29 protein-coding genes and 3 pseudogenes (1 of these 32 running past the window's edge) are annotated in these 57,671 nt (G+C 56.5%); 11 read left to right on the top strand and 21 right to left on the bottom strand.

Annotation, left to right across the window (positions count from 1 at the left end; translation table 11 throughout):
* Window positions 1-69: 69 nt before the first annotated feature.
* Window positions 70-770: pseudogene (locus A1830_RS10665) on the bottom strand (DUF6387 family protein).
* 78 nt (window positions 771-848) lie between these two features.
* Between A1830_RS10665 and A1830_RS10670 the strand changes: the two are divergent.
* The 3 genes and pseudogenes from A1830_RS10670 (at window position 849) to A1830_RS10680 (ending at window position 3,295) form a co-directional block, all read left to right on the top strand.
* The gene (locus A1830_RS10670; protein ID WP_067705596.1) at window positions 849-1,973 is read left to right on the top strand and encodes a DUF4062 domain-containing protein; all 1,125 of its coding nucleotides are present in this window, start codon (window positions 849-851) and stop codon (window positions 1,971-1,973) included.
* A gap of 589 nt (window positions 1,974-2,562) precedes the next feature.
* Window positions 2,563-2,904: pseudogene (locus tag A1830_RS10675) on the top strand (hypothetical protein); the annotation flags it as partial.
* Window positions 2,900-3,295 (top strand): hypothetical protein, encoded by a 396-nt coding sequence (locus tag A1830_RS10680; RefSeq protein WP_231877610.1) that lies wholly within the window; start codon window positions 2,900-2,902, stop codon window positions 3,293-3,295. The pseudogene A1830_RS10675 and the gene A1830_RS10680, both read left to right, overlap by 5 nt.
* Before the next feature lie 10 nt (window positions 3,296-3,305).
* Here the strand turns inward: A1830_RS10680 and A1830_RS21415 are convergent.
* From A1830_RS21415 to A1830_RS10690, 3 genes and pseudogenes are all read right to left on the bottom strand, one after another.
* Window positions 3,306-3,561 (bottom strand): annotated as a pseudogene (locus tag A1830_RS21415) (CcdB family protein).
* A gap of 36 nt (window positions 3,562-3,597) precedes the next feature.
* A complete protein-coding gene (locus A1830_RS10685; RefSeq protein ID WP_067705599.1) occupies window positions 3,598-4,626 on the bottom strand; it encodes an ElaD/SseL family deubiquitinase in 1,029 nt (342 codons plus the stop codon).
* 318 nt (window positions 4,627-4,944) lie between these two features.
* Window positions 4,945-5,544, bottom strand: a complete 600-nt coding sequence (locus A1830_RS10690; RefSeq protein WP_067705601.1) for a LysE family translocator — start codon at window positions 5,542-5,544, stop codon at window positions 4,945-4,947.
* A gap of 755 nt (window positions 5,545-6,299) precedes the next feature.
* Between A1830_RS10690 and A1830_RS10700 the strand changes: the two genes are divergently transcribed.
* Complete coding sequence (locus A1830_RS10700) at window positions 6,300-7,100, top strand: 4'-phosphopantetheinyl transferase family protein (protein WP_197473324.1); 801 nt, start codon at window positions 6,300-6,302, stop codon at window positions 7,098-7,100.
* Between the two features lie 13 nt (window positions 7,101-7,113).
* Here the strand turns inward: A1830_RS10700 and A1830_RS10705 are convergent, their stop codons facing one another.
* From A1830_RS10705 to A1830_RS10740, 8 genes are all read right to left on the bottom strand, one after another.
* A complete protein-coding gene (locus A1830_RS10705) occupies window positions 7,114-8,775 on the bottom strand; it encodes a multidrug ABC transporter permease/ATP-binding protein (protein WP_067705603.1) in 1,662 nt (553 codons plus the stop codon).
* A gap of 87 nt (window positions 8,776-8,862) precedes the next feature.
* Window positions 8,863-9,507, bottom strand: coding sequence for a DNA oxidative demethylase AlkB (alkB, locus tag A1830_RS10710; protein ID WP_067705604.1), 645 nt, complete (start codon window positions 9,505-9,507; stop codon window positions 8,863-8,865).
* A 31-nt stretch (window positions 9,508-9,538) separates the two neighbouring features.
* On the bottom strand, window positions 9,539-10,576 hold the full coding sequence (gene apbE, locus A1830_RS10715; protein WP_067705606.1) for an FAD:protein FMN transferase ApbE: 1,038 nt from the start codon (window positions 10,574-10,576) through the stop codon (window positions 9,539-9,541).
* 412 nt (window positions 10,577-10,988) lie between these two features.
* Entirely contained in the window at window positions 10,989-12,122 is a 1,134-nt protein-coding gene (gene ompC / locus A1830_RS10720) for a porin OmpC (RefSeq protein WP_067705608.1), read from the bottom strand.
* Between the two features lie 447 nt (window positions 12,123-12,569).
* Window positions 12,570-13,739: a putative HlyD family type I secretion protein gene (locus A1830_RS10725; RefSeq protein ID WP_067705610.1), complete on the bottom strand. Its 1,170-nt coding sequence runs from the start codon at window positions 13,737-13,739 to the stop codon at window positions 12,570-12,572.
* Window positions 13,736-15,877, bottom strand: coding sequence for a type I secretion system permease/ATPase (locus A1830_RS10730; RefSeq protein WP_067705612.1), 2,142 nt, complete (start codon window positions 15,875-15,877; stop codon window positions 13,736-13,738). Before A1830_RS10730 ends, A1830_RS10725 begins: the two co-directional genes overlap by 4 nt.
* 36 nt (window positions 15,878-15,913) lie before the next feature.
* Complete coding sequence (locus A1830_RS10735; RefSeq protein WP_067705614.1) at window positions 15,914-17,266, bottom strand: TolC family outer membrane protein; 1,353 nt, start codon at window positions 17,264-17,266, stop codon at window positions 15,914-15,916.
* 385 nt (window positions 17,267-17,651) lie between these two features.
* On the bottom strand, window positions 17,652-20,120 hold the full coding sequence (locus A1830_RS10740; protein ID WP_067705616.1) for an Ig-like domain-containing protein: 2,469 nt from the start codon (window positions 20,118-20,120) through the stop codon (window positions 17,652-17,654).
* Window positions 20,121-20,132: 12 nt separating this feature from the next.
* Here A1830_RS10740 and A1830_RS22620 point away from each other — a divergent pair, with 12 nt between their 5' ends.
* Window positions 20,133-20,294 (top strand): hypothetical protein, encoded by a 162-nt coding sequence (locus tag A1830_RS22620; protein ID WP_156484984.1) that lies wholly within the window; start codon window positions 20,133-20,135, stop codon window positions 20,292-20,294.
* 374 nt (window positions 20,295-20,668) lie between these two features.
* Here the strand turns inward: A1830_RS22620 and A1830_RS10745 are convergent, their stop codons facing one another.
* Window positions 20,669-38,932 carry an Ig-like domain-containing protein gene (locus A1830_RS10745; RefSeq protein WP_067705618.1) on the bottom strand — a complete coding sequence of 6,088 codons (18,264 nt, stop codon included), beginning with the start codon at window positions 38,930-38,932 and terminating at the stop codon, window positions 20,669-20,671.
* A gap of 611 nt (window positions 38,933-39,543) precedes the next feature.
* Here A1830_RS10745 and A1830_RS10750 point away from each other — a divergent pair.
* Genes A1830_RS10750 through rcsB form a run of 3 tightly spaced genes read left to right on the top strand, consistent with a single transcriptional unit; the run spans window position 39,544 to window position 44,031 of the window.
* Window positions 39,544-40,698, top strand: coding sequence for an MFS transporter (locus A1830_RS10750; RefSeq protein WP_067705621.1), 1,155 nt, complete (start codon window positions 39,544-39,546; stop codon window positions 40,696-40,698).
* 20 nt (window positions 40,699-40,718) lie between these two features.
* Window positions 40,719-43,379 carry a phosphotransferase RcsD gene (gene rcsD, locus A1830_RS10755; RefSeq protein ID WP_067705622.1) on the top strand — a complete coding sequence of 887 codons (2,661 nt, stop codon included), beginning with the start codon at window positions 40,719-40,721 and terminating at the stop codon, window positions 43,377-43,379.
* A gap of 1 nt (window position 43,380) precedes the next feature.
* Complete coding sequence (gene rcsB / locus A1830_RS10760) at window positions 43,381-44,031, top strand: response regulator transcription factor RcsB (protein ID WP_067705624.1); 651 nt, start codon at window positions 43,381-43,383, stop codon at window positions 44,029-44,031.
* Window positions 44,032-44,090: 59 nt separating this feature from the next.
* Here rcsB and rcsC read toward each other — a convergent pair whose 3' ends face one another.
* Entirely contained in the window at window positions 44,091-46,943 is a 2,853-nt protein-coding gene (rcsC, locus tag A1830_RS10765) for a two-component system sensor histidine kinase RcsC (RefSeq protein WP_067705891.1), read from the bottom strand.
* Window positions 46,944-46,974: 31 nt separating this feature from the next.
* On the opposite strand from rcsC, the gene A1830_RS22625 reads away from it, so the two are divergent.
* The 3 genes from A1830_RS22625 to A1830_RS10775 all read left to right on the top strand — a co-directional run bounded on the left by A1830_RS22625 (window position 46,975) and on the right by A1830_RS10775 (window position 49,082).
* Window positions 46,975-47,241, top strand: a complete 267-nt coding sequence (locus A1830_RS22625; RefSeq protein ID WP_156484985.1) for a hypothetical protein — start codon at window positions 46,975-46,977, stop codon at window positions 47,239-47,241.
* Between the two features lie 154 nt (window positions 47,242-47,395).
* Window positions 47,396-48,538, top strand: a complete 1,143-nt coding sequence (locus A1830_RS22165; RefSeq protein WP_082804147.1) for a winged helix-turn-helix domain-containing protein — start codon at window positions 47,396-47,398, stop codon at window positions 48,536-48,538.
* 178 nt (window positions 48,539-48,716) lie between these two features.
* On the top strand, window positions 48,717-49,082 hold the full coding sequence (locus tag A1830_RS10775) for a FidL-like protein (RefSeq protein ID WP_231877611.1): 366 nt from the start codon (window positions 48,717-48,719) through the stop codon (window positions 49,080-49,082).
* A 1-nt stretch (window position 49,083) separates the two neighbouring features.
* Here the strand turns inward: A1830_RS10775 and A1830_RS10780 are convergent, their stop codons facing one another.
* The 7 genes from A1830_RS10780 to A1830_RS22630 all read right to left on the bottom strand — a co-directional run.
* Window positions 49,084-49,356 (bottom strand): helix-turn-helix domain-containing protein, encoded by a 273-nt coding sequence (locus A1830_RS10780; protein ID WP_067705629.1) that lies wholly within the window; start codon window positions 49,354-49,356, stop codon window positions 49,084-49,086.
* An 18-nt stretch (window positions 49,357-49,374) separates the two neighbouring features.
* The gene (locus A1830_RS10785; RefSeq protein ID WP_369815705.1) at window positions 49,375-50,352 is read right to left on the bottom strand and encodes a fimbrial protein; all 978 of its coding nucleotides are present in this window, start codon (window positions 50,350-50,352) and stop codon (window positions 49,375-49,377) included.
* 42 nt (window positions 50,353-50,394) lie between these two features.
* Window positions 50,395-51,138: a fimbrial biogenesis chaperone gene (locus tag A1830_RS10790; protein ID WP_231877612.1), complete on the bottom strand. Its 744-nt coding sequence runs from the start codon at window positions 51,136-51,138 to the stop codon at window positions 50,395-50,397.
* 24 nt (window positions 51,139-51,162) lie between these two features.
* The gene (locus A1830_RS10795) at window positions 51,163-53,673 is read right to left on the bottom strand and encodes a fimbria/pilus outer membrane usher protein (RefSeq protein WP_067705631.1); all 2,511 of its coding nucleotides are present in this window, start codon (window positions 53,671-53,673) and stop codon (window positions 51,163-51,165) included.
* A gap of 92 nt (window positions 53,674-53,765) precedes the next feature.
* Window positions 53,766-54,350 (bottom strand): fimbrial protein, encoded by a 585-nt coding sequence (locus tag A1830_RS10800; protein WP_067705633.1) that lies wholly within the window; start codon window positions 54,348-54,350, stop codon window positions 53,766-53,768.
* Between the two features lie 499 nt (window positions 54,351-54,849).
* The gene (gene gyrA, locus A1830_RS10805; RefSeq protein WP_067705635.1) at window positions 54,850-57,489 is read right to left on the bottom strand and encodes a DNA topoisomerase (ATP-hydrolyzing) subunit A; all 2,640 of its coding nucleotides are present in this window, start codon (window positions 57,487-57,489) and stop codon (window positions 54,850-54,852) included.
* A gap of 57 nt (window positions 57,490-57,546) precedes the next feature.
* On the bottom strand, window positions 57,547-57,671 hold the 3' portion of the coding sequence (locus A1830_RS22630) for a hypothetical protein (protein ID WP_156484986.1). 13 nt of this gene lie beyond the right edge of the window; 125 of the gene's 138 nt are visible here — the last part of the coding sequence; its start codon lies beyond the right edge, outside the window — the gene reads right to left on this strand; its stop codon occupies window positions 57,547-57,549.

A 57,671-nucleotide genomic window follows, 5' to 3' on the forward strand; every position in this document is an offset into this window, starting at 1 on the left:
TGGGCTGAGAAGAATTTAAGCCAGATGTAATCTGACAGATACCTGTATAAATAACCGGTAACTGTCAGATCAGGTCTGAGCTAATACATCTTCATCTGTGTACAAGAGTCTCGACAGCCTGTCGTCTGAAACGCGCAGGTCATACACCTTTGCCCATAGAAGCACGTCGAGCATTGCTATGAGCCGATAAGAGATAACCTTCTTAATTGTGCCGTAGCCGAAGCGCACAGCTCTTGACTCGTCAGCTTCAATCCCCTTCACGCGTCTCCATTGCGGAAGAGCTGATTTGATAGACTCTGCAATTTCATCGTCTGTACCACTGGCAAGGTCGATTTCTAAAAGGACGGTGCTTTCACATATCGCTGACATAACCGTAGATACATATGCTTCATGGTGGGGAAGGTTTACGCAGTACTCGTCACTACCTTGCTCCCAGGAGAACAGATTGACCCGGAGACCAGTTACACTAAGTTGAGCAAGGCGGCTTATGTCTGTAATGAAGATATGCGGTGGGCTTTGAAGAGTTTGATCATCTTGCATGTAGTTAAGCTGTTCGGGCTCGAAGAGGAAAGGCTTCCCATTGAAGATCTGTCGCATGTATCCCCAAGACCGACCTTTTCCTCTTCAGTAGGCCATGGCTTGAAAAGAAGGGCTCTTGCCCATAACTCGTGATAAAGCGCATTGAGCGTTGTATCTTCAAAACTTTTATAGTTTTCTATGTTCATCCAAGCTTTAACTGCTCTTGTATCTTCAGTAGACCAATTTTTCATAATTTTCCTATTTGGTAACAAAGGTCGACTCACGATTAATGCCTATACTTATTAATAACCTGTCTACTGAGAATTCATATGAATATTTTCATAAGTTCGTTGATATCGGGTTTTGAAGATAAAAGAAAAGCTGTCAAGGATGCCGTTTGTGTTCTTGGGCATAAACCACTTATGGCAGAGGATTTTGGGGCTAGAGCAAATTCGCCACAAATCACTTGTCTTAACGGTGTTCGTGAATCTGACGCTGTAATTTTGATTTTAGGCTCTCGATATGGAGCGATACAACAGTCAGGCCTGTCAGCAACCCACGAGGAAGTCATCGAAGCTCGTAATACCAAGCCATTGATTATCTTCATTGAAAGTGAAATCAGCGAAGCGGAACCTGAACAGGATAAACTGATAAAAGAAGTAAGTACTTGGGAAAAAGGCCTTTTTAGAGGGGAGTTTTCTTCAGATGAAGATCTAAAAGCTAAAGCTCTTAAAGCAATTCATGACCTTGTACTTGCCCGTGCAGTAGCACCTCTTGATCCTGTGGGCCTTAAAACTAGAGCAGTTGAGAATCTGCCGCGCAGTAACCAAACTTTTTCACAAAGCGCAATCAATCTGGATATCTCAATTGCTGCCGGCCCTGATTCAACCATTATCCGTCCTGCTCAAATGGACTCTAAAGAGTTTGAGGATAAGTTATCAAAAGAAGCTCTTTTCGGCAGGCATGCTATCTTCGACAAGCAATTTGGCACAAATGTATCGCTTGAAAATGGAGCGCTGTGTATATGTCAGACGCTAAACCGGGATCTTAAGAATCTTGTAAAGCTACATTCTAATGGCGATCTACTGATCTCATTACCTTTGTCTTCGCCTTCAGGAGGCCTTCCCGCCATCATCGAAGAACAGGTAACTGAGCAGCTCTCAAAAGCTTTAGATTATGCTTTATGGATCTACTCTGACATCGATCCTACACAACGATTAACTCATCTCGTGCCTGCGCTAAGCATATCAGGTGGCTCCTCAGCCTCATGGAAAACTCAGGCTGAGTACCTGGCTAGTCCCAACACTATGTATTCATCATTCTCTATGGGACAAGATAAAGCTCCGGTCTTATTGAACCCAGCTCATGTTGGAAGACAGGCATTTACCTTAGATAAGCTTTTATATGTCGAAGATTTCGTAGCTCTCTTACGTCGACAATGGAAAAGTAAGTAAATTTCACTAGCATATGTTTTAGGCATATGCATAGGCATATTCAACATAAATATCAGTCTAAAATACCTTTAAACTCAAAATGTTAAATGAACTATTCAAATCCTCTCGTGCCGACCAAATTCTCCCCGAAAAAAGCAGCCTCTTATGGCTGCTTTTTTTGTTTACAGGGAATCTAACCGCATGAAACTCCGTTGAAAGGCGGGTAAAAAGCCATCATAACCGACGCGGGTTTCCCCTGGTTTGATGATCCTGACGACAATCCGCTCGTTCACCCACCTCTGCTACAGCTCACTGGTTTTTATCTGAACACCCATCCAGCCTGATTAAAACCACATTAGGTACGACAAATCAGCCCTGCGGTCTTCCAGACTTGACGAAAGAAATGGAGCAAGCATAAAACATGTTCATCTCTATTCAGGATGATTTTCACAGCATAAAACAGGTCTTCTCGATGCATTGATCGTCAGCAGCTTAGAACACTTTTTGCTTAACACAGTTGAGTTAATTACTATGTCCGTGCGATTAACTTTGGTGGCTGGGCATGATGTACAGCTGACGCCATATTTAAACACACGCGGAGAATGGATGCATGGCACGTCAAATTGCCCCCGGTTACTGTGTTGTAGAACATCCCGGAAACCTTGCTTTTCAAGCCAGGGAGCTGTTCAGGGATACCCGCTCCCCTGCGGCCAGCCTGTTTATGAAACTCAATGCAGATACACAGTGGCTAAAGCCGGGTCAGATATTGATCGTTGCAGACCCGGATACGGCTGCGCCGATCGCTACGCAGATGCTGTACAAACTCAGGCAGGCAAACAAAGTAGGTGTTGGCGGTGTAGCATGCGCGGCAGTAGGATCTATCGCCGGAGGCTACGCTGGTAGTGTGGCAGGTGAGAAACTGGTCAATATGTTTTTGGAGTCAACCGGTGATTGAACATATACTAGCCAGGTCAGGATTATTCTTTGGACTCTTCGCCAGTTTACTTATTTTTATATCGTTTTTTGTCTACCTGGCCAATAAGCGTCGTTATGACAATTTAGTCTCACTTTTCAAAGAAAAATATACATTCCCCGCTCCTGCCTCATTTAACCATATGGTTGGTTTATTTGTTGTTTTCCCCATGAGCCGATTTTTTATCAGATTGAGCAAGAAACAGAAGATTTTTTTGCTCAGGCAAAACGACCCTGCTTATAATTTTTTTGAGGAGAATGACTTAAAAATTCAGCCATGGATGAGGTATTTATCCGCCCTGTGGATGATTGCGACTGCTTTTTATCTGATTTCGATATTAGCTGCCATTATATTATCTGCGGTCAGGTGAGCAAAAAATATCAGAGAAGAAAATCAATCGCAGTTTTGATCTGGGTACGATAAGGGGAAGCATCGCAGAACACAGCCCCCAGAGAACAAGTGGGGATAATTGCCATCTCATGAGTCATGACTGCATACTCATTATCATCAGTCAGTCTGACAAGCGAAACCAGCCGTTCCGGTCGTGTGCTCTTTGGATACTTTAAACGGCAGCCGCGGGATCACAATCCTGCGGTTCAGCCGGCTGAAAATATCACTTGTGACATCAGGCAGCAGGGGCGGCTGTCATTGAGTCAGGTCTGCCACGCACCTCTACAGGATGCTATATTCATACAGTTGACGACGGGTCTGTATATTAAATGTCGTTTGATCTTCTGCTGATAACTTTGCAAAATCACCAACGAACTCTTTAAGTGTATCTACTGGTGTTTTCTCCGGGGATTTGGAGAGTGCCTCTATTGCTTTAACCACAAATACCCCACATCCGTTTGGCACGTTTTCCTGCATATCCCCATTAATGAATGCGATATTCTCTTTAGGCACTCCTGCTGCTCTTGCTGAATCAATCAAGTTATTTTTTGCATTTTCATTTAAATCACCTAAGGAATTAAATACAACACACTTATTTATATGATCGGATCCATCTTTATACAAAGCAAACATGACCCAGTGATCCCCTGAATTTATCGGAAAAACCTCCGCCTTATCAGAAATATTATTGGATTTTATTTTTTCACCAATCTGTTCAGACAGCATATTTATGTTTTTTTCAGGCTCGATCAGTCCAATGGGGAAGTTTAATGACAAATTATCAGCGTCCTGATTTACATCATACATGGCAGCATTTATCTCATCCGTTGTCAGCATGCGAGCGCGACTCCACAAATCCTGGTCGACAAACTGCTCGTACGGTGACTGGCTCCTGTTCCCGCCGCTGAAAATAGCGGTTACATCCTGTTTCTGCGTTGCATGAGTTAAGGCAGAACCCGCCATATAAAGCAGTTTAGAGGGAGAATTAAACTTACTCCTATCTGGATCATTTGTTTCTTTAGTTTTACATGCCGTTTCATATAATTTAAGACTGGCCAGTTGAATCTCTTCGTCTATCCCTTTCTTCCCCTCGGTTTTTCCGCTAAACAAACCAAAAAGGATATCCTCAGATCTTTTACCTGCCTCATCATTACGAAGGGAAATGTTATGCAAAATATCAATACAATCGACGTTGCCATCTGCTGCTGATTGACCCAACACATCAAGAGTTTTAATATCCACATCGTCTGTGAATAAGTTATCGAACTGTTCTAAATTTATCTGATAACGAGAATAAAAATCAATAATCATTTTTTCCTCTCTAAGAGTTAAGGAGCATAAGTAATTTTCACATCTTTTATGTTAAATCACTCGGCAGTAAATGTATTTCAATATTCGCTTTTCTGTAGGTTTACCAGATGATCAGTTAAGCGATGTTGTGCTATCCATCGTTTAACAACAGAGCATGTACCTGGAAGAATCGGGCCACGTTATCGCCTGTTTACTTAACCAACGTGACGAGTGAGATAATTTTTTTGCTGCTCTGGGGTCAGTCCAGGCACAGATCTGGGGCGTCTGGCGGGGGGATCTAACTTAATGCCTGCAGATTTTTTAATAAGCCTGAATTCATCACATCAGGCTATATAATGAAAATGTCATCAGTAGCAGCCCGCCAGCGGTATTGATGGTTCTTTTCAACCTGAGTGGATTAATTTTCCTGGCGGAAAAAATGAGTATATGGCTGATGACAATAAGCCAGATGCTCATAACGAGCACATGCACGGAAGCCAGGGTCAAATAGTGGCTAATGCCCCCCTGTTTTCCGGCAAATTGAGATACCACCGTCAGATAAAACATAATGGCTTTCGGGTTAAGAACGTTAGCCAGCCACGCCTCTTTCACCGTAACGGACGAACGCCTGTTATCAGGTTTATCTGGCTTTGATGTAAGGCCGCTGAGGATGAGCATAATCCCTAACCACAGGAGATAGGCTGTCCCTGCTATTTTTAGTGCAGCAAAAATGGCTGGCGATGAGACAACTACCGCAGTTATCCCAAGCCCGATAAGCAGCGCGTGAGTGTATATGCCCAAAGCCGTTCCGGCCAGCGTCCTGAATAGCCCCCTACGCCCGCCCGCCAGAGCGCTGCTCATCACCAGCGTGAAGCTTGCTCCGGGGGAGAGAGCCACAGGCAGAAGTGCGGGCATAAAGCCGATAAGGTTAATATCCATATTCTTTTAATTTTAACTGAGAGGCTGTAGATCTGCCAGCTCGGCGGGTATGAAGAGCCATTCGCTATCCGTTTTAGCTGTCAAAACAATCCTGAAAGGAATGCAAATGAGTGTTCCCGCAACTCTCCGAATGTAATTACAGTTAGATGTTCTCGTTTATTTCACAAAATGTGCCGGATATAAATAATTACAGCCGGGGGGGCAACCCTCTACAGTTCACATGCGAGGGTAATTATCAGGACTGGACTGGCTTAGCATAAACAAGCATGCAATGACTCTTTTCTTCAGATACTTCTCCTGCTGTTGATATGGTAGTTTATTAGCTGGTTTAGCTCATACTCATTTTGAAAGGGAAATAAAATGATAACGATACGACTGCTGCTTCTTGCCCTGGTTTCTTTCGGCATTTTATCATGTGCTTCATATAGCTATGATGGAAACGACGGATATGATGGGTATCATGCCAAAAAGCCCAGCACATTCAGCCCTACTCCGGTGTATTCCGTTAATGATAAAGGCGAGGTTAAACGCGACAGGCGTATGGAGCAGGTGTCAGGCCGGGGTTGTGCTGATAATAGTACTAACTGCGACAGACCTTTCGGCTGGTAACCTGCCTGCAAAAAGTTAGTTAGCGCACCTTCCGGCACCCTGAAATAACGGATTCACTGGTCCCAGCCAAAAGTTTTTCACCCGAGGCGGTGCGCTACTCTATAATGCCGTTAACTGTTTTCACTGCTCATAAGACGGGACCCACGGTGGCCGACACACTCCAATCTCAAACGCCCCTCGTTCGCTGTGGAAACGCACATATCACCTTTCCGGTGGTGCGCGAGGCGCACTTTCTCGGTGATATCGTCCGCACCGCCCTGCCCGACTTCCCTGCCATAACCCTTTTTCAACTGGGATACAGCCCGGAGGTTTACCATCCGACGCTGTTCTCCACGCTGGATATACCGTTTCCCGCACACTTGCAGCGGGCAGTCGACAAGCGTCAGGCGGAGTATCTTGCCAGCCGCTATCTGGTCAGACAGGCGCTGTCGCACTATGGCATTGAGGGATATATTCTCAGCAATGATGCGCAGCGTGCGCCGATTTGGCCCGCTGGCATCGTCGGATCGCTGTCGCATACCCGGCATTGCGTCAGCCTGCTGCTGGCGTCAGCAGATTGCGCGCTGCTGCCCGGCGTGGACTGTGAAGAGGTGATGCAGAGCAAAACCGCGCAGGAGCTGGCCAGCACGATTGTGAATGAGGAGGAAAGGCAGCAGCTTGAGCAGAGCGGCCTGCCCTTTGCCACGGCGCTGACCGCGGCCTTTTCACTAAAGGAGAGCCTGTACAAAGCGCTTTTCCCGTCGCTTCGACAGTTTATGCATTTTAGCGACGCAGAGATTATCTCCTGCTCACCGCAGGCAGAGCGCGTAACGCTCAGGCTGCTGAAGGATTTCTCCCCGCGCTTTCCCGCCGGATGCGAGTTTAGCGGGCATACGCTGAGTGACGCCCGTCATCTGCTCAGCTGGGTCATCGTCGAGGGGGCCCATGACGCTACGCAGGCGCCATAAAAGCCCGGCCTGACTAACGTCGGGCCCCCAGCGTCCCGGTGCGTTTTACCGCATCCAGCGTAGCCTGTTGGCGATCTTCACCGGTCAACTCACTCAATCGACCGTCACGCATCTCCAGCAGGCGATCGGCATGCAGGAAATAGCTGTCGTCGTGGCTGATGGCGAGAATGGTTTTACCCATCTCATGCAGCCATGGCAGCAGTTCACGATAGAATATACGGCGGAAATGCGGATCCTGATCGGCCGCCCACTCATCAAGCAGCAGGATATCACGCTGTTCGGCCACCGCCAGCAGCAGCGCCAGCCGCTTACTCTGGCCTTTAGAGAGCGCCAGGTTAAGCACCTTGTTACCGTTAAGCTTAATCTTGTCGCGCATTTCCAGCCGCTCAAGCCACTGCTCAACCCTGACAGGGTCGGCGGCCTGGCCATTATCATCAATCAGGCGATCGAACAGGTGAACGTCCGTGAATACCGCTGAGAACAGGCGGCGATAACTTTCCCTGTTTGAATCATCTATAACCTCGCCATCCAGCAGGATCTGCCCGGATACCGGCGTATAAAGCCCGGTCAGCAGCATCGCCAGCGTCGATTTTCCACTGCCGTTCCCGCCAATCAAAAAGACCCGTTCACCGCGCGTGAGCGTCATACTAACCGGCCCGACCTGGAAACCGCGATCGCCATAGTGGAAAACCAGATCCTTAAGCTCAAGGGTCTGCCAGCGCTTCGCCTCGCCGGGGGCAATAAACTCTGGACGGTAATCGGCCAGCCGAAAGGCATTCAGCTTGTTAAAGGCAACCTGGGCGCTGAGCAGCGTGGGCAGCGCGCCCACCGCAGAGAGCAGCGGCGTGCGCAGAAACAGCAGCGTCAGTGAGTAGGTGGCCGCCACGGCGGTGTCCGCCCAGCCCAGGGTATTCGCCATGTAAAAGACCAGACCAATGGCGCCCAGCATCATAATGTTGGACCAGTTTACCGCGCTGAGGTGAAAGGTATCGGCGCGCACGATATGGTGACGGTAGTTTTTGGCGTTTTCCTGATAGAGGTTTTCATAGATCATTCGCGCCCGCTGGCGGTTAAGCGCCAGCTCCTTACGTCCATCAATGATGGTCTGATAATCCGCGTAGAGCTGGTCCTCGGTTTCGCGCAGCTTAGCCATATGGCGATAAACCCGGGAGACCAGCAGCCAGCCGCCAATAATGGTTATCGTGACCCAGACCGCAGTGACCAGCAGCATGCGGGGCGAGAGCCAGGCCAGATAAGCGGCAGAACCGAGGGTCAGGATAACGCCCTGGATCAGCTCCGGCAGGCGCACAAAGGCAATCGTGATGTTGCGCACATCGCTGGTTAGCCCCGCCAGCAGCTGCGCACTGCCGATCTGCCCGATACGTTCCACCTGGGTATCCAGAATGCGTTTGATAAATTCGCCGCGCAGACGCCAGACAAAATGGTGACCGAGCATCGTCAACGCCAGCTGAGAGGCGAGGGTCACCGCCAGCAGCAATAGCAGCAGCCCCAGGAACTGCGGCAGCACCGCCAGTGAGGCACCCAGGGTCACAATCAGCTCGCGGTTGATAAAAGCGATCAGCCCGATGCCGAGGGCGGCACTCAGCAGGCTGAGGGCAATGACGCCCAGAAACGGCCAGCGGTACTGACGGTAAACAACGTGAAGCAACTCCATGACATCATCCAGGTAAAGTCTACGCAGCCTGCAGTTTAATGACTGCCCGGACGATATCAATAACTATTCTCACTTGAGCCTCTGCCGCTAACGGAAAGCGCGACGGAAGGTCAGGTTATAGCGGAATGCGCCAGTGGCGGGATGGATACCCGGCTTCAGCGGCAGAATGCCGTGAAAGCGCAGCCTGGACGGGCCGCCCCACACCACGATGTCGCCATGTTCCAGCAGCACCCGCTGAGCGGCATCACCGCGCTCGAAGCCGCCAAACTGGAATACCGCCGGCAGCCCCAGCGAAACGGAAACGATAGGCTGCCTGAGATCCTCTTCATCCTTATCCTGATGCAGGCTCATCTTCGCCCCCGGCTCGTAGCGGTTGATCAGGCAGGCGTCAGGCTGAAAACTCTCAAATCCGGCCTCGGCCGCACAGGCGGCAGCCAGGGCGCGAAACCGCTCCGGCATCGGCGGCCAGCGCTTGCCGGTGGCGCTGTCCTGAACGCTATACTGATAGCCCCTGGCGTCGGTTGACCAGCCAAAGTTCCCGCAGTTGGTCATGGCGACCGACATGCGATGGCCGCCAGGGGTAATACGGTGATGAAACGGGTTTTGCGCCGAGACCTCACTGACCAGCGTCATCAGCCCTGCCGCCTCATCGCGCGCGCGGCGGCGCAGGATCACGGCCCCCTCGGCCAGCGGCTCCGCCCAGGGGGCGTCTTCACTAAAAAAGTCCAGCATGGTGGCTCCTGAGGGCAGCGCGCTGCCCCGGTTATTGCCGGATAAAGGCTTTAAACTGTGGCGACATCCAGGTTACAAAGCCATCACCCTGCTTAACGATCAGATAGACGGCGAGCTTCTCCCGCAGCGCCAGCGCCTTAGCTTTCTCCTCGCCCAGCACCATCAGCCCGGTATCCCACCCGTCGGCTTCCAGCGCCGTAGTGGCAATCACCGTCGCCGACACCAGCTTATGCTGAATGGGGCGTCCGCTGACGGGGTCAATGACGTGGGAAATTCGCTTGCCGTCCAGTTCATAGTAGTTGAGGTAGCTGCCCGAGGTGCTGATACCGTGCCCCTGCAAGTCCACCACGGCCTGTACCGCGTTCTCTTTGTCGGTCGGTTTTTGAATCGCCACCTTCCAGGGGCGTCCCTGCGCATTCATGCCGCGGGTCAGTACCGCGCCCCCGACGGAAACAAGGTAGCTGTTAATGCCCTCTTTCTCCATCAGGCGAGCCAGATGGTCGGTGGCAAACCCCTCCCCGACCGTTGACAGGTCAACATAGAGGCCGGGCAAATCTTTTTGCAGCCAGGCACCCTCAGCCTTCTGAATCACCTGCAGATGCTGCAGGCCGGTCAGCGCACGGGCGGCATCAATCTGCGCCTGGGTGGGGGTTTTTACCGGCTGCTTATCCGGTCCAAAGCCCCACAAATTGACCAGCGGCCCTACGGTGATGTCCATCGCACCGTCGGTTTTCTTCCCGATACGCAGCGCAAGCGTGACGATGTCCGCCATATTATCGCTGATCGGCTGCGGGTCGCTGCCGCGATACTGATTAAATTTGGAAAGAGCGGAATCGGGTTTCCAGGTCGACAGCTCCCGATCGTCCTCGTCGAGCTGCTGCTGAACCGCTTTTTGTAGCGCATCTTTACGCTCAGGCGCAACGCCAGCCAGGCTAACCCTCCAGAATGTTCCCATTGTGCGTCCCTCAAGAACCAGCCCCGGATCGGCAGGACTCTGGTTTTGATTGTCACAGCCGGCAAGGGTAATAAATGCTGCTAAACCAGCATAATACAGCGTGTTCTTCTTCATCAAAGCTTAACAACCTTTAGTAAATTTTGGTCCGAAAACGGCCCTTTCTGCCGCTATCTGACCGGGATAATGACTTGATTATCATAAAAATGCTCACCAGAATGGTTGCCCGACGCCGCTCTCTGAGAGCAGCAAAACCCTGGATACAGAGGAGATCCGCTATGATCTATTTTCTACTCCTTGCCGTATGCACCGCGCTGATTATCTTTTCAGGCTATAAGCATTACAAGCAAACGCATACCAAACAGCTCTATCGTCCACATCGTCGCTAATGCGGTCTCGCAGTAGCAGCAGGAGAAGGAGCAGACGTTCAGGGAGTGAATATAAAGGGCAAAAGAAAAACGAGAAGGCAACCGGAGTACTTTGAAGGGAAAATAAACAGGGAGCGCAGCGGTGCTGCGCTCCAGCCAGTTTAGAACTGGTAGACCAGGCCCAGCGCAACGATGTCATCCGTATTGATGCCCGCAGCGTCGGTAAACTTACTGTCATCCAGCAGGTTGATCTGGTAATCAACGTAGGTGGACATATTTTTGTTGAAGTAGTAGGTCGCACCCACATCAACATACTTTTTCAGGTTCTGTGAGCCATAACCCTGAATGTCGCTGCCGCGAGAGCTGACAAACGCCAGGGAAGGACGCAGACCGAAGTCGAACTGGTACTGTGCAACCAGCTCCCAGTTATCCGCTTTATCCGCATAGCCGTAGGCCGCATTCGGGGTGTCATCCGTAGGGGTGCTCCCGAAGCGGGTGGCATTGTAAGAGCGGGTATACATCGCCGCCAGGTAGATGCTGTTGGCATCATATTTCAGGCCGCCGGTGTACGCGGTGGCTTTATCACCCCGACCCAGAATCGTTGAACGGTCTGCCGTGCCGCCGTTCTGCTCCGTGGTGCGGTCAGAGCTGAACATCGCACCCCCGATACCAAAGCCGGAGCCGAGATCGTACGTGGTTGACAGACCCCAGCCATCACCGTTCTGTCCGAGCGTATCACGCCCATTTGGCGACTCGGTGGCGCTGCTGTTTTTACCCTGGTACTGCAGGGCAAAGTTCCAGCCGTCAACCAGGCCGAAGAAGTTATTGTTACGGTAGGTCAGCATGCCATTACCGCGCTGGAACATAAAGTTATCCGCGCCGTAGGTATCCCCACCAAACTCTGGCAGTACGTCGGTCCATGCGCCGATATCGTAGGCCACGCCGTAGTTACGACCGTAGTCGAGTGAACCGGAATCACCGAATTTCAGACCCGCAAAACCTACGCGGGTGTAGCTGTTGGCGGTGCCTTCAGATTCTGCGTTATTCAGTGCTGCCTGGTATTCCCACTGACCATAGCCGGTCAGTTCGTTTGAAATCTGCGTTTCACCTTTGAAGCCAAAACGCATGTAAGACTGGTCGCCGTCGTTACTGTCGTTATCAGAGAAATAGTGCAGGCCATCTACTTTGCCAAACAGATCAAGCTTATTTCCGTCTTTGTTGTAGATTTCAGCCGCGCCTGCTGAACCTGCTACCAGCATTGCAGGAATCATCAGGGAGAGAACTTGACGTTTCATCTATTATTACCCTCTGGTTATATTATAATTGCCACTGCTTACTGAATATTTGTTATTCAGCTGAAAGCCCATACTAGTGACCAGCGCGTAATAATCTATAAAGAAAATGATACCAAATTTCCGAATGTGTTTCATACTGTAACCAATCTATTGCTAAACGTAAATTTCGCAGGAATTTTACACAGCACGTATCGCTAATAATGATGGCACGGATTATCAAGAATCCATCAATAATAAATCAAGTATTTGTTTTTAATGAATTTTTTAAAATGTAATTTCTGAGCACTGAATGATAAAAATTAGTGACCATCCGGTTATACAATAACTCCGCTATCATCATTTTATTTCTGTATTACCCTCATTCACCCCGAATGTTTTGCTTTACCCTGATTTCAGCCGAACCTTGCGTTCGGCTTTTTTTATTTCCGGGGGGTTATCCGCAGATTATCAGCGCTCGCGCAGCGATTCCTTCACTTTATTAAGCGGTTTTATCAGATAATCCATAACTGATTTCTGACCGGTTTTAATTTCAACATTCGCCACCATACCGGGAACAATAGGGAATTTACGCCCTGCCCTGTTCGCCAGTTCCGCCTTCTGCGTACGTACGTAAACGCGATAATAGTACTGATCGCGTTTTACCTCATCCTGCAGGGTATCGGGGGAGACGGTTTCCACCTCGCCCGGCAAATCGCCATAGATGGATGAGTCGTACGCCGTCACCTTGACGGTGGCGGGCAGGCCGGGCCGGATATAGGCAATATCACGCGGATTGATGCGCGTTTCGATCAGCAGCTGATCCTCCAGCGGCACGATTTCCATCAGCTTGCCGCCGGGCTGGAGCACGCCGCCCACGGTGGTGACCTGGATATCCTTGACGATCCCGCGTACCGGCGAATAAATGGTGGCACGGGTGAGCTGATCCTCTTTACCGGTCAGCACCTCCAGCTGTGCATCCAGATCGGCGTTATTCTTCACCTGCTCTTCACGCGCCCTGACCGCATAATCGTTCTTCGCTTCATCAATTTTACCGCGCAGCTCGCTGATTTGCCGCCGCAGCCTGATCACCTCCACCTGCCCGGCGGCCCCTTTCGCCACCAGCGGCTCCGTCATGCGCAGTTCATCCTGCACCAGCTTCATTGACTGGGTTAAATTGCTGACGGTTTCATTCAAATTTCGGCGTCGCGACTGATAAAGCTGGGTTTCCCTGGCCACCAGAGCCGGCTCTTTCAGCGTCTGCTCACTGAACCGCAGCGGCGCGCCGGTCAGCTCGGAGCGCAGTCTCTCAGCCGAAGCCGCCAGCGTGCGGGCTTTGGCCGCCGCCTCACCAAAGTTAGAGCGAAAACGCGTCGGATCGAGCCGGGCCAGCACCTGCCCCTTCTCGACAATGTTCCCCTCATGGACGTTAAGCTGGTCAACGATGCCGCCGTCCAGGCTTTCGATCACCTGCGCGCGGCTGAGCGGCGTGACCTTGCCGGTACCCACGGTGACCTCATCCAGAATGGCAAAGTGCGCCCAGATGAAAAACAGCGCCAGCGCCGCCGTGCACAGCCAGATAACGGAGGAAGTCCGGCGCTCGTTGCGTTTCATACTCCGGTCAATCAGTAGCAAACTCATGCCGCATCCCCCTTGCCAGCAGCCTGTGGTGAGGCGACGCGCAGGATCTCATCGCGCGGGCCATCGGCAATAATCCGGCCGTTATCCATGACCACGATACGATCCACCAGCTTGAGCAGCGCCGGGCGATGGGTGACCAGCACCAGCGTTCGTCCGGCCAGCCAGCCCTGCATCTGACGGATAACGTGCTCTTCGAGCTGCTCATCCATGGAGGCAGTGGGTTCATCCAGCAGCACCACCTGCGGCTGACGGAGGATCATCCGGCTGAGCATCACCATCTGGCGCTGTCCGCCCGACAGCCCCCTTCCCCCTTCGTTGATAATGCGGTCAAGACTGGCCGCATCCTGCTGGACCAGGCTGAGCGCACCGCTGATACGCAGCGCCTGGAGCATCTCCTGCTCGCTGGCGTGGGGATTACCCAGCATCAGATTCTGTCTCAGCGTGCCGAAGAACAGGCGCGAATCCTGCGACAGCCAGCCGAGCTGGCGACGCAGATCGATTGGGTCAATCCGGCGGATATCCACCCCGTCGACGATCACCTTACCCTGGGTGGCCAGCGCCTGCCCGGCCAGCATCCGCAGCAGCGTCGATTTACCCGCCCCCACTTTACCCAGCAGGGCGATCCGCTCGCCGGGTTTGATCTGCAACTGCCCAACGGTGACCACATTTTTGACGTTTTCCTCGTCGTAGCTGTACTGCACGCCGCGCAGATCGTAGTGCCCGGTGAGCGTGGGGCAGTGCGCCATTTCGCCCTCTTCCGGCTGGTCGAGCGGCTTTTTCAACAGCTCATCCAGCCCGTTCATGGCGCTTTTCGCGTGCTGCCAGCGCGAAAATACCATCGTCAGCTGCATCAGCGGCGCGATGGTGCGTGAGGAGAGCAGGCTGCTGGCCACCAGCGTACCGGTAGTAATTTCACCGCTGAGCACCAGATAGACCCCGGAGACCAGCATCCCCGCATAGGTGAGCTGCTGCACGGTGGACGCCCAGCCGGTCAGCCGCGCGCCCCACAGCCGCTGCTGCATACCAATTGCCGCGCTCACCTCATGGGTCTGCTCCCACTGGCGCTGGAAATAGGGTTCCGCCTGGAGGGATTTAATGTCTTCAATCCCCTCGATGGTTTCCACCAGCACCGCGTTGCGCAGTGCGCCCTCACGCAGCCCCTCTTTCGCCAGTTTCGCCATCGGGAACTGCACCAGCAGCCCGGGAATGACAATCAGCGGGATCGCCAGCAGCGGCACGATCACCAGCGGACCGCCGATAAACGCCATAATAAACAGGAACAGGATCACAAAGGGCATATCGGCGGCGGCCCCGACGGTCGTCGAGGTCAGCAGCTCGCGCACCTGGTCAATTTCCCGCAGCTGGGAAATAAAGGAGCCGGTCGATTTGGGTCGGGCCTCATTGCGAATGCTCATCGCGCGGGCGAACAGCATCGACGACACCTTAAGATCGATGCGCTTACCCATCAGATCGGAAACCTGGGTGCGCATCAGGCGGATCAGATACTCAATGGCGGCCGCAATCAGTACGCCCGTGAACAGCACCCACAGCGTGGATTCCGACTGCGCGGGGATCACCCGGTCATACACCTGCATGGAAAACAGGATGCCCGCCAGCGCCAGCACGTTCCCCACAATCGACGCCAGCGAGATCTCCATGATCCGCCGCCCCATGCCGCGAAAGTTTTCCCAGAACCAGTGCTTTTTATAGGGCTGAACGAACTCGTCAATGCGCGCATCGCGCGCCCGCGCGGCCACGCCAATAATGCCCACCTGCGGCTGGCTTTGCGCCAGCAGCAGCGTCAGTTCACTTTCGCGTACCACATCGCCGCCGTCGCTCAGCCAGTAGCGCGCGTGACCTTCAGCGTCGATGGCCTCTACCACCACCACGCTGCCATTTTCCATGATCAGGACCACCGGGGTGACCTCCTGCCGCCAGCGGATTTTTTCGCGCGGCATCATGGTCATATGCAGGCCCAGCAGGCCAGCCAGACGCTCCAGCTGCTGGCCGGGTGCCAGGTGCTCAAACCAGCGCATCTGCTGGCGCAGCGTTTTGCCATCTGCCGGTTTGCCAAACCGAGCCGCCACGCGGAGCATTGCGTCAATCCAGTTCTCGGTGCTTGCGGTCTGTTTACTCATAATACTGCCTTATTCTGTTAAGGTGCCCGGCCAGCGTCAGAGCGAAGGAAGGGTTTGCCCGCTGGAGGCTTCACGATCGATGCCCATGATATCCAGCAGATTATCGACCGCAGCGGCATAGCGAACCGTGGCGTCCCAGCCGTCATACAGTGCCGTCAGGCGGCTGCTGTCGGCCTGAAACACGTCCTGTTCGACGCTCAGCAGATCGTTGAGGCTGCGCTTGTTGAGCTTATATTCGTCGGCGTAGACCGCGCGGGTGTGATCGGCACTGCCGAGCTGCTGCTCCCCGGCCGTTTGCCGCTGCTGGGCGCCGATCATATCGGCGTAGGCGGTGGAGGCGTGCTGATTGATATCCAGCTTCGACTGCTGGATCGCCGCGACGGCAGCCTCTCTGTCGCCCTCTGCGGCGCGGGTCTTCGCACTGACCAGCCCGCCCTGATAGAGCGGCGCCTCCACCTGGAGCTGTAATTCATCGTCCCAGTAGGACTGTCGGCTGTTTTGATAGCGGGTGCGTCCGGCTTCCACCTTGAGCGTTGGCCAGTGGTTGGAGGCGGCCTGATGGACACGCTCCAGCGCGGCCTCCTGTTTGGCCTGGGCGCTGCGTACGGCGGCGCTTTTCTCATAGGCGATCTTATCGAGGGTGACCTGCTGGTTAAGCAGCGACTGCGGCAGTTCGGGCAGATCGCCCGCGACCACGCCGGTTAGCACCGTCAGCTGGGCCTGCGCGGTGCGTTCCCCGGCGCGATACTGCTCCAGCGTCGCATGCATCCCGGCGATGCGCGTTTCCGCCTGTAGCACGTCAGACTGCGAACTCAGCCCGGCGTCGGCACGCATTTTGGCGATCTCTTTGACGCGCATCAGCGAGGCCACGTTATTGCGCGAGGCTTCCACCAGCGCACGGTAGCGCTTCACCGACAGATAGGCCTGGAGCGTGTCCTGCGCGACCGTGGTCATGGTGTCGTACAGCGCGTAGCGGTAGGCTTCCGAGAGCTTATGCTGTTCATCTATCGCGCCGCCGGTGCGGCCAAAGTCGTACAGCAGCTGGCTGAGCGTAATGCCGCCGGAGCCATTGTTGTTCAGGCTTCCCGAGGAGTCGGTCTGGTGAGAACGGCCGCCAGAGGCCTGGAGTGAGAGCTGGGGATACCAGGCGCTTTTTGCCGCATCCAGATCGGCTTCGCCCACGAGGATTTGCGCGGCAGCCTCGGAAATTTTGGGATTGCGGGCAAACGCGCGCAGTATCGCGTCACGCAGCGTCAGCGTGGCGACCTGCTCCTCACTGGGAGCGGCCCGCCAGTTAAACTGGGCTTTGGGTTCGGACGCCGCCAGCGCATGTTGTCCCAGCGTACTGAACAGCGCGGCCACGCAGAGTGAAACCCACTTCTTCTTCATTTTGACACCACTTTCCCATTAGAAAAAATAATGTGATGCCGGACAAATAGCGCAGGAGCGGTATTTATCCGGACGTACGTAAGCCAACGCCCGGCAGGGCGCTAATCTGTACCTGGTGACAAAGGATTACGCAGTAATCCACATGAGAATAGGGCAAAATTTAGTGCCAACGTGGCGTCGTGTAATGAAAAAATCCCGACGCTATCCATCTGTTATTTTAGCTATAGCGTTTTTTTAGCGCTTTTTCGTTGATTTAAAAACGGCCCTTAAACCAACATCTTTTCCTACAATAGCCCATACAAAAAACTTACATAAATATAAAATATACTTAACTTTACACGTCCTGCATCGGAATGTCCTGCTCCGATGCAGGGTAAAACCCGATTTACACCACGTATGCCTGGAAAGTGTGCTGATTTAGCAGATCGCCCAGCGTATTCTCAGAGACCAGCGGGGCATGATGGCTGGCATCGGCCGCCTGCACACCGAGCGTCCTGTCGGCTGGCGTCGCCCAGATCCCCCCTTCCGCCTGGGGATCGCCGGTAAGCCGGACGGTGGTCAGGTCGACTTTCGCCCCCTCATCTGCCGAAGCGTGCGCCAGCGGTGCTGCCTCATGCAGCCCCGGTTTACCCGCCAGCGCGTGCTGCTCACTGGTGACCTCATGCTTTGCACCACTCAGCGCTGTAACCGGCGTGCCGGTGAGCGTCGACAGCAGCGTAGTGATGCTGTTATGTGCCACAGGCTCGCCACCCTTTTCATCCTGATCCGCCAGCGCGGCGGAGGCGGCATTCACTTCATCTCCGTTACCCTCCAGCGCTTCATAAGCGGTCACGCTGTTGGTGGTGCTGGTGTCAATATCGGCACTCACCTGGTGCACGGATTCAAACGAGTTACGGGCGATATCCGCGACGGTAAAAAGCATCGTATTGAGCCCGTGCGTATTAAGATCGTTGATGTTGACTTCCGCGCTCCACTGACCGTTTTCGCCGAAGTTCAGGCCATATAGCATGTAGTCGCCCACATTCAGTGACGCGCCGATGATGGGGAATTCGCTCTGTACCGTACCGTTCACCGTGACCCAGGTCGCCCCATCGTGTTGACTGACGTCGCTGTTGGTCAGGTCATTTACCGTAAAGTGGGGTTCACTGGAGGAGTGCGTGATCAGCCAGACATCACGCGTCGCACTGGCTCCATTACCGTTAGGATCGAGGGTGGAAAAGTTCAGCGTATATTTGCCATCGTGCAGCGCCGCAAGCGTGTCCCCATTGATATAGGCCATCCATGTGCCATCGGCTGCCCCTACCCGCCCCTCATAAACCTTGCCATTTAACGTTATCTCGATGTCCGTACCGCTCGGCAGATGCGAAGAGGTACCGGTGATTTCAATGCCAAACTGCCCTTCATAGATATTCAGGGCATCGTCATGTGAAATGGGGTCAACGGTAAGCGTGGGCAGGGTTTCGTCGGAGCCGTAAAGTTCCAGGCTGGTGTAGGCGGTGGTTTGGTTGCCCGCCTGATCTGATAGCGAAAATTTCATACCGTAGTGGCCATCATCAATCGCCTGAATTACCGCCGGGGCGAATTCAAAGTGCCAGCGGCCATCTTCCTCAACGGTGGTGGTCCAGGTCTGCTGGTTAAAGATCAGGGTGACGGTTCGGCCCGCCTCACTGGCATCGGTTGTACCCGATACGATCAGCGGGTCGTTAATTTCGCTGCTGTCGATCATATTGTCACCGGCCATGGTATCGATTTTCAGCGAAGGGGCCGTGATATCGAACATAAAGCTGGCGGTGGTGGAGCCCGTCTGCCCCCACATATCCGTCGCCTTCACCGATATCTCGTTTTCGCCGGGGTTAAAACGGTCATCCATGTCGTCCAGTCGCACCTGTAGCGACCAGTTGCCCGCATTATCGACCTCGGCAGGGAAGGTGGTGCCGTTGATGGTGAGCACCACATGCTGACCCGCACTGACGGAACCGGTGGTACCGGTCAGTAGCTGGTCACTGTGGAACTCCCCAAAATTTAGCCAGCCGTCGCCAAACGGCGTATCAATGGTGGGATGAGGCGCTGGCGTGGCTTCCGGGGGAAGTGACGCCTCAACGGTTATGCGTTGATTGGCAGACGAGGTGCCCCCTACCGCGTTGGCAAAGCTGACGCTCAACACCGCCTGACCGGCCGGTAAGGACAGTAACGCCTCGCTGGGGATTTCCACGCGCCAGCTGCCGTCGCTGTTTACGGTAGTGGTCCAGGTATTACCGTTCAGACCAACCGTGAGCGTCGTGCCGGGATCGAGATGGGTACTGGTACCGTCCAGGATTTGTGCCGAGTGTTTTTCCTCTGAGCTCAGCACGCGGTCGCCGGTAAAGGGGTTAACCTTAACCGTAGGTCCGGAAGCCGCGGCCAGGGCGAAGGCAGCTACCTCCCCCACCGTCGTGTCGCTGGCTACGGTCGCACCCTCTGTGGCCGCAGCAGCGTTAGCCAGGGTTAGCCCGCTGACTGGCGTCGCCTGCGCGTCGGACAGCGTGGCATGACCGGCGCTCACCGGCGTGATAGATTCGCTGGCGCTCACTGACGCGGTGTCCGACGTAACGGATTCGCTGGCGCTGACCGACGCGGTGTCCGACGTAACGGATTCGCTGGCGCTGACCGAAGCGGTGTCCGACGTAACGGATTCGCTGGCGCTCACCGGCGCGGTGTCCGGCGTAACGGATTCGCTGGCGCTAACCTGCGCGATATCAGGCGTAATGGAATCGGTGCCAGAAATTGATGGAGAAGTCGCTAACCTTTGCTGTGCGGATTGCGCACTCTCTGCTGGCGACGCGTTTTTCTCGCGACTCTGTTCTGAAGTAGACATGGTGACCCCTTTGTGCCGGATATAGACATCATTGATTGGCAGGAAACCGACAGCGTCGCTGGTGTTTTCCTGCAGTACTGCCAGTCGGCACTTTTTCAGCGCCAGCTGTTGTCCGGTACTCTGGGATCGACAATCAATCCTGAACAGGGAAAATGGTTAAAATTATCAGCATAAAAACGGCCCGCTGCTGGCAAGCGCCAGCACAGATAATTTAAATAATATTTAGTACCATTCTCAGCAAGGAATCCGGGCACAAAGTTTTTTTTTAACTTAAAGTCAGTAAGTTAAAATCATAACCTTTGCTTATATCAGCACTGGCATAAGACAAGCTAGTCCTGAACAAGCGCCTTTACCATTGGCTAAATTCTGGAAATTCATCCTGACTGAAAATTTAATTAGATAAGCATTTTCGATATTACTTACATAAAACTTACACCTTTTTTTTCCTCCTTTTTTATGAGACGGATCATGCCTGCTAAGTCATTGATTAATTCCTCTTTAGGAAAGAAGCCCTGCACAAAACCGCGTTTTGTGCAGGGCGTTTAAGCTTATGCCACCACGACCTGGAGCGCATGCTGCACCAGCACGTCGCCCAGCGTATTGGCCGCGTCAAGGGCAGAGTTGTGATAGATGTCATAAACCTGACCGTCTACCGTTCTCTGGCCTGCCGTTGCCCACACGCCGCCATCACCGTTAGCCAGCTGGACCTTATCGCCCTCAACCCCTTTAATCAGCAGGTCGTCGGTCTGGCTGTCGGTAATATTCAGTGCCTCACTCAGATTAAGCTTGACGGTATTGTTACCCGCCTTACCCAGATCGATGATTTCAATATGCTCGACCTTCATGCCCAGCGACGTCAGATCCAGCGTCATATGCTCCCCACCCAGTACCAGCGTATCGGTGCCTGCACCGCCGTCGATATGGGTGAAGTTCAGCGAACTGACGGTGACCGTGTCGTCGCCGCTGCTGCCGGTTACCGAGGCGCCCTCAGCGGTAGTGCCGTCCGCCAGGGTAATCACTACGCCCCCGATGGTGTAGCTGCTGTCGTCGGCAGCGGCGGTAGTGGACGTTGTGCTCTCCTCCGCACTACCGGTCGTCGCCGCCGCGCTGGTGGCCGTGCTGCTATCGGTACTGCTGGTATCGCTGTCGGTCACCAGCGTGGAGTGAACCACCGTGGTATGCGCCGCTGCGGTGGTGCTATCCTCGCTGGTTGTGCTGGCTGAATGCGTAGTGGAGGTGTCGCTGGTGGAGTCATCCGCCATCACCGCCAGCAGCGTGGCCGCACTGGTCGATGCGGCTGCCACCGGCAGCAGCGACCCCAGCAGCAGCGTGGTGCTGGTGGAAGCCGGGTTACCCGCGACATCCACCGCCGTCACCGTGACGATGCTGCTGAGGCTGAGAGCCGTGAGCAGCCCGCCTGCAAACTTCACGCTGTAAAGCCCCCGTGCATCGGTGGTGGTTTGCAGCGTGGTGCCGTTTAGCGTGACGTTCAGCTGTGTGCCCTGAGCCAGGTTTTGCGTACCGCCTGAGATGGTCAGCCCGTTAATCAGTACGCTAACCAGGCTGGTGACCGCATTCACACCTATATAAGGCAGGTTATGCGTCACCGCCGTAAAGCTCTCGTTGGCCGAGGAGGTGTTGCCTACCGCATCAGTGAGGGTGACGGTGACCGTCTGGCTACCGTCAGCGATGTTGCGCAGATCGCCAGACGGTACGCTGACGCTCCATGCCCCGCCCGCGCCGACCGTGGTGGTGTAGATATTCCCCGCCACGTTGACCGACACGGTGCTGCCGACTGCATTCGTCGAGGTCCCGCTCAGAGTTTCGGCAACGTTCGCCTCACTGAGGTTCAGGTAGTGGTCGCCGCCAAACACCGAGCTGTTAGTCAGCGTGACGGTTGGCAACGTATGGATACCCACCAGCACGTTTGAGCTGGCGGTGCCCGCATTGCCAGCCGCATTGGTCAGCGAAGCCGTTACCGTATCGGTGCCGTCCGGCAGTGCAGCCAGCGTGGCGACGGGCACCGTCACGCTCCAGGCACCGTTGGCACCCACCGTGGTGGTCAGCGTGGCCGAACCGACGCGGACGGTCAGGGTAGATCCCTCCGCATTGGTGGTGGTCCCGGTGATGGTTTGCGCGCTGAGTGCGTCCGTCGCATTCAGCAGGCCATCACCGAAGATGCTGGCAATCACCACCGTTGGCGGCGTCTGCGCAATCACGCTCAGCGAACCGCTGCCGGTGGCAGTGTTGCCATAGCTGTCACTGACCGTGGCATTGACCGTCTGCGTCCCGTTAGCCAGCGCGGCGAGATCCGCTTTGGGTACGTTCAGCGTCCAGGTCCCGGCACTGCTTACCGTGGTGGTATAGGTTATGCCACTTAGCGTGACGCTAACCGCCGCACCCGCCGGAACGTTACTGGCGGTGCCGCTGATCGTTTGCGCCGTGGTGAGATCGGCGGCACTCAGTACGCCATCGCCGAAGATGGTGTTCAGCGTCAGCGCTGGCGTAGTGTGGGTCCCTACCTTCACGCCGCTGCTGGCGGTCGCGATATTACCCACCGCGTCGCTTACCGAGACGCCGACCGTCAGATTACCGTCGAGCAGCGTGCTGAGGATCGCCGGCGACACCTGTGCGGTGAAAGTCCCGCCCTGCGCAACCGTGGCGGTCACCGTACTGTTCCCAAGGTTGATGGTCACCGTGGATCCGGCGGCAACGTTGTTGACGGTGCCGCTGATGGTCTGCGTGGTCAGCGACTCCAGCAGGTTCAGTACGCCGTCACCGAACAGCGTGTTCAGCGTAACCGTTGGCAGATTGTGTACCCCCACAACCGCCCCCGCGGTCGCATTGGCGGTATTTCCCGCGCTGTCGGTCACGCTTACGGCCGCCGTCAGGTTGCCGTCGGCCAGCCCCTGTAGCACGGATGGCGTCAGCGCCAGGCTAAAGGTACCGTTAGCCGCCGTGGTGGCCACGTACGGCGTGCCCGCCAGCGTGACCACCACGCGCGAACCGGCATCGGCTCCGGTCACTGTTCCGGTCACCGTCTGGCCGAGCGCCGCATCCGCCAGATTCAGCAGGCCGTCGCCGAACAGCGTATTAATGCTGACCGTCGGGGCGGTGAGTTTAACCGCCAGGCCTGCGGTGGTGGAGGCGGTATTGCCTGCCGCATCGGTCAGGCTGGCCCCTACGGTCAGGTTACCGTCGGTGAGCGTAGCCAGAATAGCTGGCGTGACGGTGGCGCTGAACGCCCCGTTCTGTCCTACCGTCGCCTGTACGCTTGAGTTGCCTATGGTCAAAATAATGGTGCTCCCTGCGGCAGCGTTGCTGACGGTGCCGCTGATGGTTTGGTTAACCAGCGCATCGGCAATATTGAGGATGCCGTCGCCAAATATCGGGCTGAGTGTGATGGCAGGCTGCGCGGTGAAAATGCCTATATCGACCGCGCTGGTGGTGGCGTTACCCGCCGGATCAACGACCCTGACGCTCAGGGATTGCGTCCCTTCCGCCAGCGAACTCAGATCCGGTACCGGAATCGTGACGCTCCAGCCGCCGTCCGTTCCCACCGTGGTCTGGTAGGCTTTGGTGCCGAGCATTACGGTGACCGCCGAACCGGCCACCGCGTTGGAGACCGTTCCCGTCACGGTCTGCGCCACCGCGGCTTCCGCGATATTCAGCAGGTTATCGCCGCCAAATAGCCCGGTGAGCGGGGTTAGCACCGGCGCTTCCAGCAGGGTGGTGATGGTTTCCGGCAGGGTACGCGTGTTCCCGGCCGCATCGGTGAGCACCAGATCCAGCGTCGTCGGTCCATCGCTCAGCAGCCCCAGCAGGCTCGGCGGCACGACCAGCGCAAAGCGGCCATCCTGACCCACATCTGCCGTTACCGTGGTGCCGCCCAGCGTGAGCGATACCGTCGCGCCAATGCCCGCCGCGGTGGCTACGCCACTAATGGTCTGCGCCACCGTCGTATCCGCCGCGTTAAGGAAGCCGTCCCCGAACAGGGAATCCACCACCAGCGTCAGCCCGGCATTGACCACTTTGTTGACCGTCAGGGTGGCATCCGTCTCGTTTCCGGCGGCGTCGCTGACCCGCAGGCCAAATACCAGCGCGCCGTCGTTAAGGCTGCTCAGCACCTCCGGTGCCAGGCTGATGCTAAAGGTGCCGTCGGCGTTAACCAGGGCGGTCGCCAGCGGCGAGCTATCGCCCAGATAGAGCCCAATGGTCTGGCCAGCGGCACCTGAGGCGGTGCCGGTCACCACCTGCGTCGCCAGAATATCCGCCGCGTTCAGCACGTTGGTGCCTAACAGGGCATCCACCTGGATCAGCGGCGCGGCGGTGTCGACCTGGAAGTCATGCGTGGCCGAGCCAACATTACCCGCCGCGTCCGTCAGGCTGACGGCCAGCGTATTGCCCGCCTGGCCCAGCGCCTGCAAATCGCCTGCGGCCAGCGCGACCGACCAGCTGCCGTCCGCCTGTACCACGGCGCTGTAGGTTTTGCCATTCAGCGTGAGGTCAACCGCACGCCCCGCTTCCGAGGCGGAAGCCGTACCGGTAACGGTCTGACCCAGCGCCGCCTCGCTAACGTTCAGCACATCGTCACCCGCAAAGGCATTGATGGTCAGGGTCGGTGCCGTACGATCCACCAGCACGCTGGTGGTACTGTTATAGGTCGTACCGTCATCGGTGGTCAGGCTGGCTGTTACCGTCAGCGTCCCTTCAGGAATGTTGGTGGCATCGTTAGGAACGGTGATGCTCCAGGTCCCATTCGCATCGACGACGGCTGAGGTTTCCGTCTGTTGCACGCCGTTGATGGTCACGGAAACTTCGCCGCCCGTAGAGGGGAGATTGGCGTAGGTGCCGCTTATGGTCAGGGTTGCCGCGTCGCTGCCGTTGATAATGTTGTCATCCGAGAGCGGCGCCAGCGTCAGCAGCGGCGTGTCTGGCACGGTGAGATCGACCGCCACGCTGGCCGTCGCCGTGCCGGTGTTCCCCGCCGCATCGGCAATGCTGACGCCGATGGTGCCGGTATCACCGGTGGTGCCCAGCTGCGCCAGGATCGCCGGAGACAGGCTGACCGACCAGCTGCCGTCCGCCTGCACGTAGCCGCTCACCGTTGCCGTACCGACGGTGACGGTGACCACTTCGCCGGTGCTGGACTCGCTGGTGGTGCCGCTCAGGGTCTGCGTGGTCAGGCTTTCCAGATAGTCCAGCGTACCGTCGCCGGTAAACGGGTTAATGGTGATGGCGGGCGCGACGGTATCGACCACGAAGCTGCCGGTTGCCGTGGCGGCGTTGCCGTTCACATCGGTAGCCAGCACCGTAATGGCCTGGTTCCCCTCCGCCAGCTCAGTGAGGCTGTCGCTGGCCAGATCCAGCGTCCAGGTGCCGTCGGTGCCAACTGCGGCGGTATAGTTGGTGCCGCCGAGCGTAACGGTCACCGTCTGACCGTCACCCGTTGCCCCTGTGGTGCCGGTTAAGGTTGCGCCAGCCGCTACTTCCGCCGCATTCAGGAAGCTGTCGGCAAAAGGCACGTCCAGGGTCGGTACGGGCGCAGTCAGCGCGGCGGTGAAGTCAAGGCTGGTCGTGCTGGTATTGCCTGCGCCATCGGTAACGGTGAGATCGAGCGTATGCGTCCCGTTACCCAGGGCGTTTAACGCGCCCGCAGGCAGGGAAACGCTCCAGTTGCCCTCCGTGTCCACCGTGCCGTTCCACACCAGCCCCCCCACATCAATATGGATCTGTGCGCCCTGGTTTGCCCCCACCACGCCGGTGGAGCCGGTCAGGACGATGGCGGCACCCGCCTCGCTGATATTGAGCACGCCGTCACCAAACGGCGTATCAATCACCGGCGCGGGCAGGCTGAGCAGCGCGTTGAAGTTCAGGTCTGCGGTATCGGTGTTACCCGCGATATCCGTGGCGGTGACCGCCAGGCTGTGGGTACCGCTGCCCAGCGCGGTGAGCTGCGCGGGCGTCAGGGTCAGTGACCAGTCACCGTTGGCGCTGACGTCTGCCGCAAGCGCGGTGCCGCCATCAATGCTGACGGTCACGCTCTGCCCCGCCGCAATTTTGCCGGTCGATCCGCTGAGAGTCTGCGCCACGGCCGCTTCGGCCACGTTGAGCTGTCCATCGCCAAACGGCAGCTGGATTGACACATCCGGCAGCGCATTGATGTCCACAACCAGCCCGCCGCTCACCGTGCCGACGTTGCCGACGGCATCCGTTGCCACGATGCTAACCGGCCAGTTGCCATCCGGTAAGGTCACCAGCACGCTGGCAGGCAGATCCAGACTCCAGTCGCCGGTGGTGGTATCCACGGCGGCCTGATAGGCGGTGCCGTTAATGATCACGCTGACCGTCTGTGGGCCGGTAATACCGGTTACGCCGTTCAGCACGCCACCTGCCGCAGCCTCCGTGGCATTGAGCAGGCCATCGGTAAAGGGCGTAATCAGGGTTGGCGCAGGCAGTCCGGTCACAATTTCGGTAAAGCCCAGTTCATCGGTGCTGGCATTGCCTGCCCGGTCGGTGACGGTCACACTGATCGTGTGGTCGCCATTGCCGAGCGTAGCCGCCAGGGTCGGCGTCAGCGTTGCCTGCCAGTTGCCGCTTTGATCGACCGTGGCCGTGATGCTGTTGTCATCAATGGTCAGGGTGACGGTCTGTCCGTTACCGACAATACCCGTGGTACCGGTTATTGCCTGATCGACCCCGGCCTCCGCCGCGTTTAGCAGACCGTCGATGAACGGCGTGTTGATGGTGGCAGCAGGCAGCGTATTCACCAGCAGTTCAACGCTGGCCCCGACGCTCGCCGGATTACCGGCGGCATCGGCACTGGTCACCGCCACCTGGAATGCGCCATCGCCAAGGGCGGTTAGCGCATCTGCCGGAACGGTGGCGCTCCAGCTGCCGTCGGCATTAACCGTGCCGTTAAAGGTCAGGGTGCCTATCGTCACCGTGACCGCGGTGCCCTCGACCAGATTGGTCGCAACGCCGCTCAGGGTCTGATCGGTCGCCGCCTCAGCCGCATTCACCAGGCCATCGACAAACGGCGTCGCTAACGTCAGCAGCGGCAGGGTATTCACCGCCACGCCGAGCGCAAGAATGTTGCTGGTGGTGTTGCCGCTGGTGTCGGTGACCGACACCCCCACCTGGGCCTGACCATCAGCCAGCTGTAGCAGATCGCTGCCCGGAATGGTCAGGTTCCAGTTGCCATCGGCGTCTGAGGTGGCACTGTAGAGTTTATCATTGAGGGTGACGCTGACCGTCAGGCCCGCGCCGGTGGTGCCGCTGACCGGCAGCCCCGCCACGGCTTCCGCCAGGTTCAGCACGCCGTCGGTACCCGCATCAAGCCGCGCATCCAGTAACGGCGGCGTGGTGTTGACCGTAAAGTTTTCGGTCGAGGTGGCGATATTGCCCGCCACGTCGCTGCCGCTGGCGGTGACGCTGTTGCCTCCCTGACCAAGCGCCTGCACGTCCGCAGCCGGTACGGTTGCGCTCCAGGCCCCGTCCGCGTCAACCGTGCCGGTATAGGTCTTACCGTTCAGCGTCACAGTCACCCTGTCACCGGCAGGAATCTGCTGGCTGGTTCCGGTGAGGGTCACATCGCTCTGTGCTTCCTGATAGTTCACCGTGTCATCGCTGGTGACCGGATTGATCGTGAGGGTCGGTAAATCCGCCGCCTGGGCAATCACCGTCACATCATGCGTGGCGCTGGCGACGTTCCCGGCGATATCGCTGACCGACGCGCTCAGCGTTTGGGCGCCATCCGCCAGCGCGCCGACTGCGGCGGCCGGGACGACGGTGGTCCATGTGCCATCGGCCTGTACCGTCGCCGTGTAGGTCACCGCATTCAGGGTCAGCGTAACCGTCTGTCCTTCCGGCACATTGGTGGTGGTACCGGAGAGAGTGAGATCCTGGCCCGCCTCCGCCTGATTGATATAGTCATCGCCGGATACCGTACCGACGGTCAGAGTCGGCAGATCGGCAGTCGCGGCGTCCACGGTGACGTTCAGCGTCTGGGTGGTGACGTTTCCGGCCAGGTCAGTGAGCGTAACGATCACCGGATAGCTGCCATCGGCCAGCCCCAGGGTAACGCCTGAGGGCAGATCCAGCAGCCAGCTCCCATCGCCCTGCACCGCCTGCTGGTAGGTCTGGCCGTTAAAGGAAATCGAAACCTGCTGGCCCGCCTCGCTCACCGAGGCCGTACCGCCTATGGATATCGGCTGCACCATTTCTGCCGCATTGATAATGTTGTCGCCCGCGATGGCGTTAACATTCAGCGCCGGGGCAATCAGGTCAACGGTGATCGAGCTGTCCGCCACGCCGGTATTGCCCTGCGCGTCCGTCGCGGTAACGGTAATCAGCTGAATGCCCTCGCCCAGCGCCTGCAAGGTCGCGGCGCTGACGGGGAGCGTCCAGTTGCCCGCGTTATCCACGTTCGCCGCATAGTCGGTCCCGGCAATATTCACTACCACCGTCTGCCCGGCACCGTCAGCGCCGGTCGTCCCGCTCAGCAGCTGATCGCTCTGCGAAGTGGCGATATTGACATAGCCATTGACGAAGGGATCGGCGATCTCCGGCTGTAGCGCAGCGGTGGAGAGGGTCAAATCTGAGATCTCGCTCACGGTGTTGCCTGCCGCGTCGCTAAGCGTGACCACCAGCGGATAGCTGCCGTCAGGCGATGCCTGTAGCAGACCCGCTGGCAGTTGCAGGCTCCAGTTGCCAACGTCATCGACCGTTGTGGTGTAATTCTGCCCGTTGAGAGAAACGGTAATGAGCTGCCCGGCTTCCGCACCTGCGCTGCCGCCGCTAACGGTGATTTCGGCAGCCGCTTCGCTGGCATTGACCACGCCGTCTCCGGCGAGGGTATTCAGCGTCAGCGTAGGAGGTACGGTATCCACGCCGAACGGCACCGCCAGCGTATTGCTGTTGCCCGCTGCATCGGCCACGGTTACCTGAAGTGCGTTATCGCCCTGCGGCAGCGCCTGCAGCGCCGTGGAAGGCACCACAACGCTCCAGTTGCCGTTGCTGTCAACCGTGCCGGTAAAGGCCGCGTCACCTACGACTACCGAAACGACCTGTCCATCGCCCGTTACGCCAGTGGTGCCATGTAAAGTTTGCGTTACGGCGGCTTCGCTGCCGTTAAGGATGCCGTCAGCAAACGGCGTGTCCGCCGTTGCCAGCGGCAGGGCGTTAACCTGCACAATCAGCGTGTCGCTGCGGGTCAGGGTGGCTCCCGTCGCATCGACCACGCTGGCGGTCAGCGCCGCCGCACCGTCAGGCAGCCCCGCCAGCGAGGCGGCCGGAATAATAATGCTCCACACCCCATTCGCGCCCACCTCGCCGGTAAAGGTCTGGTTATTGAAGGTGACGGTCACCGTGCTGCCGGCGGTGACGTTTTCCGTCACCCCGCTCACGATCAGCGCATCCTGTGCTTCTGCCGCATTCAGATAGCCATCACCGCTCAGCGGATCGATGGCAATGCCCGCCGCCAGATTGTTAACGGTGACGTCATGGGTAACATTAACCGGATTGCCGGCCACGTCGCTGACTGCCACGTTAAACGTTGCCGTACCGTTGTCCAGCGCAGCGAGAGCGCTGGCAGGGATCGCCACGCTCCATGCGCCGCTGGCTGCAATCTGCGTAGTGTAGACCTGGCCGTTGAGGCTCACCGTCAGCGTCTGCCCCGGTTCAACGTGAGTAGCAGTCCCGCTTAACAACTGATCGGTTTGCTGTTCCGCGCCGTCCACGATGTCGTTGCCCGCAAAGGCATCAATGGTCAGCGTCGGCAGATCGTTTGCCGCCGCTTTCACCGCCAGCGTCGTCTCCGTGGTGCTGCTGTTACCCGCCGCGCTGGTCGCACTCACGCTGACGGCATAGCTGCCGTCGGCCAGCGCGACCAGATCCGCCGTAGGGATGGTCAGCGTCCACTCGCCGGCTGGCGTAACGGTGGTGGTATAGGTCACCCCGTTTAGCGTGACCACAATGGCCGCGCCGGATTCGCTGGTCCCGCTGACCGCCAGATCGTTACCCTGCTCGGCGGCGTTAAGAATATTATCACCGGCCAGGGCCGCGAGGGTGACCGCAGGCGGAAGGGTGTCGACGGTGAGGGTCAGTTCGGTAGTGGCCGTGTTACCCGCCACATCACTTACGGTGACCGTCGCCGGGGTAGTACCCTGGGGCAGTTCCTGCAGGACGTTACCCGGAAGATCGACGCTCCAGTTACCGTTACCGTCCACCGTACCGGTCAGGGTCACGCCGTTAATCACCACGCTTACCGTCTGGCCATCGCCGGTTTCGCCGGTGCTGCCGGTCAGCGTCTGCGTCGTCGCGGCCTCCTCTGCGTTCAGCGTGCCATCGGTAAATGGCGTATCAATGGTGAGGGTGGGCACGGTGGTAATGGCGATGTTGAGCGTCGTATCGCTGGTCACCGTATTTCCGGCCGCATCCGTTGCGCTGGCGGTAACGGCTAGCGCCCCGTCCGGCAGTGCGAGCAGCACGGCGGAGGGCACCACCACCTGCCAGCTGCCGTTTGCCGCCACCTCAGTCTGGTAGTCCGTGCCGTTCAGGGTCACCGTGAGCGTACTGCCCGCCGGGACGTTGCTGGTGGCACCGAAGATGGTCAGATCGCCCTGCGCCTCTGCGGCGTTCAGATAGCCATCGCCGCTTACCGGCTCGATCGCTACCGCGCTGAGGGCAGTATTCACGGCGTAATTACCCACTGCGGTCACGACGTTGCCTGCAATATCCCCCACCGTTACGCTGTAGGTCTGGCTGCCATTTTGTAAATCCGCCAGTGCGGCGGCAGGAATAAGCACGCTCCATGCACCGCTGGCCTGCACCAGGCCGCTGTAGTTGACATCATTGAAGGTGACGGTGACGGACTGGCCCTCCTGCACAAAGGTGGTGGTGCCGGTAATGAGCTGATCCACCTGCTGTTCCGCGCCATCAAGAATATTGTTACCGGCGAATTCATCCAGCGAAAGCGTCGGCAGCGTGGCGGCATCGGCTATCACCGTTAACGGCGCTTCCCCGGTGGTCACGTTGCCCACTGCGCTGGTCGCCAACACCGTCAGCTGATAATTGCCGTTGGTCAGCCCGGCCAGGTCGGCCGCCGGGATCGCCAGCGCCCACTGGCCGTTGGCGCCCACCGTGGTGGTATAATCTGTTCCTTCCAGGGTCACGGTAATGGTGGCGTTCTGCTCGCCCATGCCGCTGACGGTAAGCGGCAGCGTCTGCTCTTCCGCATTCAGCAGGCCATCGCCTGCCACCGGATCAATAGTCAGCAGCGGCGGCGTCAGATCCACAATCAGCGGGGTGCTTTGCGTGGTGATATTCCCCGCGGCATCGTTCACCGTCACGTCAACCGTATATAAGCCGTTGGTCAGACCTGCCACCTGCGCCTCAGGAACCGGCAGCGACCAGCTGCCGTCAGCGTTGACCGTGGTGGTATAGACCGCCTCATTGAGGGTGACGCGCACGCTATCGCCCACCTCACCCGTGCCGCTGACGACCAGCGGCTGGCCCTGTTCGGTGGCATTAATCACGCCATCCCCCGCCAGCGGCGCCAGGGTAAAGGTCGGTGGCGTGGTGTCCAGCGCGATAGCATGCGGCACGGTTACCGAGCCGCCATTAGCCGCGGTGGCGGTGGCCGTGAGGGCGTAGTCGCCGTCGGTCAGTCCGGCCAGGGCGCTGGCGGGGATCGCCGCCGTCCACAGGCCGTTTGCACCGACCGCGGCGGTATAGTTGACGCCGTTAAAGGTCAGGGTGACCGCCGTAGTCTCATCCGGCACGCTGCCGGTGACGGTAATCCCCTGCGCGGCTTCGGCCGCGTTAATAACGTCGTCGCCCGCCACGGTGTTAACGATCAGGGTAATATCCACCGTGGTATCCAGCAGCAGGGTGGTATCCTGCGTGGCGGCATTACCGGCTACTGAGGTCACCGCAACGGTCAGGGTGTTGTCGCCTTCGGTGAGGTTAGCCAGCGTGGCGGCAGGCACATTCACGGCCCACAGCCCGTTGCTGCCTACCGTGGTGGTGAAGGTGTCGCCTGCCAGCGTCACCGCGACGGTATCACCAGCACTGCCGGTCCCGGTAATATCCAGCGGCTGCCCCTGCTCCGCCTGGTCAATAATGTTGTCACCGGTAACGGGATCGAGCGTAAAGGCCGGGGCTGAGGTGTCGACGGCCAGCGGCAGAGTTTGCGACGTGGTATTGCCGAAGGCGTCGCTTACGGTCACCTGCACGCCGTAAGGGCCATCATCCAGCAGCGCCAGGTCAGCTGCCGGAACGGTGACCGCCCAGCGGCCGGTGTCTTCTACTACCGTTGTATATTGCTGTCCGTTCAGCAGTACGTTAACCGTATCGCCCACGCTGCCTGTCCCGCTGATATCCAGCGGGCTGGCCTGTTCAGCGGCATTAATAATGCCATCTCCGCCCGCCAGTGGATCGAGAGTGACCGCCGGTAGCCTGGTAGCAATGATCACCGCCGCCGGTGGAAGCGCCGCGGTGTTGCCCGCCACGTCGGTCACGGTTACCACCAGGGTAGTTTGCCCCTGCGGCAGGGCCTGGAGGATCTGCGGATCCAGCGCCAGCGTCCAGACGCCGGAACTGTTGACCGTTGCCGCATAATCCGTTCCGCCAAGATTCACGCTAACCGTCTGCCCGTTGCCCAGCTCACCCGTGGTGCCGTTCAGGGTCTGAATAATATCGGCTTCGTTATGGGTCAGCGTGCCGTCGGTAAACGGCGTTTGCAGCGTCGGGCTTGGCACGCGGGTGATATAAACGTCCAGCGTATCCTGCGAGGTATAGGTGATACCGCTGCTGGCGGTCACGCTGGCGATGGCCGTTTGCGGTCCGTCAGCCAGTCCGGCCAGATCCGCCGCAGGCACCGTCACCGACCAGCTGCCATCCGCATTGACGGCGCTGGTGTAGCTGACCCCACCCAGGGTGAAGGTCACCGTGCTGCCGCCCGCGACGTTAGCCGTCACCCCGTTTACCGTCAGCGCGGACTCTGCCTCAACGGCGTTGAGGTAGCCATCGCCACTCAGCGGCTCAAAGGCGATGCTGCTGAGTGTGTTATCGACGCTAAAGGTTTTCTCGCTCAGACCGGTATTGCCAGCCAGATCGGTCACCGTGGCGCTAAGGGTTTGCTGACCGTTAGCCAGCAACGCCAGCGCTGCCGCCGGGAGGGTAACCTGCCAGCCGCCGCCGGTTTCAATAGTGGTGGTGTAATCCTGCCCGTTAAGGGTCAGGGTCAGGGTTTGTCCCGCCTCGACGTTAGTTGCGGTACCGGTCAGGATCTGATCAACCTGCTGCTCGGCACTGTCAATGACGTTATTTGCGGTGACGTCAGAGATGAAGATGGATGGCGCAGACTTATCGACCACCAGCGGCGTGCTGGTCAGGGTGGTATTGCCTGCCGCATCGCTGGCGGTGACGTTCAGCGTATAGCTGCCGTCGTTCAGCGCGTTCACCACCTCGCCAGGAATGGTCAGCGCCCACTGCCCGTTAGGGGCAACCACTGCGGAATACGCCACATTGTTCAGCTCAACGCTGATGGTGTTACCCGCTTCGCCCGTGCCGTTGACCACCAGCGGCTGCGTGCCTTCTGCCGCATTCAGATAGCCATCTTCCGAGGCGGCATTAATCGTGACCACCGGCGGCGTCAAATCGACTACCAGGGTACGGATCAGCGTGGTGGCGTTACCCGACGCGTCGGTTGAGGTCACGACTACGTCATAGCTGCCGTCGGCCAGCGCCAGCAGCGCGGCAGGTGAAACGGTAATATCCCAGCTGCCGGTGGCGGAGACCGTTCCGGTCAGGGTCTCACCGTTCAGCGTCAGGCTGATGGTATCCCCCTGCTCGCCAGTGCCGCTGATGGCGAGCGGCTGGCCCTGTTCAGCGAGGTTGAGCTGATAATCTTCAGAAATGGCCGCTACCGTCAGCACTGGTGGGATGGTATCCACGATAAAGCTGCTGGTTAGCGTGGTGGTGTTGCCTGCGGAATCGGTCGCGGTCACGCTCAGGGCCGTGCTGCCCTCCGGTAGCGTTTGCAGTGCTACCCCAGGCAGCGAGACGGACCAGTTACCGTTAGCATCGACGGTGCCGTTATAGGTGATGCCGCCGACCACCAGGCTTACCGCCTGCCCAATGCCCGTTACGCCGGTGGTGCCGGTCAGCGTTTGATCGATACCCGCCTCTGCGGCATTAAGTGATCCGTCAGCAAATGGTGTATCAAGCGTGAGGGTAAAGTCAGGATTAACGCTGGAGTTCAGGTTATGGGTGGTGGTGATTTCATTGCCGTTGATGTCGGTGGTGGTCGCCGTGACCGTCAGGTTGCCATTAGGCAGGCCCGTCAGTGCGCTCGCAGGTACGGTGACGCTCCAGCTGCCATCGCTCTCGGTCAGGGTGGTATAGTTAACGCTGTTAAAGCGCACCAGGATCCGTGCGCCCGTCGAGACAAAGCGACTGCTGCCGCTAATGACCAGATCGCTCTGCGCCTCAACGGCGTTCAGCATGTTATCGTCGCTGATCACCCCAATCGCCACGGCGCTGAAGGTGTTATCCACGCTGTAGCTGCCGCTGGTGCTCGCCGGATTACCGGCGATGTCGGTTACGTCGACGGTATAGTTTTGCGCACCGTTTGCCAGCTGAACAAAGGCGCTGGCCGGGATCAGCACGCTCCAGCTGCCGTCGGCCTGCACGGTGCCGGTATACTGGTCGCCGTTCATGGTTACCCTGACCTGCTGCCCCTCCTGTACATGGGTGGTGGCACCGGTCATCGGCTGTGACAGCCCCTGTTCCGCACCGTCCAGCACGTTATCGCCGGTAAATGCAGATACGCTGATGGTCGGCAGGTCAGCAGCCTCGGCCACGACCGCCAGCGGCTGCGTGGCGATGGCAACGTTACCGGCCGCGTCGGTAGCCTGCGCGGTGATGTCGTAGCGACCATCGGCCAGCACGCTGACGGCGGCAGCCGGGACGGTCAGGGTCCAGTTGCCGCTGCCGTCAGTGGTGGCCTCATAGCTGACGCCGTTCAGGCTTACCACCACGATGGAACCGACCTCTGCCGTACCGTTCAGCAGCAGATCGTCGGCATGCTCGGCCGCATTAAGGTAGCCATCACCGGATATGACCGCCAGCGTTACGGCCGGTGGGACGGTATCGACGGCGATGGGGGCCAGGGCGGTGGCAATGTTGCCGCCCGCGTCCGTCGCGGTAACGCTGATATCATACTTACCGTCCGGCAGCGTTTGCAGGGTTGAGGCGGCGATATCCACGCTCCACTGCCCGTTGCCATCCGCCACCGTGCGGTAGCTTACGCCGTCCAGCTCAACAACCAGGGTACTGCCCGCCTCCGCCGTGCCGCTCACGGTTAGCGGCAGGTTATGGGTTTCACCGTTGATAACGCTATTGTCGCCCACGGCGGTGATGGCCAGCGCAGGCGGCGTAGTGTCCACGGTCAGCGGCGTGACGGACGAGAGACTGTTGCCCAGCGAGTCCGTTACCGTGACGGTAATCTCCTGGCTGCCCTCCGCCAGCGCCTGCAACACGTCCGGCGTCAGCGTCAGGCTCCAGGCGCCGGTGCTCGCGTTAACAGTGGCAGGATAGCTGATGCCGCCTATCGTCACGCTCACCGCCTGGTCCGGCCAGGCCACCCCGGAGTTACCGGTGAGGGTCTGCGGCACGGCCGCCTCGCTGGCGTTCAGAATGCCGTCGCCGAAGGGCGCTACGATCTCGATATTATTGCTGATTTGCGTGCGAACCAGCAGATCGCTTTCGCTGGTCACCGGGTTATTGCCCGCATCCACACCCGTGACCACCAGCGTGTAGGTGCCGTTCGCCAGGCTATCCAGCGCGGAGGCGGGAAGCGTCGCACTCCAGCCGCCACCGGCGGCAACCGTCGTGGCATAATCCACGCCGTTAAAGGTCACCGTCAGGGCGGTTCCCTCCGCCAGGCCAGTGCTGCTGCCGCTGACCACCAGATCGGACTGCGCTTCGGTCGCATTCAGCGCGTTGTCACCGCTGACCGGCGCGAACGCCAGCGTGGCGACGCTGCTGTCCGTCGCCACAACAAAACTCCCGCTGGCGGTCGTGCCGTTACCCGCCACGTCGCTGACGCTGACGGTGAAGCTTTGGGTTCCTTCCGCCAGGGCGCTCAGCACCGTGGACGGCAGGGTGATACTCCACCCGCCCCCGGCCTGTACCGTGCCGGTAAAGGTATCCCCGCCGGCCAGCACCAGCGTAATCTGCTGTCCAGCCTGAACGTGGCTGGCTGTACCGGTCAGCTCCTGATTAACCGCCACCTCCGCACCATCCAGCACGCCATCGCCGGTCAGCGGGTTGAGGGTCAGCGCAGGCAGATTGCCGAACTGGGTAGCAAAGGTGACGTCGGTGTAAGTTGTACTGCTGTTGCCGGCCGGATCGGTGGCGATCACCGTGACGGTATAGGTGCCATCGGCAATCGCAGCCTTGTCCGTATCACTCAGCGTGACGGACCAGGCACCGGTCTGCGCATTAACGGTTGCGGTCAAATCAAGACCGTCAAGCCGCACCAGCACCTGGCTTCCCGGCTCGGTGACGCCGCTGATTTGCAGCGGCAGGGCTAACTCTCCGGCGTTGACGTAACCATCGCCGGAGATGGTATCGACGGAGACCGTAGGCGGGAGGGTATCAATCGAAATCGTGCCGGTTTGCGCGGTGGCGTTACCTGCCAGGTCAGTTGCCGTAATACCGATTGTCGCATCCCCGTCGGCGATCTGTTGCAGGTCGGAGGCGGGTATATTGACGCTGAAGCTGCCGTCCGCGTTGACGGCGGCGGTATAGGTCAATCCGTTCAGCGTGACGGTCACGGTGTCACTGCCCGGGCTGGAGCCGCTGATGGTCAGCGGCTGCGTCACCTCACTCTGATTCAGCGGGCCGTCGGGCAGCGTGACGCTGAGCACCGGCGGCACGGTCATCACGTCAAATGCGGTGATTGTGGTGGCGCTGTTGCCCGCCGGGTCGGTGACCAGCACGGTAAATTCATTCCTGCCCTGCGGCAGATTTTGCAGAGCGTCGGCGGGCAGCGAAAGGCTCCAGCTGCCGTCGCTGTTGACCGTACCGGTATAGCTCACGCCCCCCAGGGTCAGGGTGACCGTCTGGCCGGACGCGGCTACGCCGGTGTTGCCCGTGATCGTCTGTCCGGCACTCGCCTCACTGGCGTTCAGCACGTCATCGCCGAAGGGCTGTTCCGGGGTGGCATCCGGCATGACGTTTCTGACATCAAGCGTGGCGGGGGTGCTGTTTTGTACCATTGTCCCGTCTGCCGCCATTGCGGAGGCATTAAACAGGTGTGTACCGACTGAAAACTGCTGCAGGTGCTCGGGAGGAAGGGTAACGCTCCAGGTTCCGTCAGCGTTAATGGTGGCACTATAGGTCCGGGAATCCACCGGGTTCGCGACCAACAGGATCCTCAGAAACGTATTCGCTGGCTGGGGATCGACGGTGACATTTATCACCGTGCCCGCCGCCAGCCCGGTTGACGTACCAGTCACAACCAGAGGCGCCTGCGCCTCCGCGGCGCTGAGGTAGCCATCCTCGCTCACGACGTCAATGCTGATGCTGGCCAGGGAGGATGAGAGAACGGTAAAGTCGTGGCTGGCACTCGCCGTCACGCCTGCGGCGTTAGTGACGCTGGCACCAATAGTTTCAGAGCCATCGGCTAATGCCTCAAGGGCGGCGGAAGGCACGGAGAGGCTCCAGCTGCCGTCCGCGCCCACGGTTGTGGTATAGGTCTGGCCGCCAAGGGTGACCGTGACTGTTTGTCCCTGCTGAACGTTGGTCGTGGTGCCTGAGAGCGTTTGTGACATCTCCTTTTCGGCACCGTCCAGCACATCGTCTCCGGCGAAGGTGGCGATAGTAATTCCGGGCGCGGCGGGTACGGTCGCGCTGGATTCAACGGTGATATTTTCACTGGCGCTGGCGCTGTTACCTTCGTTATTGGTGACGCTGGCGCTAAGGGTGTTTGCGCCATCAGGCAGCGCAGCTAAGTCCGCTGTCGGCAGTGAGATACTCCAGTGCCCTTCAGCATCCACGCTGGCGGTGTAGGTTTTACCATTGAGTACCAGGGTGACAAGGCTACCGGCTTCGGCATTAGTGGTACTGCCCGTCACGGTCTGAACGCTGGTTTTTTCGCTCGGGCTGAGGATTGCATCGCCGGTAAAAGGGTCAATCGTCAGGGTGGGCGTGATCGGGGTGGTGCCCCCGCCTGGCGTCGTCGTGCCGCCGCCAGGGGTAGTACCATCTGTTCCACCCGGTGTGGTGCCGCTGTTGCTTCCGCCGCCTCCACCGCCTCCACCGCCGCTGGCCAACGCGCCGATACCCAGCCCCGCCAGGCCCAGTGCGCCAATACCGGCGGCGGTCATTACGCCGCTGGTTGCCCCCGTGTCAGCCAGCAGCAGAGTATCAATCGCGCCCAGCGATTCGTACTGCGGCGTCATCGCTACCGCCGTCTGGAGATCGCCCAGCTCGCTGGTGACTGGAAATAGCGCATGCTCAGCGGGATTAACCCCATCGTCGAAGACCAGCTCGCTGTGGTCACCGTCGACGTCATCCAGGAAGAATTTTTGATAGCGCACCACGCTACCGTCGTGCATATGCAGTACCAGGTCATTACCCTGACGGTCAAACTGGTTAACCATGGCTCGGGTGCCGTGAATCTTCACCACGCTCGGTTGATTCAGCGGAACGGTATGCGAGGTTCCCGCAGTGGCTTGTGAAAGGAGTTTACCGTCATCGCGAGAAAGAATTTCAGCGCTGCCATCATTAATTAGAGCCATAAGACCTCATATACACCAGATGTAGTTTTAAAGTTTACGAATAAAAACATGAAGAAAATCTTCACATTAATCGCAACATAAAGTTTCACCAGTCTGAAAATCAGACCGGTCTTCACCTGGGATACAAGCGATCTTTGGCAGATCATTAACAGCAAAACGCGGTAAAATGGGACAGGTAGTCTTAATATTTATAATTTTTCATTTCAGATAGTAAGAAAGAATATGCGCAGCTAACGTGATAAAAATCTATCGAAATAATAAGAAAAACTGATTGAAAAGCATAGCCTGCGGTTTTATTTCGGAACTAAATGCGCTCATTATTTCCACAAATTTACGGTAATCACCTGATTTGTCTTAGGGAAAAATTTCGCTTAAATGAATAAATTCACGGCGCTGTTTGGCTTTTTTTCCTGCCCACCGGGGAGGGAGACGCGTCGATCCACCAAATAATTTATAAGGTAATGTGATAGACGGCACAGGCTGGCCCTAAGGCAAATGCGCACTATTTAGCCAGTCCGGGCGATACCCGTGCTGCCCCGTCGCCTTTTCTTCATTCACAAGGCGGGATGTGATAAAAAGTAGCGCTCTTCGCAACAGGCGGATAAACAACAATGACCATCAGGGATGTCCAACAGGCCAGCGCCAGCGCGGGTGCCACCCGGCAGGCGACGCGTACCGTATTTTTTATTGCAGGTATGGGCATGGCCGCCTGGGCACCGCTGGTGCCTTATGCCAAAGATCGCGCGCAGCTCACGGACGGCTCCCTGGGAACGCTTCTGCTGTTTTTGGGGCTGGGTTCGCTTATCGCGATGCCCCTGACCGGCATGCTGGTGGGCCGTTTTGGCTGCCGCAGCATCATCGCGCTGGGCAGCGCGTTTATATTGCTGGCGCTGCCGCTGCTGGCAACGCTAGACACCCCCCTGCTGCTCTCGCTGTCGCTAATGATTTTTGGCGCTGCTATCGGGCTGGTTGATGTGGCAATGAATATCCAGGCCGTTGAAGTGGAAAAAGCCTCCGGCCGCGCCATGATGTCCGGCTTTCACGGCTTTTTCAGCGTGGGGGGCATTGTGGGCGCCGGTAGCGTGAGCGCCGCCCTGGCGCTGGGGCTTTCGCCGGTTCAGGCCGTCGCACTGATTGCCGTCGTGCTCATCGCTCTCTTCGCCCTGTGCCAGCGTCACCTGCTCAGCCAGCGCCTTCATCAGCAGGGCGCGCCGCTGTTCGTGCTCCCCCAGGGCTGGGTGCTGTTTCTGGGGATACTTTGCTTTATTCTGTTTCTGACCGAAGGGTCGATTCTCGACTGGGGCGCGCTGTTTCTGACCCAGCTGCGCGGCCTGCCGCATTCTCATGCCGGCCTGGGCTACGCGCTGTTCTCGGTTGCCATGACGCTGGGCAGGCTAACGGGAGACCGTATCGTTCGTCTCTGCGGGCGTACGGCGACGCTGTGCTGTGGCACCCTGTGCGCGGCAGGCGGTTTGCTGCTGGCAGTATTCATCCCCAGTGCGACCATGACGCTCGTCGGTTTCGTGCTGGTGGGATTAGGCGCATCAAACGCCGTACCGATTATGTTCAGTGCCGCAGGAAATCAACGCGTCATGCCGGTTAACCTGGCGATTTCGTCAATGACAACTATTGGTTATGCGGGTATTCTGGCAGGTCCGGCGCTGATAGGGTTTATTTCGCAAGGATATGGTCTGGCAGCGGCTTTTAGTGTGATTGCCGTTCTGCTGCTCATCGTCGCCGCCAGCGCCCGGCTGATAACACGTTAACTGAGATCTCACGCTACGCTATGCTGCCATACAAATTTCCCCTAACTTCAGGTAACGTCACGCGCTTCTTCGTGGTGTTTATACTGGTCCTGCTGCTGGGCATCGGGTTTATGATCCATAGCGCGGTGAGCTGCTGGCTTACGGATAAACGCTATGCCATGACGGATATCGCCCACGCGATGCAAAAGCGCGTAGATACCTATCGCTTCGCCACCTGGCAGATTTATGAGAACCTGGCGGCCAGCGCGGCGGGAACACCGCCTAACAGCCTGCAGGAGACGCGGCTGCGCCCGGACGTCTACTATCTTGAAAAAACGCGGCGTAAAACCGAGGCGTTAATCTTTGGCTCGCACGACAGCAGCACGCTGGATATGACGCAGCGTATGTCTAACTATCTCGATACCCTGTGGGGCGCCGAAAACAGCACCTGGTCGATGTACTTTCTTAACGGTCAGGACAACAGCCTGATCCTTATCTCTACCCTGCCGCTTAAAGATATGGCAACGCGCTACAAAGAGAGCGCCATCAGCAATATTGTCGATGCGCGGCGCGCGGAGATGCTCCAGCAGGCTAATGCGCTGGATGAGCGGGAAAGCTTCTCCTCCCTGCGTCGTCTGGCCTGGCAGAACGATCACTACTTTACGGTGCGAACCACCTTCAACCAGCCGGGCCATCTGGCAACCGTGGTGGCCTTCGATCTGCCGATTAACGACCTGGTGCCGATGAATATGCCGCTGGAGAACTTCCAGCTTAAGCAGGATGCGGCGGGAAGCAGTGAAATTAGCGATGCCGGGGACGTGACGCAGAGTACCCGGATAACCCTGGCTAACCCCAATGTGGAAATCTCCGCCTCGCTCCCCAGTACGCCGCTGGAGTTAGTTTATCGGGTGCCCCTTACCGGCCTGCTGGTGGATACGCTGCACAACCTGATGTGGCCGCTGATGGCCAGCTTTGCCATGCTGATTTTGTCGTTTATCGGCCTGTTTATGCTGCGTAAGCAGTCGCTGCGCCCGAGTGAGAATCAGAGCGCCGAACTGGACTCGCTGCGGGTGCTGAACGAGGAGATTGTCGGGAGCCTGCCGGTGGGGCTGCTGGTCTACGATTTTGCCAATAACCGCACCATCATCAGCAATAAAATTGCTGAACATCTGCTGCCGCATCTGAACCTGCAAAAAATCATCAATATGTCCGACCAGCATCAGGGCGTGTTGCAGGCGACCGTCAACAATGAGGTCTATGAGATCCGCCATGCCCGCAGCCAGCTTTCACCCAATACCCAGCTGTTTATGATGCGCGATCAGGATCGCGAACTGCTGGTCAATAAAAAGCTGCAAAAAGCCCAGCAGGTACTGGATAAGAATCATCAGACCCGCCAGCAGCTACTGCAAAATCTCGGCCACGCGCTGAACCGCCCGCTGGCGGACGTCATTACGCGTTTACAGGTTACGGGTGAGGCACACGCCAGCGATGAGCTTAGCGATGCGCTGGAGTCGGCGCAGGCCCTGAGTCGGCTGGTGGATGATATCGTGCTGCTTAATCGTCTGGAAACGCTCGACTGGGCACCGGACGCCGGCGCCTTTAATCTGCAAAGCCTGCTCGATGAGCTGGTGTCAGAAGCCCTCCCCTCCCTGCGCCGTAAGGGGCTGGCGCTGGTAGTAGGTAATCGTCTGAATCTTGATGAGAATCGCTTTGGCGACCGTCGGGCGCTGTATAAAATCCTCTCAACCCTGCTACATTACGCCATCACCAGTACCACCTGGGGACGCATCAGTATTGAAGTGACCTCTCCGGCCGATCGCCCTGACCGCCTGTCGATTGAAATGGTCGATACCGGATCGGGTCTGACCGTGGATGAGATGGGCAATACCGACTTCCCTTTCCTCGGCGAAACTACGCAGGATCGCTTTGGTCAGGCATCCGGGCTGGCCTTCTTCCTTTGCAAGCAGCTCTGCAAGCAGCTGGGGGGACACCTGGAGATTGTTGCGCGTCCAGATATCGGCACGCGATACAGCATTCAGGTCCACGCGCCACAGGAGAATTTACAGGCGCAGGAGGAGAAGCTGCTAGAGGGCGTGACCGCGCTTATTGATATTACCGTGGACGATATCCGAAAAATTGTCGTCCATCAGTTAGAAAACTGGGGCGCCAGCTGCATCACGCCTGACGAACGTTTTTCCGGTCAGGATCATGATGTGCTGGTAACCGACGATCCGGCGCGCCTGACGCCGTGGTCGCTATTACTCACGGATGATGAAGCGGGCTACAGTGCACTGTCGAAAGACAAGTTCAGGGTGAACTTCAATATCAGCAGCGCGATGCAGGATGCGCTGCTTCAGCTTATTGAACTTCAGCTGGCCCAGGACGACACTGACCCCGACCAGAGCGATCGGCAGGAGGATGTGCAGCTTTTTGCACCAGGATATTTCCAGCTCTTTGTTGATACAGTACCAGATGATGTCAAGAGATTGTATAATGAGGCAGCGGAAAGGAACTTGAGTTCACTTGCTCAGACTGCGCATCGCCTCAAGGGCGTGTTTGCCATGCTCAATTTAACACCGGGCAAGGAGCTTTGTGAAACGTTAGAACTGCACATTAAAGAGTGTGACGATTCAAACATTAAAAATACCACCAGTGAGATTGACCTTTACGTCAACCATCTGCTGCAGCAAGGTAACCAATAAAATGAACAACCTGAACGTAATTATTGCCGATGACCACCCAATTGTCCTGTTCGGTATTCGTAAATCACTCGAACAAATTGAATGGGTAAACGTAGTCGGCGAGTTCGAAGACTCCACGGCCCTGATCAATAATCTTTCCAAGCTTGATGCTAACGTGTTGATTACCGATCTGTCGATGCCAGGCGAGAAGTATGGCGACGGCATTACGCTTATCAAGTATATCAAGCGTCACTATCCGGACCTGTCGATTATCGTTCTTACCATGAACAATAACCCGGCGATCCTCAGTGCAGTGCTCGATCTGGATATCGAAGGCATTGTCCTGAAACAGGGTGCACCCACCGATCTGCCTAAGGCGCTGGCCGCCCTGCAGAAAGGCAAAAAATATACGCCGGACAGCGTGGCAAAACTGCTGGAGAAAATCAGCGCGGGTGGCTACGGCGACAAGCGTCTCTCTCCAAAAGAGAGCGAAGTGTTACGCCTGTTTGCCGAGGGTTTCCTGGTGACTGAAATCGCCAAGAAGCTGAACCGCAGCATTAAGACCATCAGCAGCCAGAAGAAATCGGCGATGATGAAGCTCGGCGTCGAGAACGATATCGCGCTGCTGAACTATCTCTCCTCCGTCAGCACCATGCCGATTGAGAAAGACTGATAGCCCTTCGGCATAACGATAAAGGGTGGAGCTAAGCTCCACCCTTTTTTTTGCCTTCATCAGCCTTCTCTGCTCTTTCTGACCCGCTCGGCGTAAAAGGCCAGCGTCTTTTGTAGCGTATCAAGGGTGACCGGCTTGGAGAGACAGTTATCCATCCCCGCCTCCATACAGCGCTGCTTCTCCTCCGCAAGGGCATTCGCCGTAACGCCCACGACCGGGAAGGTCAGCCCCAGCTGACGCAGGCGCTGCGTTAGACGGTAACCGTCCATGTTCGGCATATTCACATCGGTCAGTACGATATCTATCTCGTTGCGGCTCAGCACGTTCAGAGCATCGACGCCATCCTGCGCCGTTTTCACCCGGTACCCCAGCGATCCCAGCTGATCGGAGAGCAGCATCCGGTTAATGGGGTGATCGTCTACCACCAGAATCAGGATATCTTCGTTACCAATACCCGACTCGTTAGCCTCCGGCAGGGAGGTTTGCGCATCCGGCAGCGCCACTTCGACGCGATAGATGCGCCCCAGCAGCACCGGCAGTTCATGAGGCGTGGTGGTGCCATAGACCCAGCGGCCAGCGGAAAGCTCCTGGGGACCATCGTTATGGCTGCCGTCGAAGCGGATGATGCCACGCGCGCCGGTCTGGGTCTGGAAGTCGTAGTCAGTGACCACCACATCATCGCTGCCGCAGCTCCCCTCCTCCAGACGCTGAACGTCAAGCCCGTGCTCGCGCAGCAGCTTCTCTAAAAAGACCGCCAGCGCCTCGTTGCGAACTTCAAGCCAGCAGCGCTTGCCCAGCAGCCCCTCATTGTAGACAGGCGTCATCACCTGACTTTTATACAGCGGGATGCGTATCACAAACTGGCTACCCATGCCAGGTTCGGAATCGACTTCAATATCGCCGTCCATCATATTGATCAGCTTTTCGCAGATGGCCAGCCCCAGACCGGTTCCCTGGAAATGGCGCTGTACGCCGCTTCCCACCTGGAAAAACGGATCGAACAGGCGGGTGATCTCTTTCGCCGGGATCCCCACACCGGTGTCACGGACCCGGAATGCCAGATAGCCGTCTTTGACATAGGCGTGAAGCACAATGCCGCCGGTATGAGTGAATTTGATGGCGTTATTAAGCAGATTAGAGATGACCTGCTGCAGGCGGAGCGGGTCGCCATCCAGCGATACCGGCACGTCGCTGTCGATAAAGACCCATAGCGTCAGGCGCTTTTTGACCACCATCGCCAGGTAGTTAGAGGCGATATGGGTTATCACCTCACGGGGTGAGAATTCGCGCGGCTCAATGCGCAGCTGCTCGGACTCAATTTTCGAGAAGTCGAGAATATCGCTGATGATTTTCAGCAGCAGGCTGGAGGAGTTGTTCATCGCGGTCACCAGCGACTCTACCCCCTGCGGCAGGCTGCGGGTTTGCAGCAGGTCGAGGTTGCCGATAATGCCATAGAGCGGCGTGCGCAGCTCATGGCTGACGGTCGCCAGGAACATTGATTTCGACTGGCTGGCCTGCTCGGCCGCCTGCGCCATCTCCTGGAGCGACTCTTCCATCTTCACGCGCGCGCTGACGTCAACCAGCACGCATATCGCCACGTTTTCATTGCGATAGCGAGAGTGGACGAAGCTGATTTGCAGGTTGGTATTGCTGCCGGTCAGCACATCCACAAAATTGACCTGCTGGCCGCAGATTATTTCAATCAGCCGCTGGCGATCTTCCTGCGTCAGCATGCTCAGATAATTGTGGGCCAGCTCATTGCTGAGGATGTTAGTACCATCGCTGGTGCGCAGAATACAGATGCCAACCGGCGCGGAGGCGACGATTTTACGGTTGAACTGCTCGTGCTCTTCCAGACGGTGAGCGTTATCTTCGGCCGGCAGAAACATCCGGCGTTCAAACAGCCAGGCCAGGGTAAACAGGAGTATGGCCCCGATCACGTTCAGCAGGATGGCATTGATAATCAGAATTTTCAGCTTTTCGACCATCTCATTGGTCTGCACCGAATAGACCACGGTCAGCGAGGAAGGCGTCAGCTGCTTCTTCATCACCAGCTGTTTATAACCGTTGATATAGCCAAACCAGCTGCTGTCATCCGGTAAATCATCCAGAGAAATCCGGTGTGCGGAGGGTGAAGAGGACATCACGCGCTGGTTGCTCTGATCGAGGAGCGTGGCGCTGACCGGGAAACTACCCGGTGTCACAAAATCTTCGACGCGAATCGTTTGCTCAATGCCAAGCAGCGCAGCCATTTTATTGGCGACGTAAACGGGCGTAACCATATAGTAATAGCCCACGCCAGGCTGGCTGGACGGCGCTATCCAGAACAGGCTGCTTTTGCGCTCCTCATCATTGCCGTTGCGGTATTTCAGGATGCGCTCATGCAGGGTTTTCATCGCGCGATCGCGGTCGGCCGAGACATTCCCGACGCCAAAATCCGCCAGACATAAGCTTTCTCCGCCAATAAAGAAGACGCGGTTAAGCTCGTAAGCGGAGGAGAAATTCTCTTTCCAGTAGTGCAGGAAGTAGCTCAGGGACTCCAGCGAGCTGCGCCAGGTATTGCTCATACCGCTACAGTCAGAGTCAGAATAGAGCGGAAAGAACTGCGGTAGCGTGGTTTTGCCCGGAAACACCCCGTTGAGCACATCAAGGCCGTTGGCCGAGGCGTTCAGCCGATTCTCGGCGATAAATTTAAGCTCACGCGTGACGTCTGCCGAATGGCGGACATACCACTGCGCCTGCTCAACGTTAGCATTGAACTCCTGGCGAACCTGGGACTCTTTCTCGTGCAGGACGTTAATGATGTAAAAAGTGGTCAGCAACGCTCCCAGGGTCCAGAGCATAAGCGCCAGCGCCCTAAACAGATAGCGGGAGATCTTTAACGTGGTTCTGAACGAGACAAGATATTTCAAGCGAAACCTATAGTGGCGGCTGCAGCATGGTGTGAATTTTGATGCCGCTACAGTACCGTCAGAACAGGAAAAAAGCCAGATCGCGCCGGTTATAAGCGCCAGAAAATCGGCGGTTTTGCGCACAAATTGTCAGGCTGGTGCGCACAAAATAAAACGTCACGGACGGGTTTCGTCAAACAGCGACGTTCTCATGCAGAATCTGGATATGCCCTTCACCCAATGCACGACCGGTTATGTAGAAATGCTGGCGAATAAATGCGGTTTATCGGTACCGCGGTTACGCTGGCTGGTCGATTAAATTCTATTTCGTGACGGAAAGGTTTATACTCCCTCTCTGAATTAATTCTTATAACGTTAACGTCTCAATAATTTATCCTTAGCATTTCTTATCAATCCGCTACTGGGCCAGCTATACAATTTCACAACAGGGATTACCAGTAAAAGGGGAACGCATGGCTTATTTTATCAACAATAAAATAATCTTTAATCCAGAGGATAATTCTCTTTCGCTGATAAACAACCCGGAAAGTCGGGTGGCAATTTCTAACCCGGCACGTCGGGTTTTACAATTGTTGATCGACCATTCAGGTACAGTCGTTCTGCGTGAAACTTTTTTTAAAAAGGTGTGGGATGATTACGGCCTGAACGCCAGCAATAACAACCTGAACCACTGCGTGAGTAAGCTGAGAAAAGTGATGGTCACCTTAGGCTATCAGGATGAATTTATTGTTACCGTACCCAGAGTGGGCTTTATCATCCATAAAGGGACAATAATTATCTGCCAGCAGCAGCCTGTGGCACAAAATAATTCAGGCGAATTTTCTGCCGCCTTAAGTCCGACTATTAGCATAAATACAGATCTCTCCGACTCAGAAGGTCGCGCTGAAGATGCGACGCCTGTATCACCTGTAGCGGAGCGCAACGCAATAGATGATCATGCGACCCCGGCCCGACCTGCCGCTGACCATTACCCTGCTAAGCATCACGCCGCCAACTGCCCTGCCGCTGAGCATCACGCTGCCGACCATCCTGTCGCTGACTATCACGTCTGCAATAGCGCCGCGGTGGGGGAAAAGCCCGCAGATAATCCTGACGAGATAAGGTTTACACCTGCGGAGCAGGCTGCTGAACTTTCGGCGATGCCGGGGGATAATGAGCGCAAACGCTTAACGCAGTCCGCATTCTACAGACCCAAAGGTGCCGGTAAGGATGCTTACAGAATATATTATTTAACCAACATCCTAATTTTTGCTCTGTTGCTGGTATGGGGCATGAGTCTGTGGGGAGGAAAAAACGATCCCAAAGCCGTGCTCAGGGTGGCAACACTCAATGGCTGTACCCTTTATAGCACCGCGCCACTCCTGCCCGGCCGTCGGGGTGATTTTATTGAGCGTGCTGCCGAATTTATTAAAAATAAAGAAATCGTTTGTCACCCCGGTAATGTTTTATTATTTCAGAGCGAGAGAATGACCTCAATGATAAACACCGGCTCGACGCGAGAATTTATGGCACAGTGTAATATAGATGCTCACCAGAAGATAACGCTTTGCCTGAGTTATTATTACAATGACAGGACCATAAATGTTCAGCCATAAGAATCGACCTTCTTCCAGGTTACTTATTATTTCAGCACTTTTGATACTTAATCTTTCTGCAATAGCATGTGTGATTTACCTTAATAAAGCCCGTGGTATTCAGGAAGAATTCCCGATCAATATTTCCTGTAGAGGAAATATGATTGTCGAAGCCAGGTATGATGAACTGGAGGCAAAAATGGTCAGTTCGCTATCATTCAGGTTCCTGAATAACAATAAAATCCTTATTTCACTGAGCGGCGTGAGCTATTTACGCGATAAGAATAATAGCCTGATCAAAAGGGATACTATCCTCAGAAATGTTTACTATGACTATGTGCATGAGAGTAAAGACTCTGCGGTATACTCTCTCACCAGCAGCCGTATCAATAGTGATGCCGTCGACAATGTTGATGCCAGAACGGCAAAGCTGCTACTGCTAAACAGCTTTTTTATAACCGGTCATACCGATACCCTGCTGCTGAGAAAGTATGATGACAATACTATGCTGATAGAGACAACTCAGTCGCCGGTGGCCCTCTGTGTGTTCAGCCCCCTGCACTGACCTATATGTAATTGAGGTAAAGACGAAATCCGCAGGCCTCCGCGTAGCGGGCCAGGGTGCTGAAACTGGCCTGGGCAGGGCGTTTTTCAAGCCGGTTAATAGCGGGCGGGGTGATGCCCAGACGTCTGGCAAGCTCGGTTTTACTTATCCCCGCTTCCTCGCGCAGCGAGATGAGTAATGCCAGGATCTGAGTTTCCCCGGCGCTATAGCGCTCTGCCCCCTCGTCCTGCGGCTCTTCCAGCGCACGCGCGCGCATTTTTTGCTTGCTGAGCATGTGTTTTCCCTTGCAGGTTCAGTAATAGTTGATTTTAACGATCACTGACGCATCAAATTGTCCCAGTTTAATCGCCTGACCGGGTATGGCGCTGACCGTGGCGGTGAACTGCTTAGTAATCTCATTTACATTATTGAGACTGGCGAAATCGTCATAGCGATTGAAGGTAATGGCTTCATTTTTATCGTTAAAAAGCATCAACTTAGTGCCATTTGCCAGATTAATGGCTTTGCTGTCCCACAGCGGGCTGGCGGTGGAAAATTCAGCCTGGAGGGAAAAATTATCTATACACCCCTGCTTCACGGCCTTAATCGCAAAGGGCAGCGATACGCCGGCAGACCGGGAGAGCTGCGTGCTTTGCAGCATACCGAAGTCGACAATCTGTGACTCCGGATAAACCTTCAGATCCGAACCGCAGGCCAGAAAGCGGATCCCCTGAAGCCCGGAGAGATTGTATTTAAGGTTCTTCGCGCCGGGCATTTTATTGATCCCCCGGCTGCCATCAAGCTGGAAAACCGTAAACTGGTCTGCACCCTGATAGTATCCGCCAGACGGTGGATTACCGGTGACCTTGATATACAAACGAAAGGTAACGTTTACCGTGACGTTTTGCCCTTTGACGATCGGCGGGCTGTTGGTGCTGAGGCGCTGCTCGTTTTGCTCCAGATCCTGGCCGTTGTAGCTTACGCCCAGCAGCAGCCCCTGGCCGATAGACTCGGATTTCGGATTAAAATAGAAATGGACAATATCGGTAATGGAACCCAGCACGTTATCGCAGTACGCCGTCACGCTGATGTCGTTTGACTCCCAGATTTTCGTCCCGGGCGGCACGTTAGCCGGAATAGCCAGTTTTCCAACCGGAATAGCGGGTTTGTTGACAATGCCGGTGCCTTTTTCTACGCAGTCCAGCGCCAGTGCCTGATATGACACCAGCAGAAGCCCCAAAAGCAGGGCCAGCTGGTGCGCTACGCGTTTAACAATCTCTGACATGTGCATCCCACCCCTCCTGAGTAATCAAATTGTGCAGATGAAGATCCATCATTTCTGCGAGTCCTGAGTTTTCGTTATCCGCTGGCAGAGAGTGGTGTCGCAGTGATACGGGTTAACCTGTAGGCCACCGTAGTCATCCATATAACCAATGCTGTACTGGTGACTGACATAGCCGCTGCCCGTTAATGTTTTCATGGTGAAGGGTGCCAGCATCAGGCTGTCAAAGCCCGGAACGTTGCCCTTGTTGTCTTTGCCGAGGTAGCCCAGCGTAATATAAAACGGCGTGGGGTTGACCAGCTTCAGCCCGTTATCCACGCGGCTTACCTGCAACTGATCCTGCCAGTGGTCACGAACCTGCTTTAGCAATTGAGTGGGCCGATAAAACAGCTTTACCCGGCTCTGGATGGCCACCTGCATAACATTGGCTAAGCCGCTTTTGGGCGGGACTTCACGCACGTTAAAGTAAAACAGCGACTCGCGGTCGGTGGGCAGTGCAGTGGTGGCCGGTAGCTGTAGGACGCGAATCTGGCTCTTCTGCCCGGCATCGATCCGCTGCATCGGCGGCAGTGCCACCAGCGGTGAAGTGATTTTTTCTCCCTGCGCATTTTCCAGCCAGACCTGGGCCAGATAGGGCAGCTCTTTACTCTGGTTTTCCACCATGACGCTGATTGATTTATCACTGGCATTGTAGATAATTCGCGTGCGGTCCAGATTCAGTGCCCCCATAGCGGGGGCAGCGAGGCTGGCGGCTAACAGGCAAAAGGCACTACAGAGTGTTCGATTATATTTCACGCTTCTTCCTTAACTGATTTTGCGTTATTGCGTTTTTACACAGGGCAGCAGGATCTGCGTCCCAGGTTCTGGCTGCTGCGTGGGAACCTGGATCCTGCACTGCTGCCCGTCTCCCCACTGAACCGTCAGGGACTTTTCACCCGATATACCGGAAAGCCAGGCCAGTCCGCCGTCGCCGACCAGGCCCGCTTCCAGGCCGGAGCTGTTATCCATTACCGTTGCGCCCAACGGTGGATAACTGCCGTCAGCCCGACGGATCACCGCCAGCATGCGCTCCCCTTTGACTGCCCGAACCTGGCGCAGCCCGATCGCCCCTTCCGTCAGCGTCTTACTCACCACCGTGTTATAAACCTCCACGTCATCCGGCAGATGGTTGATGTCGATGCGGATATCAGAGGTCTGGTAGCTGGAGAAGCCATTGACCACGGCGATGCCGTAACGGTTAGTGACCGATGCGCCGTTGCTGACGGGGATCCCCGGCACACCCGCTGCGATCATCATTCGGGGTTCGCTTCCGGCGCTGCTCTGATGCAGGGCGGCCCCGGCGGCGGTCGCCGTGATCGATCCGTACCAGTTAGCATTGAGCGAGCGATAGTCATCGTCTTTCACGCTGCCGTTCAGACCCAGCTGGCCCCAGGGCGACATATGCTGATAGTTGGCGCGGAAAACGCCTCTGCCCTGTTGCAGATCGGGACTGCTGCCACCGACGCCGACGCGCCAGCTGTTATTGGGATCCTGGCTGTTGTACCAGGAGGCCGTTTGCGAGAAACCATTTCGCCGATCCTGCTGCGCGTCGTAGCTCACCTGCTGCCCGGAAGAGATGGGCAGGCTGAGTGAGAGAAACATCTGGTTCTCATCCGTTGTTTGATAGCGCAGCTTGCTGGCTGACAGGGTGGCTGATACGCCTCTCAGGGACCCGATATCGAAAATTTTGCTCACCGACAGGCTGTAGTTATTACCTGAACTGGCGTTCCAGTAGACGTTATGCGTAGCCGAGAGAAAAAGCGTGATCGCGGGCCAGGGCAGATACTGGTTGGCGCTGAGGGTATAGGTCTGCTTATCATCTCTGGAATAGCCGCTGCCGTTCACCTTGTTGAGATACTGCCCGAGTGACATAAAGGTTCGGTCTGCATAACGGTAGCCAGCAAAGGTGACCTGGCTACCGGTACTCTCGAAGCGTTTGGAGTAGTTCACGCGATAGCTCATGCCGGTCTCTTTGCCGGCCTGGGGCAGCACGGCCGATGAGCGAGTGGCATCCACCGAGACGGCACCAAAATCCTCCAGATTCTGACCTATCCCCATTGCCAGCGCCTGATAGCTGCCTGTGGTAGCGATAAGGCCGCCATAAAGCGACAGATTATTTAATGCTCCCCATGACATTTCGCCACTAAAAAAACCAGGCTGTATCACGTGATTACTGCTGCCGCTGGCAGGTTTACCCATGGCGCTTTTAAAGCGTACCTGGCCTTTACGGGTGAGGAATGGCAGGCTGGCGGTCGTGACCTGATAGCGCGTGACGCTGCCGTCCTCCTCGGTAATTTCCACGTCCAGCGCGCCCTGCACTGCTTCGGTAAGATCCTGAATGACAAAGGGGCCAGGCGACACGTTGGTCTGGTATATGATGCGGCCATTCTGGCTGATGCTAACCTTCGCGTTAGTTTTGGCAATGCCCGTGACCTGGGGCGCATAGCCGCGCAGTGCGGGCGGCAGCATGCGCGTATCGCTGTTAAGCGTGACGCCGACAAAGCGAAATGATTCAAAAATATCAGAACTGAAGTTAGTCTGACCGGCGGTCAGCCTGGCCCCCAGCGCCGGAAGCGCGCGATAAAGGTAAGTCTGGTTCCAGCTCAGTTTGCCGCGTGATGCCGCGTCGGACGGACGTGACGCCTGGTACTGATAGTCCGCGCGTGCGCGCCAGGGACCGAGGTTGAATCCCGCCGTGCCATAGCTACTGATGCTGGATGAGCTGGTGCCGCGGTGCGGCTGGTAGGTGCTGGCGAAAAGGTTATAGTCGAGTAGTGCGCCATTCACCCCTTCATCCCACTGTGACGGTGGCACCCAGTTTTCATCATGAAAGGTGAGCCAGGCCTGCGGCATAATTATATTGAGGGTTTGCTTCTCACGATCGTAGCGCGTAGAGACCTCTTTTTGCTGATCCAGCGAGGAGCACTGCCCCTGATGCCAGAGGGTCAGGCGCGCAGCGGCCTCTGGGGTCAGGTCAAAACGTTGAACCAGATCGGGCGGCAAACAGACCCGACTGTTTTTGTCTTCCCCCTCAGGGATAAAGTTAACCAGCAGGCGATCGCTGACCGTCCGACCGTTCAGTAATACGTCTACCAGGTATTCCCCTGGTGCAATATAGTTAGCTATCTGAAAGCGCGATAAATCTATATTCTTTCGATCGCTGGAATCCACAAAATTAAGGTTAAATTCTACAGCTCTGGCGGAAAAGGTCGCCAGGCATCCGGTAAGATAAATAACAAGCCCTGCCAGTATTCTGGCTATTGTTGATGTTCGTCCTGGTGCAAACAACATAATAAAGTCGCTTCTTATAATTCTCTGAAAACCCGGTGTGGCGCATGGATAAAACGGTGAAATAAAGGGGAGTTCCCTCCCCTTAAAAAAAGCTATTTATAGTTCAGGGCGTAGGTCGCCTGCGATACGAGGGTACCTGTAGACACGGGCTGGCTATTGGCCTCCACCCGCGCAGCAAACTTAAGCTCGTTGTTGCCGTTGGCCAGTGGAATATCAGCTGAGGTATCACCGACCTTGAGCAGAGAACCATTGGCATCGATCAGGCGGATACCCGCACCCTGTGCGCTACCGGTGTTTGCCAGCAGGTCAGTCTTGCTGCCGTCCGGCGTACCGGTAAAGGTGACCGCCACCTTAGACATAGCGGGATACTGTACGTTACCCGCCGTCTGCGCACTCAGGCTGCAATCCTGCAGGTGAATAACGTAGTTAACGTTTTGCGAATATTTATTGCCGGTTTCCAGCACCTTATTAGCAATCTGCCCCATATCAACGTTGATATCTTCATCCCCGGCGGCAATGGAACAGGGCGCATTAATTACCGTGCCGGTAAAATGAATACGACCTGAACCCTGGTCAGTACCGGTCGGTGCTTTGACCGCTGTATCATCGGCAAAAGATGAAGCGGACATGGCAGCGGATAGCACAATAATGGCGGTTTTGATCCTGACGTTGAACATAATTAATCCTTGAGTTAATGACGGTAGCCTTGAGCGATATTATTCGCTGTACCGAAGAGAGAACCCCTCTCTTGCCAGATCAATATACTGATATTTGCTTTTTAACGGAATAATAACTTGAGGAATTCAAATATTAAGATTTATATTCTGTTATATACTTTAAATTAACCACTCCCAGCGGAAAATTAACTCCTGCGTTAAATGAATTAACATTAAATTGCTTTAATCCAGCGCCCCCTGCGGCACCTGGCGCTGAAATTAAGCTTTATTTCACAAAATATTTACATCTTCAGGCATTACCCTGCGTATTTCCGTCACGGGTAAAAGGGCCTCTTCCTTTATTACGGTGGCTGGGAACGTTAACGCGATCAATTTCTCAGGCGAGCACGCGAATCAATATGACGTTGCAGCATTGAAGGGAGGTTTTAATAGTACAAAAAAAAAGCCGGTTCAACTGAACCGGCTTTTCCGTATGACGCCTTAACAAAGCGGTGAGGCGTTATTCCTCGTCGTCACCTTCTGGTGCTTCATCTTCGCTGTCGACTTCCGGGGCAATATCATCATCCCCTTCCGCCACGCTGCCGTCGATGGCATCCAGCTCTTCTTCAGCAACCGGCTCCGCTACGCGCTGCAAGCCAACCACGTTTTCATCTTCTGCGGTGCGGATCAGGATAACACCCTGGGTGTTACGCCCTACCACGCTCACTTCAGAAACGCGCGTACGCACCAGCGTACCGGCATCGGTAATCATCATGATCTGATCGCTATCGACAACCTGTACCGCGCCAATCACCGGTCCGTTACGCTCGGTAACCTTGATGGAGATAACCCCCTGCGTCGCACGGGACTTGGTCGGATATTCGCTGTTGGCGGTACGTTTACCGTAGCCGTTCTGCGTTACCGTCATGATGGCGCCATCGTCACGCGGCACAATCAGGGATACCACGCGATCGCCTTCCGACAGTTTAATCCCGCGCACGCCCGAAGCCGTACGACCCATCGCCCGCACCGCGTTCTCCGCAAAGCGCACGACTTTACCGGCGGCGGAGAAGAGCATGGCTTCATCGCTACCGTTGGTCAGTGCCACGCCAATCAGCTCATCGTCGTCACGCAGATTGACCGCAATGATACCGGCGCTGCGTGGGCGGCTGAATTCCGTAAGCGCCGTTTTCTTCACGGTACCGCTGGCGGTGGCCATAAAGATATTCCAGCCTTCAGCATACTCGCGCACCGGCAGAATGGCGGTGATACGCTCGTTCGCTTCCAGCGGCAGCAGGTTGACGATTGGACGTCCACGCGCGCCACGGCTGGCTTCCGGCAGCTGATAGACCTTCATCCAGTAGAGACGGCCCCGGCTGGAGAAGCAGAGAATCGTGTCGTGGGTGTTAGCCACCAGCAGGCGGTCGATAAAGTCTTCTTCTTTAATACGTGCGGCCGATTTGCCCTTGCCACCGCGACGCTGCGCTTCATAGTCGGTCAGCGGCTGATACTTCACATAGCCCTGGTGAGACAGGGTGACCACCACGTCTTCCTGGTTGATCAGGTCTTCAATATTGATATCGGCGCTGTTTTCAGTGATTTCAGTGCGGCGCTTGTCACCGAACTGATCGCGGATCAGCTCCAGCTCTTCGCGGATCACTTCCATCAGGCGCTCTGAGCTTTCCAGAATACGCAGCAGTTCGGCGATCTGCATCAGCAGCTCTTTGTACTCGTCCAGCAGCTTCTCATGCTCAAGGCCGGTCAGCTTCTGCAGACGCAGATCCAGAATTGCCTGTGCCTGCTGCTCGGTCAGGTAGTACTGGCCGTCACGGATACCGAACTCATCTTCCAGCCACTCGGGACGGGCAGCGTCATCGCCAGCCCGCTCCAGCATTGCCGAGACGTTTCCCAGATCCCACGGACGCGCCACCAGGCCCGCTTTCGCTTCTGCCGGTGAAGAAGCGTGACGGATTAGCTCAATGATCGGATCGATATTCGCCAGAGCAATGGCCAGCGCTTCAAGAATGTGCGCACGGTCGCGGGCTTTACGCAGCTCAAAAATAGTGCGGCGCGTCACCACTTCACGGCGGTGGCGAACGAAGGCTTCCAGAATGTCCTTCAGCGGCATAATCTTTGGCTGGCCCTGATGCAGCGCCACCATATTAATACCGAAGGAGGTCTGTAGCTGGGTCAGCGAGTAGAGGTTATTCAGTACCACTTCGCCCACGGCGTCACGCTTCACCTCAATGACGATACGCATACCGTCTTTGTCTGATTCGTCGCGCAGGGCGCTGATGCCTTCCAGACGCTTCTCTTTCACCAGTTCTGCGATCTTCTCGATCAGGCGAGCTTTGTTCACCTGATAAGGAATTTCGTGAATGATAATGGTCTCGCGGTTGGTTTTCGCATCCACTTCCACTTCGCCACGGGCGCGGATGTAAATTTTGCCGCGTCCGGTACGATAGGCTTCTTCAATGCCGCGGCGGCCATTGATAATGGCGGCGGTAGGAAAGTCCGGCCCGGGAATATGCGCCATCAGCCCTTCAATGCTGATGTTTTCATCATCAATATAGGCCAGACAGCCGTTGATCACTTCGGTCAGGTTGTGCGGCGGAATGTTAGTTGCCATCCCCACCGCGATACCGGACGAGCCGTTAATCAGCAGGTTAGGGATTTTGGTCGGCATAACGGCCGGGATCTGCTCGGTGCCGTCATAGTTTGGCACGAAGTCGACGGTCTCTTTTTCCAGATCCGACAGCAGCTCATGAGCAATTTTGGACATGCGCACTTCGGTATAACGCATTGCAGCGGCGGAGTCGCCATCTACGGAACCAAAGTTACCCTGTCCGTCGACCAGCATATAGCGAAGTGAAAACGGCTGCGCCATACGCACAATGGTGTCGTAAACGGCGCTGTCACCGTGAGGGTGATATTTACCAATAACGTCGCCGACGACACGGGCGGATTTTTTATAGGCTTTATTCCAGTCATTACCCAGCACGTTCATGGCGTAGAGCACACGACGGTGTACTGGTTTCAGGCCATCGCGAACGTCTGGCAAGGCACGGCCAACGATGACCGACATGGCATAATCAAGGTAAGAGTTCTTTAATTCTTCCTCAATATTAACCGGTGTGATTTCTCTGGCTAGATCGCTCATGGAGCCGCTATCCCTCTACGTTATACCCGGATTCTAAGGTGCGAAAGTATATCACCTTTAGCCCTGGTGGTGAACGGAAAGCGTCGATTTGAGCGCTTTAACGCCCTCCATTCCTGATTCTCCGTTAAATGAGCTGCTGGCGACTTCGGCGGCCACGGCAGGCAGGGCCATGGCGTGATGCG

Origin of the sequence: Erwinia sp. ErVv1 (assembly GCF_900068895.1) — a bacterium.
Taxonomy (GTDB): domain Bacteria; phylum Pseudomonadota; class Gammaproteobacteria; order Enterobacterales; family Enterobacteriaceae; genus Erwinia.

Excerpts from the sequence above, each read along its gene's own strand:
- A1830_RS10690 (WP_067705601.1), bottom strand. The coding sequence starts at position 5,544 with ATGGATATTAACCTTATCGGCTTTATGCCCGCACTTCTGCCTGTGGCT.
- A1830_RS10740 (WP_067705616.1), bottom strand. The coding sequence starts at position 20,120 with ATGTCTACTTCAGAACAGAGTCGCGAGAAAAACGCGTCGCCAGCAGAG.
- A1830_RS10775 (WP_231877611.1), top strand. The coding sequence starts at position 48,717 with ATGGTCAGTTCGCTATCATTCAGGTTCCTGAATAACAATAAAATCCTT.
- A1830_RS10800 (WP_067705633.1), bottom strand. The coding sequence starts at position 54,350 with ATGTTCAACGTCAGGATCAAAACCGCCATTATTGTGCTATCCGCTGCC.
- A1830_RS10745 (WP_067705618.1), bottom strand. The coding sequence starts at position 38,932 with ATGGCTCTAATTAATGATGGCAGCGCTGAAATTCTTTCTCGCGATGAC.
- A1830_RS10780 (WP_067705629.1), bottom strand. The coding sequence starts at position 49,356 with ATGCTCAGCAAGCAAAAAATGCGCGCGCGTGCGCTGGAAGAGCCGCAG.
- A1830_RS10725 (WP_067705610.1), bottom strand. The coding sequence starts at position 13,739 with ATGAGTTTGCTACTGATTGACCGGAGTATGAAACGCAACGAGCGCCGG.
- A1830_RS10750 (WP_067705621.1), top strand. The coding sequence starts at position 39,544 with ATGACCATCAGGGATGTCCAACAGGCCAGCGCCAGCGCGGGTGCCACC.
- A1830_RS10730 (WP_067705612.1), bottom strand. The coding sequence starts at position 15,877 with ATGAGTAAACAGACCGCAAGCACCGAGAACTGGATTGACGCAATGCTC.
- A1830_RS22165 (WP_082804147.1), top strand. The coding sequence starts at position 47,396 with ATGGCTTATTTTATCAACAATAAAATAATCTTTAATCCAGAGGATAAT.
- alkB (WP_067705604.1), bottom strand. The coding sequence starts at position 9,507 with ATGCTGGACTTTTTTAGTGAAGACGCCCCCTGGGCGGAGCCGCTGGCC.
- A1830_RS10670 (WP_067705596.1), top strand. The coding sequence starts at position 849 with ATGAATATTTTCATAAGTTCGTTGATATCGGGTTTTGAAGATAAAAGA.
- A1830_RS10705 (WP_067705603.1), bottom strand. The coding sequence starts at position 8,775 with ATGGAGTTGCTTCACGTTGTTTACCGTCAGTACCGCTGGCCGTTTCTG.
- A1830_RS10735 (WP_067705614.1), bottom strand. The coding sequence starts at position 17,266 with ATGAAGAAGAAGTGGGTTTCACTCTGCGTGGCCGCGCTGTTCAGTACG.
- rcsD (WP_067705622.1), top strand. The coding sequence starts at position 40,719 with ATGCTGCCATACAAATTTCCCCTAACTTCAGGTAACGTCACGCGCTTC.
- rcsB (WP_067705624.1), top strand. The coding sequence starts at position 43,381 with ATGAACAACCTGAACGTAATTATTGCCGATGACCACCCAATTGTCCTG.
- A1830_RS10685 (WP_067705599.1), bottom strand. The coding sequence starts at position 4,626 with ATGATTATTGATTTTTATTCTCGTTATCAGATAAATTTAGAACAGTTC.
- A1830_RS10785 (WP_369815705.1), bottom strand. The coding sequence starts at position 50,352 with ATGCACATGTCAGAGATTGTTAAACGCGTAGCGCACCAGCTGGCCCTG.
- A1830_RS10795 (WP_067705631.1), bottom strand. The coding sequence starts at position 53,673 with ATGTTGTTTGCACCAGGACGAACATCAACAATAGCCAGAATACTGGCA.
- ompC (WP_067705608.1), bottom strand. The coding sequence starts at position 12,122 with ATGAAACGTCAAGTTCTCTCCCTGATGATTCCTGCAATGCTGGTAGCA.
- apbE (WP_067705606.1), bottom strand. The coding sequence starts at position 10,576 with ATGAAGAAGAACACGCTGTATTATGCTGGTTTAGCAGCATTTATTACC.
- gyrA (WP_067705635.1), bottom strand. The coding sequence starts at position 57,489 with ATGAGCGATCTAGCCAGAGAAATCACACCGGTTAATATTGAGGAAGAA.